This window comes from Bacillus sp. OTU530, assembly GCF_038440375.1.
This window is the reverse complement of the sequence record NZ_JASATP010000044.1, coordinates 1-49,495: the sequence shown is the minus strand read 5'-3', so window position 1 is coordinate 49,495 and position 49,495 is coordinate 1. Positions and strand designations below refer to the sequence as shown.

The following is a 49,495-nucleotide window of genomic DNA, read 5'->3' as shown; positions in this document are numbered from 1 at the left end:
CACTATAATATCTAGCATTTTTTACATAAAAAATTAAGTTTTTAAATAAAGTGTTCAAAATGAGCATTTTTAATTTATAAAGAAACGAGTTCATTCTATGCTAGGATTGAAATTGTCTCGAACTACCAAAAAGATATTAAGTGGTATGGAAGCGGTGCATATGCTTCAAAAAAAGCAAGTTTTCTTACGCGAGCAGTCTGTCAAAAACCAGAAAGAATTTATACATCAGTTGTTTGGACTTACAGCATAAAGTGGGATTCCGAAAGAAGTCTCCTTATTTTTCAAACTTTCATTATATTTGCATCAGAACCATAAAATGCACTAGTGTTCCTAAAGGTTTACTTTTTGAAACAAAATAAAAAGAAGAATCAATTTGAATCCTCCTTTTGGTACAAGTATTTAATCTTGTAAGAATTGTTGTATGTCAGATACTCGTAATCCTGTGAATTTTGCGATATCTTCTACAGACATCCCATTCTTATGCATCCTCGAATTAATTGGATTCTTCCTTCTTCACGCCCTTTTTCTATACCTTCTTGCCTTCCCTTTTGTTTCGCATGAGCTAACTTTGCTTGTTTATCTAATAATAATTTTCCCGTGCTTCATATGCACGACGGAACGAGGAATCATGACTCATAGAACTGTTACAGAGCCTGAACGACAGATTGTGCTTGGGAATCACACAAAGCCGTATTGACTGATCCAACGTAGTCCCTCGCTATGGCTCACCATATACCGGAGACTCAGACTAGACAACTAGGCTTTTTCAAGCCCCCACTTTCGACCAACGGAAGTCCCCTTGTGGGAAAAACGTGTTAACGTTTAAGCGGTGGGTAGTTGACTACTAACTACTCGCTTGTCTTCTCATTGTCCACATTTTCCGTATCCATGTAACGAATAACAATGTACTCGGTAAAATGATGAACAAGGGTACCCATAAAAGAGACGGAACGATATGTATACCATCATAAATGTGCTTTACCGAATTCGAATCCATTTTTATTCCAGCAAAAAACACGATAATTGATACAGGGAGGACAAGAATACGGCTATTTTGTATACGTGTTAATAACTGAATGCTCCGAATTGCTGCAAACATATGAATAGAAAGCTTCATAAATAATAAACCACAGAAGAATAAAATACCAATGGCATCCATATTCGTGACAAAGTCAGCTATGTTTATTTGCCGTATTAACAAATACATAGGATACATGCTTCGTTGGAATACACCTTCACCTAAAACAGTAATCGCCAATGCATCCATCGTTCCTATAAATATTGTAGAACAGACTATCGCAAGGATAGTTGTCTTCATGACTCGTTCTGGCTGCTGTGTTAATGTCCAAATCATAGCTAACTCAATTGACTCACCAAACGATTGGGTTACCCCTGTAGGCCATATAGTTCTCCAAATTTCTCCCCATCCTTGATATAAAACAGGCTGAAGACGTTCTGGGTGTACAACGCCGGAACTGAAAAGTAAAATCATTTCTAACAAGGAAAGAACGATAATAATCGGAAATCCTATTTCTCCCATTCGTCCTATAATTTCGATTCCTGAAGACACACCATAAGCTACAACAATTATAAAAACTCCACCAATCACCCAAGTCGGTGTCTCTGGTAAAATTGTTGTCGGAATTAAATACTTTACATCTGCTATCCCACGCGCTGCATCATATATAAACTCTAGAGCATACAACCATGAAATAAAGCCCCCTAACCATCGGCCTAATTGTGCAGGATACCATTCAATAAGTGTTAATCCAGGCTGCATCCTCATAAGCAATAAATATATAAGGATAATGATCGTTCCTAGAAGGGAAGAAGTAAGTACAGCCAACCATGCATCCCGTCCTGCACCTGAGGCAAAACCAAACATAATTGTAGTACCAACTTGAAAAAAAACAGTAATCGTAAATAATTGGTAATTGGATATTCTCTCCATATCACTACCTGCTTCTTAAATTTTTTCAGGATATAGCATTCGCTCTCTTAGGTTAAAATGCTTCTCTAATATGAAGTTGTCCCTGAATGCTGTACCCATTCAGCTAAGAATTCTATTCGAAATCAACGTTCTGCATTATTGAATGAACTCCTGCTCTGACCAGATAAAAGGCTTTGTATTGAGGCCGGTTTGATTAATGTTAACATACGGCATAATGCTTACTTTTACATTTGGAAATTCTTGATCCCATCTCGCTTTAAGCGTATTTTTCCAGTATGCAGGATATTCCCTAAACACAGAGTTGCCAAATCCAATGATATCTGACTTAAATTGCTTCTGTACCTTATTAAGTGTCAATTGAACCGATTCTTTCAACTCATTCTCTAATTCATGCTGAATATAGGATATAATTTTAGGATCATTTAAGTCTAATTTGGAAGTATTCTCAATAATCTCACCACTGGAACGAATCTGCACCTTCATATGGATTTTCCCATTTTGAAGTGTAGGCTTTCGTTTTGTTGCAGATTTAAGGACTCGAATACTAATATGCCCACTCCCTTTTTCTTTTGGAATATTGATCGTGATTAGGGAAGTTTTCAATTCATTTCGAAGCCACAATAGTCCCCGTCCCTCTTGATGATTTAACCATCCTACTAACTTATCTTTACGAAACACGGCTACCCCTACTGTACCGAGATTACGATGTTGTTTTTTGTCTTGTGAGCTATTTGTGTTTGGCACTATGGAGGGGATGACTTCTATTCGGGAGGCTAACGGTTGTATGCCTTCATCAAGAAGAATGTTTAAAAACTCTCCCACAGTTTTGTTCACCATGACCCCTTGTTTTTCTTCTTCTCTTATAATTTCAGCCCCTACTCTTTCGAATTTCGGGGTGAAGTTTATAACCTGCATTGCTTCGCCTTTTGTAAATAAAATATAGCTGTCCAAACGGGATTGACGACTCCTTGAAACAGCATCAAGAAGCGGCGCAACCCCTTTCCTTGCTAGTTTATCCCCTATAACCAAAACACGGTTGTGCGAAAAAAAGAGGCGTCGAGGGAGTTTGCTTTGGATTTTTTCCAAAGCATCCATGAGGTTTTTCCCCTTCTCTGCAACGACCCACGTTGCTTTTGCTTCCAGTTCCGTTCCTCCCCCTCCGATAGCAGTGGGACCTAGCAATCGTGGCAGCGCAAGCTGTAGTGCTAAACGGATTTCCCCATCGTTCCCCTGATCCATTGCCATTGCCGTCACAACTGCAATATCATTTATTTCGGTTCTACTCCAACAACCCGTCGTCAATAGCATGATGAGAATCATTAGTACCAAGATCCCTTGTTTTCTCATAAACATCTTCCTTTGATCACATATCATCTACTGTTTTTGGAATCGTGAACGTAAAGAATTATTCATCCGTTGCGAGTTTTTCTTACCCGTTTGTGAAGGACGGTTCTTCATACCCCACCAAGGTACGCGAATAAACACATCCTTGAAATCTCCAACATTTGCAGGAGCCATAGGTGACAAATAAGGAACACCGAAGGAACGAATCTTCAACATATAGATTAAAAGAAACAAAATCCCCATAAATATACCATATAGTCCCAATGTCCCAGCTAATAACATCATGGGAAAACGAAGCATCCGAATAGCCATCGCTTGGCTGAATATGGGAAAGATAAAGGATGCAATACCAGTCATTGAAACAATAATAACTAATGGAGCAGAAACAATCCCAGCCTGAACGGCAGCTTGACCAATCACCAATGCCCCAACAATGCTCACGGCTTGACCGACTGGACGAGGCAACCTTACCCCAGCTTCTCGCAAACCTTCAAAGGAAATCTCCATTAGAAATGCTTCCACAATTGCTGGAAAAGGAACCGTTTCTCGTGAAGAAGCTACACTTAATAACAAAACCGTCGGTAGCATTTCTTGATGATATGTAGTTATTGCAATATAAACGGATGGCAAGAGTAAAGCAACAACAAGAAACGCCATCCTTAACCAGCGGATTACCGATGATATTAAAAAATTTTGATAATAATCCTCACTGGCATTTAACATACCATAAAAAGTAACCGGTACAATCAGAGCAAAGGGAGTATTATCGATAATAATTCCGACCTGCCCTTCCAATAGACAGCCAACCAATCTATCCGGTCTTTCTGTATTTATTGCTTGAGGAAATAGCGAAAAAGGGCTATCCTTAATCAGTTCTTCAATATACCCACTCTCTAGGATAGCATCAATATCAATCTGATTTAATCGTTCTCGAACCTCTGAAACAACCGGCTCCATTGCAATTCCACTTAGATACGTAATTACGATATCCGTTTTAGATAACCGCCCTACTTTGATGGCTTCCATTTTCAACTGGGGCGTTTTTAATCTTCTCCGAATTAAACTCGTATTCGTTCGAAGGTTTTCTGTAAACCCTTCTCTCGGTCCTCGTATGACCGGCTCCGTAGCGGGCTCCTCTATTGCTCGCTTATCCCACTCCTTGGCACCAATGAATATAGCTTGTTCCATCTGATCTGCTAGTAATACAGTGTCTCCTGATAAGACATGGTCTACAATCTGTTGAACATCGTTTCCTGAATCCGTCTGAGCTACTGAAATAACTTGTTTCATCAAGAAATTCTTTATATCTACATATCGAAGCGTTGTATCCCCCTGGAACATCTCTTCACACTTGAGTAACGGCTGCAGGATGTCCGAATCAATTACCTGCATATTAACAAGTCCATCCAAAAAAATAAGCACAGCCTCTTGTCTTGTACCTATTTGAAATGGGTGAAACACGATGTCGGAACAGTTATCCAGTATGAGCTTTATTTGTTGTAAATCTTCTGTGAGGTTTCCGATAAGTTTAACGCTGCTTTGAGGATTATCTTTGTCTTTATGTGGTGTCTCTGTGCTGGCAAACTGTTTCATCCACTGAAATATGCTCTTTAGCACCTGCAAAACCTCCCCTCTTACTCTGGATATAGCTGCGCTTTCTTCGAGTTAATATTGATATAAGTTAATAAGTGATAACTATGGAAATATTTTTTGTTATATTATGTAAATGGAATTATTTGTATTCATTTCACTTAGTGAAAATATGGAAAAACAAAAAGCGAACATGCTCATCCATGTTCGCTTACAACAATTTAAAATTGCTCTTTCACAAATGATACAACTTCCTCTGCTGTAGACATAGAAAGAATTGCATCCATATGCTTTTCAATATCCTCTTTAGAAAGATTACGAATTTGTGAGCGTGCCTTTAGAATAGAAGTAGCACTCATAGAGAACTCATCTAGTCCTAATCCAAGAAGAATAGGAATGGCAATGTCATCTCCTGCCATTTCTCCGCACATGCCTACCCATTTCCCTTCTTTATGGGCAGCTTGAATCACCATACGAACAAGACGTAAAATAGCTGGGTTGTATGGCTGATATAAATAAGATACACGTTCATTCATACGATCAGCTGCTAGTGTATACTGAATTAAATCATTTGTTCCAATTGAGAAGAAGTCAACTTCCTTAGCAAATAAGTCTGCACTCACGGCTGAGGAAGGAATTTCTACCATCATCCCTACTTCAATGTTATCGGAAACCTTAGTTCCTTCTACTTGAAGCTTTTCCTTTTCTTCCAGCAAGATTGCCTTTGCTTGGCGGAACTCACCAAGTGTCGCAATCATTGGGAACATAATTTTCAAGTTACCGTATGTACTCGCACGAAGCAATGCACGAAGCTGTGTACGGAACATATCCTGCATTTCTAGACATAGGCGAATAGCACGGAATCCTAAAAACGGATTCATTTCCTTTGGAAGTTCTAAATATGGAAGCTCTTTATCGCCCCCAATATCTAATGTACGGACAACAACAGGTTTCCCTTTCATACGCTCTAATACTGTTTTATAAGCCTCAAACTGTTCTTCTTCGGTTGGAAGACAGTCACGTCCCATGTACAAAAATTCTGTACGATATAACCCAACTCCTTCGCCACCATTTTCAAGCACACCATTTACATCTTCAGGTGTACCGATGTTAGCTGCAAGTTCAACATGGTAACCATCAACTGACACAGTCTGCTCATTTACGAGTTTTGCCCATTCTGCTTTTTGTGCTTCATATGCTGCTTTTTTTTCTTCATATGTTTTTACTACTTCAGCACTTGGATTTACAATGACCTTGCCATCTAATCCATCTACAATAACTAAGACACCGTTTTCAATATCTCCCGTAACTGTTTTCGTTCCGACAACTGCTGGAATTTCCATGGAACGAGCCATAATCGCTGAATGAGACGTACGACCACCGATATCTGTTGTAAACCCTTTTACAAATTTGCGATTTAACTGTGCTGTATCTGACGGTGTTAAATCTTCAGCAATAATTACTACTTCTTCTGAAATCATACTTGGATTCGAAATAGTAACACCTAATAAATGGGATAGTACACGGTTTGTTACATCACGAATATCCGATGCGCGTTCTCTCATGTACTCATTATCCATGGATTCAAACATGCTCACAAACATCGTCGCTATTTCATGTAACGCATATTCCGCATTCACTTGTTCTGTTTTCATTTTCTCTTTAATCGGTCCCAGCAATTCGGGGTCATTTAATACTAAGAGATGGGCTGCGAAAATCTCTGCTTTGTCATCACCTAACTCTTGACGAGCATATTCCTTAATTGTTTCAAGTTCTGATTTTGATTTCGCAACTGCTTCATCAAAACGCAATACTTCTTTTTCTATGGAAGCAATCGAGCTTTTTTCAACTGTTAATTCTGCATGTTCTAAACGAAAGGCTTTCGCAATAGCAATCCCCTCTGATGCAGCAATTCCATTAATTATCTTTGTTATATCTATTGTCTTTTTCAACATGTCTGAGTTCCTTCTTTCTCTATCAACTGATGGATACTGCTAGTCGCCTGTTCATCATATCTTCAGTAATGATTTTTACTTTTGCATCTTTCGAGATTCCAGGTGACATAAAATCAATGGCTGATTTTGAATTGCTAATTAAAGGTTAGTTTCCTAACTCTATTAATAAAAAACGTTTTTCCGCTGAATAAGGTCCTTTAGATTAGTCTAAAATAAATTCTCTTAGCAAAATAAATTGATGGATAATTAAATCTACTAGTGCGCTCTCTTTAGTAAGCTGTGTGTATTCATAGATGGTAGCTTCTAAACCTTGACTCTTAATCTTATTTTGTAACTCTACAGCTTCCTCGTCCCCTTGATAATCATATATAAAAGCTGCAGCAATAGCTTTAGCCAAGTAAATCGGCTGCTCCTTTACAACTTCAACATATTGTTTAGCGGGACTAATCAAACGATCATTAGGACTAAGTTTACGAATAGGAGAACGCCCTACTCGAATGACTTCATCTGATATATATGGATTGGAGAAACGACTCAAAATTTTAGCAATATATTCCTTATGTGTGTCGATATCAAAGTTATATTTTTGGACTAATAATGCTCCTGTTTCTTGAAGAGTTTTCTCTACAAGAGTTTTCATTTCTTGTTTTTCCATTACTTCATTGATTGTTTTAATGCCAGCATAATAACCCAAGTAAGCAGCAACTGCATGCCCTGTGTTTACCGTATATAACTTTCTTTCAATATAAGGTTTTAAATCATCTACGAAAGTGATTCCCGTTACCTTTGGTTTTTCTCCAATTATTTTTGTTTGGTCTACTGCCCATTCATAAAATGGCTCTACCCTTACCATTAATTTATCTTCATTTGTTTGATTAGGGACAATTCGATCAACAGCGGCATCTGGAAATCCAAAGCATTGATCAAAAAGCTTTCTTTCTTCTTCGCTGACTTTTTCATATACTTTTTCTTTGAGGAAAGTACTGCCGCCAATCATATTTTCACAGGCAATGATATTTAATGGTTTATCATTTGATTGAATTCTTTTACGCAATCCTTCCGCAATCAGGCCTGAAATAAACGGTAAGATGTTAGGACCTACGGCAGTCGTTACTAAATCTGCTTGTGCAATTGCATCTACTACTTTGTTCGGTTCGCTTTGGCTGTTAATCGCTCGCACATTTTTAACTAATAGCTCCTCTTGAGAAGTGTCAGCAAGAATAACGCGATACTCTTGTTTTTCGTTTAGTAGATTGACTATTTCGCTATTTACATCTACAAAACAAGTTTGAAAACCTGATTGATATAGTAAACTACCAATAAACCCTCTGCCTATGTTCCCTGCTCCGAAATGTACCGCTAACATGCTTAGTTTACTCCTTCAAAAAGAGCCAGAATTTCTTCTTTAGATGCAGCATTCACGATTTTTTCCACATTCTCTTCTTCAGAACAAACAATCGCAATTTGGGATAAAATATCTAGGTGTTCATTATCTTTTCCAGCAATCCCTATTAATAATTTAACGATGTTGCCGTTTCCAAAATCCACTCCATTCGGCACTTGGATAATCGCAATACCAGATTCTTTTACAGATTGTTTCGCATCTTCCGTTCCGTGCGGGATTGCTACAAAGTTCCCCATATAAGTAGAGGTTAATTCCTCCCTCTCAAGCATTTTTTCAATATAAGCAGAATCTACATGTCCTCTTTCAACTAGTACATTTCCTGTTAGCCTAATCGCACTTTCTTTGTCTTCTACTTCGGCATTTAATAAGATAGTCTCTGTTGATAAAATAGGTAATGACGTTTTATTCATTCTGCATTCCTCATTTCTTTTATTTTTTCATTTAAAAATTGTTCGAATTTAGCAGCAAGATAAGAAGAAATAAAAATACTTTTAACTCAGGTTCTTTACTGTTATTTCTTTTCTTCTTCTAATGACTCCACTTATTATAATCATGACAATTTTTAAGTTTTATATTTATACCCCTATCATAAAACGACTACATTCCTTAGAACAACAAAAGGAAAATGCGTTTTCGTCAATCACATTGTTGCCATTTTTTAAAATCTTTTAATAACAAAAAAAACCTGATTCAATTGAACCAGGCTAAACAGTTACTAATTTCGACTCTAAGTTTTCTATAAGTTCATCATATTTCGGACTATTTAAGAAGTTTTCTACAGAAATATGATGTACATGAGGCAATTTGGCTTTTGCTCGATCCGTTAAATCTTTATGTGTAATAACAATATCGGCATCAGCAGGTAAACTATTAATTGCCGTATTGGATACTGAGATAGTTAATCCTGCTTTTTGTACCTTCTTTCTTAAAATAGAGGCTCCCATCGCACTCGAACCCATTCCTGCATCACAAGCAAAGATGATTTTAGAAACATTCTCAAATGCTGGTTCAGTGACTTTAAGCTCTTCTATCTCAGCAGTCGTACGATCTTCTTCATTTTGCAGTACATGTAATAGCTCATCATACTTTGGACTGCTCAAGAAGTTTTCAACGGAAATATGAGTTGCATGAGGCAGTTTTGCTTTTGCTCGATCTGTTAAATCTTTATGAGTAATGACTACATCCGCATCAGCAGGCAAGTTATTAATTGCCGTATTGGACACTGAGATATTTAATTCTGCTTTTTGTACTTTTTTTCTTAAAATAGAGGCTCCCATCGCACTTGAACCCATTCCTGCATCACAGGCAAAAATAATCTTCTTAATTTCTTTTTTAATTTGATTCTTCAAATCCGTTTCTGCTTTTTTCTCAGCTTGCTCTTGATTTGTTTCAGCTTTAATGAATGCAGAGGCTTTGCTTTCTTTTCCTTTTAAGCTTGCTGTTTTTTCGGCTGCCTTTGCTAAGCCTTCTTCTTCAGTTTGCTTAGATGTTTTTAAAATGATAGAAGAAATGATGAAAGATACTGCCGTTGCAGCAAACACACCAGCAAGAACACCTAAATAGTTTCCTCTTGGTGTCATAGCTAATAGTGCAAAAATACTACCAGGAGACGGAGCAGCTACTAAACCAGCATCAAACATTAAGAAAGTGAATACCCCAGTTGCTCCACCTGCTATCACGGCCACAAGTAAAAATGGTTTCATCAGAATATAAGGAAAATAAATTTCGTGAACTCCGCCAAAGAAATGAATGATAGATGCACCAGATGCTGATTGTTTGGCCATCCCTTTACCAAATAGAATATAGGCCAATAAAATCCCTAAACCTGGACCTGGATTAGACTCTAATAAGAATAAGATGGATTTTCCGTTTTCTGCAGCTTGCTCAATTCCTAATGGGCTTAAAACACCATGCATGATAGCATTATTTAAAAAGAGAATTTTAGCCGGTTCAATAAATAAACTTACCAGCGGCAGCAAATTAGCATCTACTATCGCCTGAACCCCACCAGCTAATGCTGTATTAAGCATTAAAATAACTGGGCCAATGCCTTTATAGGCAAGTAATATTAAAATACCGCCGATGATTCCCGATGAAAAATTGTTAACTAACATTTCAAAACCTGATTTAACTTTTCCTTCGATGGCTTTATCAAATTTTTTGATGACCCATCCGCCTAAAGGACCCATAACCATAGCTCCCAGGAGCATTGGGTTATCTGCGCCAACAATCACCCCCATTGTTGCAGTAGCACCTACTACTCCGCCTCGTAAATCGTGGATCATTCTACCACCTGTAAAACCAATTAATAACGGAAGCAGATACTTAATCATTGGACTAGCAAGCTTTGCGAAATCTTCATTAGGAAACCAACCTGTAGGAATAAATAAAGCAGTAATAATCCCCCAAGCGATAAACCCTCCTATATTCGGCATAACCATGCCGCTTAAATAACTGCCAAAGCGCTGAATTTTAACTTTAACAGCTGAGCTTGACTGACTCATTTCTATTCCATCTCCTTTCAAAAAACATGTCGAAAACACTCTGAGTGATGTAGCTTTATAATAAGGCCCTTAATAAAATGTATCAATTTATAGAAAAGTCTATTTTGTCATTTTGAATGTTGCCATGATTAAAATGAAATGAACCAAATCCAACACATTTCTTTTTGTTTATTATGCAAACCCAGCCTTTTAATTACCTCTTATCACCAACCTAATTACTATATAAATATAATTTTTAACTAACTACTCTTCCCACCAATACGAGCCATTTGATTTCCTGGATGCAGCATTGATTCTAATATCTTTCATAAAATCTAACCTCTGTTTTGCATTATCCTGCGTTATCAGATCAACTCCACTATCGATTCTTTTTTGGCCTGGTTCCCCCTTAATAGCCTTCAATGCCCTCTCAACGCTTAGATATCCCATATCATAAGGGTTTTGTGCCACAGTAGCATCCAAGCCCCCCTCTTCAATGTCCTCCATAATGTCTGAAATGCCGTCGGTTCCTACGACTGGAATTTGAAACCCTTTTTCCTTTAGCTCTTCTAAGGAATATAGGGCAATTTCATCATTAGCAGCAAATACCCCTTTAATATCAGGAAACTTCTTTAAAACATTCCCCATTACTGATCTTATTTTCCCTCGTTCGGTATCTACCACCTGCTCTGTGACAATTTCAACTCCAGCATTTTGTAAAGCCTCACGAGCACTTCTCATCCGAACACTCTCACGAGAAGTGAATAATGTCTCACCAATAAGAGCTACTTGATCCCTAGGTTGCAGCATAGATGCCAATAGTTCTCCGGACTTCCTTCCTAATGTATAAGGATCCGTTCCTATAAACGCAGTTTGGCCATTCCAATCGGTTTCTGTATCCACGATCATCACAGGTATATTGTTGGTTTTATATTTTTTTAATACAGGAATAACCGCGGGCGGTTGATTTGGGGCAACAATTAATGCATCAGGATTTTCTTCAAGAGCATTTTTCAATATAGTAATTTGTTCTTTAACTTGTAATTCAGAATTAGGTGCTATCACCTTACCGTCTATATCGAAATCATGAAAAGCTTGTTCTGCGCCTGACCTAACCATTTGCCAATATTCTAGATTTAATGTTCTTAAAACAACAACAATCTTAGGTTTATTATCTCTCTCGAGAGATGTAACAATATACCCTATTAAGATAGAAAAAAAGACAATAGCCACAAGTAGAAGCATCCAACCCTTTCTTACCATTCATCCTCCCCCTTATATAGTGGTAATCCAGACAGGCCATCACTATTTCGGCACCAGGATCTTTTGATGTTGATAACAAACATCCTGATAAACCTTTTTCTAACAACCAGACTAGGAGATTTAGAGATTCTCTTATAGAAATATAAATGCTGTTCATTCTACTCAGGACTTTTTTGGAATGTAGTCTCCCCATTATAATTTCGATAAAATTTTAATTCCGTTCCCCTGATTGTTATCATAAAACACTATCGTTTCTGTAACGACAGAATATAAATGTATTTTTGTCATTGTCATTGTTGACTTTATTTAAAAGCAAGGTTCATTTCATAAAAAATCTATATAAATTTGGCTTACATGTAATTTGCCCAATTCAACATAAAAAAGCCCCCTCTCCTACTTGATCAAGGGAGGGAGCACTTTTTTTACTTATCTTTGCTTTATTAGTTCACCTCAGCAAACATATCCAAGATTTCGGCTGCAGATGTTGCACGAACAAGCTTTTCTACATTCTCTTCCTCAGAACAAACGATAGCAATTTGCGAAAGAATATCCAAATGCTCATTATTTTTCCCAGCAATTCCAATTAGAATCTTCACAATATTACCATTCCCAAAATCTACGCCGTCTGGCACCTGAATAATGGAGATTCCTGATTGTTTTACTGATTCTTTTGCATCCTCAGTCCCATGAGGAATGGCAATAAAGTTCCCCATATATGTGGATGTTAGCGCTTCTCTCTCTAACATTTTTTCTATATATGCAGCATCCACATATCCTCTCTTAACCAGGATGTCTCCTGTTGAACAAATTGCATTTTCTTTGTTATCAATTGAGGCATTTAATACAATATTTTCTTTTGCTAAAATTGGTAAAGACATCGTTATACGCTCCTTGTTTCTTTAATTTTTTCATGAAAATAAGTGTTAAACTGTGTAGCTAAATAAGCAGCAATCCATTCATAATTTTTTGACTGAAATAGGGAGATGCTATCATCACTATCAATCACCAATGAACTAATATAACTTAATACATCTAATATCCTGCTTGAGGATTGCTCAGGAGACAATAATAAAAGGATACTATCTGCTTTGATTAAAGAATTATCCATTGCTTGAACCTGAATAGGCTGACCCAATGTGTATATGGTGAAAGCCGGACTTGGAACAAAGGCAGATCGTGTGTGGAATAATGCTAATGAAGTACCCGGAATTCCCAATCCACCTATTTGTTCCCGCTTGAGTAATGCATTCACTACTGCCATGACATTTGTAATAACATCTTTTTTATATAAATCCGTACAAATCTCAACTAAGAGTTCATCAATTGATAACGAATTACGTACTTCTTTCACTGCAAATCCATCTAAAATAGTTGTAATGATCTCAATATATTCTCGAATACTATGCATCCCTTCCACTATTTGACGCATATTTTGGGGATACAACACTTCTACGGGAGATAACGTACTCTCTTTAGATACAGTTTGCTTGGTTGCATGTCTTTTTAAGTGAGATTTAATCTTTTCAATTTCACTCTCATTTAAAATAGGACTAACCTGAATATAACCATTATTAAATCCAGATAAAGCAATAGTGGACACGACTATATCATACTCATCCGTATTTATGTTTGGCAGTTCAAATAGAGATACATTTTGAACACGCCTCATCTCAGGAAATTCCTGCTGCAATCTCGTTGCCAACATTTTTGATGTACCTATACCGCTAGAACAAATAACTAGGGCTTTTAGGTTTTCTGTTACAGGCTGTCTAAACAACACTGACCCAAAGTGCATCACAAGATAGCCAATTTCTTCATCAGGAATAGTTACATCAGGAAATGTTGTTTCCATGCTACTTTTTACAACAGAAAATAATTCTGGATAATCGCCTTTAATCTTGTGTAATAACGGGTTACTTATTCCCATGTTTTGTTTAATACGGTATAAAGCTGGTTTTAAATGGACAACTAGTCCCTCAAATAGAGAACGATTGCTTGTCAAATCCTGATGTAGTTGTTCCCCTACATATTGAATAAGGTGCTTGGTCTTTATAGCGATTTGAAAGCTAGAATCCTCAATAAGATATTCCTTATCATGGCGCAACTTAGCACCGTGCAAATGCATGGTAATGTATCCAATTTCGGCAGTTGGAATATCAACTTGAAATACCGTTTCTAGCTGTTTAATGATTTTCTCAGCAATCTTATATTCCGGGGTGGATTGTAGATTTTCAAGATAAACAGGATCTATCGTAATATTCTCCCCTTGCAGAATCCGTTCAATCGCCAAAGCAAGATGGACAACTAGTCCGATATAAGCACTATCTGCCATGGAATACGATAACTCTTCACTAATATCCTTGATTACCTGTTCCACAATCAATAACTTCTTCTTTTCAACAAGACCTAGTAATCGTTCTGAGATGGAGTCCGTTTGTTGTGTGGATTTTCTCTGAATATTCTCCCTAACAAGAGCCAAAAACTCAGATTCGTCTATATGCTCAGAAATCATACTGCTCATAGCTCTTCTTTTTGCACTTTCAGACCCTTGGATTTCAACCCCATATCCTCTCTTTCTAATGAGGGATAATTCAACTGTCTGTAAACGCTCTTCTAATTTATTCAAATCGTTACTCACAGTGGCAACTGTAACATTTAAATCATTAGCGAGGCCAACTAATTTAATTGCATCCTTTGCCTCCAATAATGCACATAAAATGATGGTTTGCCGTTCCTCTGGTGTGTACTCAATATGGGAAAGACTAAATAAAAAAATCTTTAGGTCATTCACTCTTTGCTCACTTCCGCTTACCTGTACACCTACACCAGATTTTTTTAATAGAGAAAGATCATACTCCTTTAAAACATCCTCAAGATTTTTCAAGTCTCGATGAATCGTTCTCACACTTACTTGAATTGTATCTGCGAGCTCTTTTACCGTTAACTCATCTGTAGTGGATAATAAAATCTCAAGAATTTGTCTTTCACGTGCGGAAATATACATTGAATCCACTCCGTATAAAAATTTCTTTTCAAATCCTCCTCATCAGCTTGTTGACAACATTGAATTTGTATACCTATATTCTTATGATAAGATGTCAGCATTCCAGAAACAACAAAGAGAAAATTCAATTTCGTCACAAGCATTGTTGCCATTATTTTAAAACGGATGTACAAACACAACTTTTCAACCTGGAAAAGGACCCGATGCAGTCACACCGGGCCCTTTCCTAAAATTCTCTTATTTTGCACTTTCTGTAGGCTTGTCCTGTAAGCTGCCTACAATTTCATCATATCTTGGGCTGTTCAAGAAGTTTTCTACAGAAACATGCTGTGCGTTTGGAAGCTTTGCTTTTGCACGATCTGTTAAATCCTTATGCGTAATCACAAGGTCTGCATCTTCCGGAAGATTATTAATAGCCGTATTAATAACCGTTACATCAAGATCCGCTTTTTTTACTTTGTTTCTCAAAATCGATGCACCCATCGCACTAGAACCCATACCTGCATCACAAGCAAACACAATTTTATTTACTGTGCCAAAAGCTGCAGGAGCCGCTGCTGTTTCCTCCACTAATGCTGCAGCTGCAGTACTGCGTTTTCCTTTCATTTCCTGCATTTTTTCTGCTGCAGCAGTTAAATTCTCATCATCTTCTTTTGCTTTGCTTGCCTTTAAAATAATAGAAGCAACCGCAAAAGATACAGCCGCAGCTACGATAACCCCAGCTAACACTGCGAAATATCCGCCTCTTGGCGTCATAGCCATCAAAGCAATAATACTTCCTGGTGATGGCGCTGCCACTAGGCCTGCGTGTAAGATATTGAATGTGAATACACCGCTCACACCGCCGGCAATTGCCGCTAAAATTAAGATTGGCTTCATTAAAACGTAAGGGAAGTAAATTTCATGAATTCCGCCTAAGAAATGAATAATAACTGCACCCGGTGCGGATTGCTTTGCTGCACCTTTACCAAACAACCAGTACGCTAATAAAATACCAAGTCCCGGACCAGGGTTCGATTCTAATAGGAATAAGATTGACTTTCCTGTGTTTGCTGCTTGCTCAATTCCTAATGGGCTTAAAATACCGTGGTTAATGGCGTTGTTTAAGAATAAAATCTTTGCTGGTTCGATAAAAATATTGGCAAGCGGTAATAATCCTGCCGCAACAATGACTTTAACTCCTGCTGCTAAAGCCTTGCTTAACCCTAAAACAACTGGACCAATTCCTTTATAAGCAAGTAGTGTTAATAGTCCGCCGATAATACCTGCAGAGAAGTTGTTGACTAGCATTTCAAAGCCAGATTTCACTTTCCCTTGGATCGCTTGGTCAAATTTCTTAATTAAATATCCTCCAAGCGGTCCGACAATCATAGCGCCTAAAAACATTGGAATATCGGAGCCGACAATAACTCCCATTGTCGCAGTCGCACCGACTACTCCACCTCGTAAATCATGAACCATTCTACCGCCTGTAAAACCGATAAGAAGAGGTAGAAGGTATGTAATCATCGGACCAACTAATTTGGCAAAGCTTTCATTCGGTAACCAGCCTGTTGGAATAAATAACGCTGTAATAAGTCCCCATGCAATAAATGCACCAATATTAGGCATAACCATACCGCTTAGATAGCTGCCAAACCGTTGTATCTTTACTCTAGCGTCCGTCTTTTCTTTAGCTGCTTGGCTCATTTTTGATAACGCTCCCTTCGTTGTTTGTTTATCTCACATCCTCATAATAAAGCGTTTTCATACATGTAGCAATTTATACAAAATGGGATTTTGTCACGGACATTGTTGCCAACATTAAATTTCAAAAAAATAAGGATGTTGTTCTTTGTATAGAAATATGAGGGGCATCGAAGCTATGTATATGATAAAAAAAGGGCAACTTCACCAAGGGATGAAGTCTGCCCAAAATTGAAGGAGAGTGCATTGATAAGCTGTTTGGCATTGCATCATAATCCGTAAGTTAGCAGGAAATTCAGGTCCTATGTTTTTTTGAAATCATCTTTGCGCCAGAAACATACGTTTGTTGTCATACAAAATTCCTCCCCCAATTAAACATAGATGTTATGCAAAGTAACTAAATACTTAGGATATTTTCTGCAAACAAAAGGCTTGTAAATAACAAAGTATGTTGAATTCTCTCTATTTTAATATTGTTGTTAGAAAATCTATTCTCTCTTTTACATCACCTTTAATAACGACACTAACTCCACTATCAACCTTTTTTTCAACGGGCTCTCCCTTTATTGCTTTCAGTGCTTTTTCAACGCTTAGATATCCCATATCATAAGGGTTCTGCGCTATGGTAGCACTCAGTGTTCCATCTTCCACACTCTTTACCATTTTCATGGTACCATCTGTTCCTACGACTGGAATCTGAATTCCGTTTATTTTTAATTGTTGTAAGGTACTTATCGCAATTGTATCAGTACCAGCAAACACCCCTTTAACATCAGGAAACGTCTGCAAAATATGGTCCATTGCCAGCTTTACTTCTCCCGATTCGTTATCCGCCGGCTGTACCGCGACAATTTCAATCCCAGCAGCTTCCAAAGCCTCTCTAGCCCCTTTCAGTCGAGCAATCATATCAGGATTGATTACTGCTGTATGGATAAGTGCCACTTGATCCCCGGGTAGCAGCATAGATGCCAATAGTTCTCCAGATGTTTTACCCAATTCATAGTTATCTGTTCCTATATACGCGGTTTGACCAGCCCAATCGGCTTCAGTATCAACAAACAGTACAGGAATATTACTTCTCTTATATTCCTTCAGTACAGAAATAGCAGAAGATGGTTGAGTTAGCGCAATGATTAGTGCATCCGGCTTTTGTTTAAAAACACGTTCCAACATATGCACCTGTTCTGTAATTTGAGATTCATAATTTGTCGCTATCACCTGGCCATCTACATTAAAATCCTGAAAAGCTTTGTTCGCTCCTGACTCAAGAATTTTCCAGTACTCCGTATTTAATGTTTTGACAACAACTACTATCTTAGGCTTATCGTCCTGTGCAAGCGACTTAGCGATAAATCCTATTAACGTAAAAAGAAAGACTGCGCCAATAACTAGAAATATCCAACTCTTTTTTAACATTCATCTACGTCCTTATACAGTGATCTAGGTAAAATATAAGGTATCATTTTGTACTACTTATTAAGTGGCCCCTTTTTTAATGCCGTTAAGAAGCTGCACTGCTGACTGATGAACCAATTTAACATTTCTACGTATGCTATCTAGCTCTCTAATTTCTATATAGTTGTTATCATAGATACATAAAACTTCATGCTTCTCATCTCGATATAAAATTACATCATTTATACTCACTTCACACCATCCCTCCGTATATATACATATAAAGGTAACTGAAACAGTTACCTTTATAAAAACTATGAAAAAAGTGTTTATCGGCGAGATTTTCCTCAGTGACAAAATTGAATTTCTCTCACAAGACCTATTATATATCGCGTAGATTTGTATGTATCTAAATACATATATAACATTGTCTTTATTAAAATAGTGACAGCATTTAAGAAACCACCATAAAAAAGTGCCACCCTGTTGATAGTGACATTTTTTAATAAAACAGTTCAGTAATGTAACTGAAAGGAAATCTCCAACCTGAGCCTAGGTCCTCCGAAACAGGCTCAGTAGAACTGGATTTATTTGCTCCCTGGAAAGGCTCACCATGGTTTATCGAGAAGCAACTGAACATAAAGTTTTCCCATTGTTTTTGTTGTTAACAAAAATACACTATCCCCTTCTTGTAATGTCCTTTAAAGTCTTACAGGTCCTCTCAATTCAAGACTTAATACAGAACCCCCACGAGCGGTAAACCAAGTTAAACGAACAACCTCAGTTACATACTAATCCTCTAATGGTTGTGTTGAAATTTAAAAAATAATAATTTTATGGTATGTGAAATTATAAAACCTTGTTCATTAAGAATAAAAATACCCCCAGAACGAAAATTTTGTGCAAATTTCTCACTTTTGTCGTTTGGGGGTGTGTTTTTAGGTTGATGGCTATGGACGTGAGTGAAGTAGTAATAAAAGAGAAAGATGTTGTTTGTCTTTCGAAGCCCCCACTTCAAGACGCGCAGCGGATAAGTGGTGGGTAGTTCACTGGTTTAAAGTTACAGAGCATTTCTTTGAATGAGGAATGCTTTTTATTTTTGCTTAAAACAAAAACACACAACAAAAATATTATTCAAATTAATAAAAATTTATTGTTAAACGATAATATATATATTAAAATCAAAATCAGGATAAATAAGGGAGGTGCTTTTTATGGAAAAAGTAACAACGTTGTTTTTAAAAATAGCTGTTATTCTTTTAGGAGTCCCAGTTCTTGCATTGTGCATATTTTTGGTGCCTAAGATCGGGAATTTTGCTGGAGAATTGTATCCAGATATTGCTTATATGAAATCTCTCGTTTTAATCGATATGTACGCGGCAGCGATACCTTTTTACTTTGCTCTGTATCAAGCTTTTACACTTTTAAGCTATATTGATAAGAACCAGGCGTTCTCGGAATTATCGGTAAAGGCTTTAAAGAATATAAAATACTGTGCCATCACGATCAGTACCTTGTACCTGCTAGGTATGCCACTCTACTATCTCATGGCGAAAAAAGTTGACCCTCCAGGTATCATACCAATCGGATTAGTCATTATTTTCGCCTCTATGGTGATCGCCGTTTTTGCTGCTGTTCTCCAAAGACTTTTACAAGAAGCTATTAATATAAAATCAGAAAATGATTTAACGGTCTGAGGTGAATAACAATGGCAATTATAATCAATATTGATGTGATGTTAGCAAAAAGGAAAATGAGCGTAACAGAACTTTCGGAGAAGGTTGGAATAACAATGGCGAACCTTTCTATATTGAAAAATGGAAAGGCAAAAGCGATTCGATTATCCACTTTAGAGGCAATTTGTAAGGCTTTAGAATGTCAGCCTGGAGATATTTTAGAATACAAAAGTGACGAAGACAGTTAAATATATTAAGGAAACTTAGTACAAAAATTATTAGGGAGGGATAACTATGGACATTAACAATTTGATTATTGAAAATATTGCTAACCCTCATGAGCTGGAGAGAATGTATAGAAAAGACCCGAAAACTTTTAAAAAGTCATTCTCACACGCATGGGAACAAAATCCTGATTCTCAGGTTCTTGGCGTTTGGTATGAAAGATTGCATTTCAAGGAGACGGCAAATACAGAAAAATCTTCCTTGCTTCAAAAAGGTTTCTTATTCATGGGCATTTTAGCCATTCTGGCCGGGATAAGCACAAGGATTATTTTCCATTTTGTCGAACAGGAAGCAATTGCTCCAATTAACCTGGCTTTTGGTATAATGCCCTTTATTGCTGCCTATTTTGTTTACAATAATACTCCGAAAAAAAGTGTTATTTATTCCCTTGCAGCGTTGTTCCTAATTTCCGGGTTTTATCTTAATACACTGCCATTAAATTATAAAGACAGTATTATCCTTGCTTATTTACACCTTCCCATATTCTTATGGATATTGGTAGGGCTTGCATTTACAGGAAATGAATATTCAAAAGGCAGTACAAGATTAGCCTATATTAAATTTAATTTAGAATATTGTATTCTCTACGCCAGTATGGCAGTTAGCGGAATGGTACTAGCAGCATTAACCATGCGGTTATTTAGCTTTGTTGGCTTGGATATAGAAGACTTCTATTTTAGTAATGTCGTTTTATTTGGTGCTGCCGCTCTCGCTATTGTGGCTGCATACCTGGTATCGATGAATCTTAAACTTGCTAAGAATATTACACCATATATAGCTAAAATTTTTAGTCCTCTTGTCCTGGTCACATTGTTGGTCTATCTTATAACGGTTATATGGGTCGGAAAAAATCCATTCTTGGACCGCAATTTCCTGATAGCCTTTAACGGAATACTCCTTGGTGTATTGGCCGTTACCATATTTTCCATTACCGAGAGCGACTCAGACGAGAAAAAGAACATTTCAGATTATATAAATTTTTCATTAATTGTTCTTGCGCTTATCATTGACAGTGTGGCTTTGTCAGCCATCGTGTTCAGACTTTCTTCTTATGGGATTACGCCTAATAGACTCGCTGTTTTAGGAGTAAACATACTTATCTGGGCAAATCTAATTTGGATTATGCTCTCCTATATGCGTTTTCTACAAAACAAATCCGGACCTTCAACTATCCAAGATGCCGTTACTAAGTATTTGCCGGTCTACGGACTTTGGGCAGCTTTCGTTACATTTACTTTTCCTATAATTTTTAATTAGAAAGACTCTGTTCAATGTAACAAAAAGCTAATCTTCTATAACGTATAAAATCCTTAGAGCCGATATTATGCAGCTTTTTATACAGAGTTGCATAGTTTTGGCTTATTTTCATTACTAAAGTTAAAAAGAGGGTATTCAAACTAAAAGGCATAATATATTGTTGCAACTTTTATGTACCCACGGTTTTGTTAGGATTTTCCTAACTCCACATCCACAAGCAGTTTCAAAATTACTCATACATATTTCCCTCCTTGATATTGAGGAAGGAGGTTCAACTATGACTTTTCAGTTGTATTTTGGTACATATCATGGATAAATGATACCTTTATAAAAATTTTTACATTCTATCTAGAAACCTATAAAAATGCCCTCCAGTTAAGAATCTGGAGGGCATTACTTGTTCACATAATTTCTGTTATCAGTAGTAAATATAAGCTTAAAAGGCGATGCCCTTATTCAAGCATCTCCCTCGAAAATGATAGTTTTTAAAAACACGTAAACGAAAGAATTCTCCTTGTATCAATACCAAACATCATCCAAAACCTTCCATTCCATCTGAAACCAGCAACAGATCTTGGACCTACGAAAATGGGATAAAACCAAAACCCTTCACCATTGTTGAGCCATATAAAAGTATTACGAAACAGGCACAACCTAATTGCTCCTGGATCAACAGCAAATGGTGAAGCAACTGCTTGTTGAGGAATAAATGATGGAGGAGGAGCAGTTGGAGGTTGTGATCCTGATAAACCTGGTAAACCCGATTGTCCCGGAAACGAGGGTCCTGGTAAACCCGGTAAACCAGGTAAACCTGATCCTGATGGTCCCGAAAACGCGGGCCCTGGTAAACTTGGAATTTGACGCTCCAATTGCTGATCATAATTTATACAGGAGTATACTGTCTGATTATACATTTAAAAGATCACCACCTTATCCTAAATAAATTTCTAAAGTATTTATTAGTATGTTGTACTGTTCTTTTGTGAAGCTCATTTGTAGTCTAAATTACTGCCCATTTAGTTGAACAAGAAGGAATGTATATTCCATACACGTCAGGTTAACATAAGACGACATTTTCGGAAGTAGCCATGCCCGAGGGAATCCGCGCCAATACTGGGTTTCTCACAATCTCCCAATGTATCAAGTATGCAGGATTTTATGCAATGCCCAAGCGACGCGGCTTTTGGCCTCCCCATCCTTTGACAAGCCTCCCTACTTTTTGCATAAAATCCTGCATATTTTGGGGCTGTTGTTCTTTTTTCAGGGTGGTGGACATGGGACGCCACCCCAATTTAATTTCTAAGATTTCTTCCCGAAAAATATCACTTCTACGAGCACTACGATATTCAATCCATTTTATTACTTCTGGATGATCTTGCATAAACAATGCTGTAAAATAGGTTCTTCGTAAAATTGTAGCTAAATCTGCATATCGATCTCCTGCTGATCTGTGCTCATTTCCACACATTACAATTATTGTAAATATTCCTTTTGTCAAGTTCTCGTTAATTCGAATATATGATTATATCAGAAAATGATTAACTGTATATTCGTTATTCTGACAGATTGACCTAAAAAATACAGTTCTAATAATTGAATTTTATCTATTTTTGTAATCTTTTGACATCTTTTGTAGAAACTGTTTTTATTTTTTTTAATATGATCCATAATAGCTTTTGTAGAGTTTTAGATATTCTATGGAAATGGAGAAATTGAAATATCAAAAAAAACATAATCTAATGTGGTTCCAAGAAAGGAATGACTAACAGAGTGAAAACAGAAAAAATTTGGAGTATAGAAGAATAATTGTTGTAAAAAAATTAATCTTGCTAGAATAAAAAGTAACAAGAAGAATTTTTTTTACACCAACCGGGACACTTTATGTTCATGTAGGACAAATTATGTCCCAATTCATCATGCTGCAATATATTCAAAATATATTCAAAAATTCAAGGGGGATTTATTATGCCAACAAACGTATTATCCTTAACAGCTTATCCTTTTTACATAAATGGGGAGTGGAAAGAAAGTAAGTCTGGTGAAACAATTAAAATCACGTCACCTTATCTTTATGAAGAGATTGGAGAAGTACAGGCGATTACAACTGAAGAGGTAGATGAGGCAATTTATTATGCTCAGATAGCCCAAAAAAATTGGGCAGAAACTTCGCTTCAGGAACGGGCAAAGTTTTTGTATCAATGGGCAGATGAATTGGTAAACATGCAAGAGGAAATTGCTGAAATCATTATGAAAGAAGTTGGGAAAAGTTTTAAAGATGCACAGAGTGAAGTCGTACGTACTGCCGGTTTCATTCGATACACGGTAGAAGAAGCGATGCATATGAATGGAGAGAGTTTGAAGGGAGATAGCTTCCCGGGCGGTTCTAAGTCTAAAATTGCGATTGTTGATCGTGTTCCACTGGGAGTAGTCCTAGCCATCCCTCCATTTAACTATCCGGTCAATTTAGCTGCTGCTAAACTGGCACCTGCACTGATTTCCGGGAATGCAGTCATCTTTAAACCTGCTACACAAGGCGCGATCAGCGGGATTAAAATGATTGAAGCACTTGACAAAGCAAACTTTCCAAAAGGTCTTGTCAATATCTTGACAGGTCGTGGCTCGGTTATTGGTGATTACTTAGTAGAGCATAAAGGAATTAATATGATTTCCTTTACAGGTGGAACAAATACCGGAACTCGCTTAGCGAAAAAAGCGGGCATGATTCCTCTTGTCCTTGAGCTTGGCGGGAAAGATCCTGGTATTGTGTGTGAAGATGCTGATGTAAACGAAGCGGCGAAACAGATTATCAGCGGTGCATTTTCTTATTCCGGTCAGCGTTGCACAGCGATTAAACGCGTTTTAGTTCATGACAGTATTGCGGACGATCTTGCTTCGATGTTAAAAGAAGAAATTGAAAAATTGGTGGTAGGCTCTCCGGAAGAGGGTAGCACGGTTGTCCCGTTAATTGATGAACAATCTGCTGACTTTGTTCAAGGGTTGATTGAGGATGCCATCAAAAAGGGTGCAACCCTTTTAACAGGAAATAAGCGTGAACGCAATTTAATTTATCCTACTCTTCTTGATCATGTGACAGAAGATATGGCCGTAGCTTGGGAAGAACCGTTTGGGCCTGTGTTGCCAATCATCCGTGTATCATCCGATGAAGAAGCGATCCAGATTGCCAATGAATCTGAATTTGGCCTACAGGCGAGTGTCTTTACAAAAGACATTAATAAAGCATTTGCGATTGCGAATAAAATCGAAACAGGCTCTGTTCAAATTAACGGACGTACGGAACGCGGTCCTGATCATTTCCCATTTATCGGAGTAAAAGGATCTGGAATGGGAGCGCAAGGAATCCGAAAGAGTATTGAATCGATGACTCGTGAAAAAGTAACTGTATTAAATCTTGCTGAGTAATTCAAATTTGTAAAATTGTAACTTTAATTCCTAACAGAGGGGTCCTTGTTGACCCTTCTTTGTTAATTCCCTTTTGAAGCTTTAAAAGAGGTTCTAGTGCAAAAATTTCAGCTAACTTGAAACCAATATCTATTAATCTTGGACATACTGATACTATTACTCTAAAAAAGGATCGTGATCAGTATGGAAAAGGAAAATAGCATTATCAGCCTGATATTATTTTATTAACGGTAAGATGGTACCTACGGCATCGCCATCAAGTTAATATTTTTGCAGTACCCCCGGAACGAAATTTTAGGCCTTCTTGTAACAAAGAAGTTCATTTTATCGTTTTGGGAGTGACCTGTTTTCTTGGCTTGATGGACATGGGGTTCGATCATCCCCCTATGCTCCATTACCAAGAGGTTTGGCGATTTTTTGCACGGTGCGACCGTAAAAAGACCTTTCTTGGACTCTGTACAGAATCTAAGGAGGTCTTTTTTCATGCTTATTGAAATGGCTCAAAAAGGGTTCATTGCTGAAAAGAAGTTTGAAAGTTTAACCGCAAACAGTATTCAGTCCTATCACAATTTATTTAAGGTTTGGAATGATTGGCTAGCTTCTGAAAAAGTGGAGCACATTAGAGAACTCTCTTCAAGGATTACAAAAAAATTTCTACCCTAGTGCCAGGAAATGAATGAAAAAAAGCCGTATACAAAGAAATAAACTTAATAAGTATGAGTGAATGTGCTTTTCTTATTTAACAAACGGAGCAGGATATAGCACAAACAGTATAGAAAGTATAAGTTTAATAGTTCTCTTGGATTTGGATATCGATATTAGTTAAAGATACGTTAATTACATTCCTTTCAGTAATCAAATATAGCGATTAAATAACAGGAGGAACAATTTATATGGATAACATATTAAAAGTATCATCAAAATCAAATCCGAATTCAGTTGCAGGTGCAATTGCAGGCGTGTTAAGAGAAAGAGGCAATGCAGAAATTCAAGCGATTGGAGCTGGCGCCTTAAATCAAGCAATTAAAGCCATTGCAATTGCAAGAGGATTCGTAGCTCCTGGCGGTGTTGATCTGGTTTTTGTTCCTGCATTTACAGAGATTTTAATTAATAATGAAGAAAGAACAGCAATCAAATTAATTTTAGGTCCTAGGAAAATTAGATCCTAGAAAAAAATGATAGATTTGAGTTTGAAAATACTGATTTAATAGGCTCTAATTTTAGTCAATGTGATTTAAACAGATGGAATTGGTGGCGGTATGATGAACTTTTCTACCTGCCACCATATGTTTCCGCATTCGACATGTCTGGTGTACAACCAGTGATTCTCATCCCTTGGTTAAAATAAACAAAACAAAAACTCCTTCCCACAAGGCTGTCCTTCAATAAATAACCTCTTACATCAGCTTTTAATGCACGTTGAAAATAACCAGTCCTTGTAAAGATTGTTAAAATAATTACTTTGCATCCAAATGTCTTTAAAGAGGTCCTGACGGCAAAACGCGGATAATATACGCTAAAACACTTTTTAGAATCTTAAACTTTTATTTTCCTACGTTAAACGAAATTCATATAAGAGTCCTATACTGTCCATCTATTTTTCCATACACAATTAAGAGAACACCGCTTGGCATCTTACAACTTTTCCTATGTACCTAGGGTGTTCTCTCCTAGTAGTTCAACTGAGTTCTTTTTTCTGTCAGTTATTCATATAGCTTTCCGTCTCGGATAGTTACAATGCGGTCACATAAATCCAATACCCGATCATCGTGTGTTACCATAATGGCAGCCTTTCCTCGTTCGCGGACTTCACGTGCTAACATTTCTGCAACCGCCCGTCCGTGTTTGGAATCAAGGCTTGCAGTCGGCTCATCCGCCAAGATTAATTGTGGGTCGTTCATAAAAGCCCTTGCAATGGCAACTCGCTGACGCTGTCCACCAGATAACTGATTCGGGTAGTTAAATTGACGACCCGCCATATCAAGACTTGATAGTAATTCCTGTGCTCTTTGTTCAGCTTCCTTTTCTATACTGCCAGCCAACCGGGAGACAAACAGCAACTGGTCACGGACGTTTAAATAAGGTACTAGGTTGGAGGACTGAAACACAAAGCCGATTTGCTTGAGCCGAACCTTTGTTAATTCTTTAGAAGAAAGTTTTGTAATGTCTTGTCCGTTCAATAATATCGCCCCACTGGATGGAGATAATAATGCTCCGGCCACAGATAAAAAGGTACTCTTGCCAGAGCCTGAAGGTCCTACGACTCCAACAAACTCGCCAGCTTGAACCTCAAGAGATACACGGTCAAGTGCTGTCACCCTTCCGTCTCCTTCGCCATATATCTTGCTGATGTTTTCTAATACTAATTTTTTCATGCTTCTGCCCTCCCGATAGCTTCTATTGCATCAATTCGAGTAATTTGCAGTAGTGACAAAGAAGCTCCTAGCATAGATACCATGAGTAAGATCGCTGTGTACTGCAAAATGGTGTTGTTACTTAACACAAATGGCATGCTATCGGGAAGCAAAGCGCTTACCCCATAAGTTAGTCCAAGACCGATGATGATTGCGGATGCCGCAAGAATTAAAACTTGTCCGATTACACTTTTTGTAAGGTAAAATGTAGTCGTGCCAATTGCCTTCAGGACACCAAATTGACTTGTCTTTTGCAATGTCAACACATAGAAAAATCCAGCTTGTACAAATGCAGCAATGACTACTAGAAAAATAGTCATCATGGTTAAGGAACCCTGTTCTTCCTTAAATCCTGGAATACTTTGAACCATTTCATCCTTTGTAAACAGTTGTACATCTACAACAGATTTTCCTAATGATTCCATATTTCCTTGCAGAACAATAGCTTGATATGAAGCATTGGCTTTTCCCATCGCATGCTGCAACGCTTGAAACTGTTTCATATTCACATATATCACAGGTGTATGGCTAAACATCGATTTATTGGTAAACCCGATTACCTTGAATGACTGGTTTACATCATCATTTTTTAAGACATCGCCAATTTTAACCCCGTTTGCTTTCAATCCCTCACTTACAACAGCCTCGTTCAGTTCATCTGTATGAAGGGATTGTCCCTGTTTCACAGCAGGAGCGACAAAACTTGTTGGATCAATCCCGAATACTGTGATGTCCATTTTATCTGTGGTACCCTCTTCTTGGAGGGATATTGTTGTTTCAGAGAGCGGTGTTGCATTCGTTTCCCCAACTTGGTCTTGAATGTCCTTCAGCACTTTTGGAGTCAATACGGATTGTCCGAGTTTTTGGTTCGCTTCTTTCTGTAAAATAAAAGAGTGTGCCTTCATATTTTGGATAGCTGAAGCATTATCAGATGCAAGTCCATTTACTAAGCCTGTGACCATAAAAGTAAGCCAGGCAATGAGAATCATGATCATACCAATTAATGCATAACGCAGTTTTGCTTGGCGTAGTTCTCGTAAAGCTAGAAACATCTCTATCCTCTCCGTTCATATGATTTATAGATAAGGTGTTCTCTTAGGAACATCCCTATCTTACGGGGGAAATATGAACGGGCTATGAACGGGATGTTACAGATACGGAATCTTAACAGAAAACTGAGTTCCGATGCCGAGTTGACTTGTTACATCAATTGTTCCTCCATGCAGGGTAATAATCTTCTTCGTAATGGCCAGGCCCAGTCCACTACCGCCACGTTCTCGATTCCGCGATTTGTCGCCCTTATAGTACGGCTCAAAAATTCGCTTTATATCCTCTTCAGATATGCCGATCCCGGTGTCCTCAATCATAATGCATATATAAGAGTGATGAGATGTATCAGTATGAATAGAAATGGTTCCGCCAAATTCTGTGAATTTAATACTGTTTGTAATTAGATTTGTCCAAACCTGGTGAAGCAAGTCCTTGTTTCCTGTTATAAAAGCAGATTCCACATCTATCTCGATAGCAAGGTCTTTCTCTCTCCACTGCCATTCCGTTGCTTTTACGACTTGTTGCAGCTGTTCTGCGATATCAAAAGACTGCGGATCCGTAATGCTTTCTTCCTTATCCAATGCAGCAAGTGTCAACATTTGTTTGCTGAGAAGAGACATCCGCCTGCTTTCCTCTTCAATAATGGATAAGTAATGGGTTCGCTGTTCTGGGGATAATTGTTGCGACCGTAGTACTTGAGCGTACCCCTGAATAGAGGTGAGAGGTGATTGAATCTCATGGGATACATTCGACACAAACTCCTGCCGCATCTGTTCTAAACGATTCAGGCTTTCTGCCATTTTTGAAAAATGCTGTGCAAGTGTTCCAATCTCATCCTTGCGATGTACATCAAGCTGTATATTGTATTGCCCCTCCGCGATTTTTCGGGTTGCACGCGTAAAAATCCGAATAGGTTTTACGACATAACGAGTGCTAATGGTGACAAATACCATACTGAACATAATGGTGCCACCGAGTAAAAGAGAAAAGAAAATTCGCATCTCCCAAAATTGTTTTTCAATATCCGGTCTCATAAATAAAGCATATGTCTTTCCCTCAATAGTCACAGGAATACCAATAGAATTCATCAGTTGGTCTTCAAAAAAACCTGTCACAAACAACTGATGTGGACGCTGCTCAATTCCATGATAGATAGTTCCGCTTTGCACATTATGAATTACCGATGAACTTATATATTTACCTCGCAAAGGTGAGCCATAAAAGTGTCCATTCCCTTCTCCATCATTGATATACAATTGATACCCCAACGCAGCAACATTTTGGAAATATGAGGTTGCTTCTTGATAAGAAAGGACGGCTATGTATTGCTGTACATGCTGAATCATAATTGTTACCTTTTGATCATTGTAAGGCTTTAAGTACGCATGATAAAATACATTTGATAGCAAAAATGTAAGAACACTACTAAGTATCATGATACATATTGTTATCATTACAAAACGTACATATAGTGTACGCATCACCCAAGTACCTCTAACTTATAACCAACCCCTCGTACGGTGGAAATCATAACGTGATCAGACCGTTTGACCAAACGATCCCTTAGTCGCTTAATATGTACGTCTACGGTTCGTTCATCTCCTTCAAAATCGTGTCCCCATATCAGTTCAATCAATTGTTCACGTGAAAAGCTACGCCCAGGAGAGCCTCCTAGCTGAAACAATACTTCAAATTCCTTTAAGGGCAATAGGATGACTTGTCCCTTGCATCGTACCTCATAACTTTTTCGATCAATGACAATATCTCCTAAAGGAATAACGTCAGAGCTTACCATCTCATAACGACGCAAGAGAGCTTTTACACGAAATATAAGCTCCTTTGGTTCAAACGGTTTCACAAGATAATCATCAGTACCAGCGCTAAACCCTTTCTCTTTGTCAATCAATGTATCTTTGGCTGTTAACAAAATAACAGGAAGGTTATAGTAGGTGCGGATTTCTTGGCAGAGTTCATAGCCATCCTTATGAGGCATCACAACATCTACAACGGCTATATGTATCTTTTGCGTTTCCAGTATACGAACAGCTTCCTCACCATCCGCAGCTTCAAGGACCGTATATCCCTCTACTTGTAAATGGTATCGAACAAGCTCACGGATATATTGATCATCATCCGCTACTAAAACATAAATCATGTATGTGTCTCTCCTTTCTTTTCTGCACATACAGGGGAACAAACCAAGCACCTCCAGACGAGAAACTGCTTGTTCATTCAAGCACCTAGACGCAGGGTTATAATGGATGCATATCTAGTAACGAATATATTATATAACTAACTCCACTTATATGCATGTCCTCATAATGTTCAGAAAGTCATGTATAAACTCAACTTGATATGGAGAGGTGGTTATGATAGGCTCACATGCCTAAAAAACCATACTCTTCACTTCACTAGAAGAATTATTTGCTGGTTTCTTCCAACATAATGTTAAAAATCCCAATCTCCCAGTGATATAAATGAGAAATTGGGATTTAAGTATTCAACAATTGCCCTCGATTGTAAGAGATCATTGCTAAAATCTTATTCAAGAGAAGCACAGTTTAGTGTAGGTACATAATTTCACAAGCCCATGTGTTTTTTTCCAACTTTGCTCAGAGATCGATCTAATAGGGTAATCATTAGCATAAAACAAATTACTAAACTGAATATTACTAGATAGTGGAGCCCATTTGTAATAGCTTCGGATTTTAAAAACAATCCGTTGGCAGCAGAAGCAAGCATAGCTCCCATGTACATAAAGGTTCTTAACAAACCAGCTGAAGCACCCATATGTTTGGAAGAAGCCTGAAAATAGACAGCATTTTGGTTAGCCAAACTCAATATACCTTGTGGTATTCCGAATAGTATAGCAATGACAACAAGATAAACAAGACTGCTTGAATGATTTGTAAATAGCAGCAGTGACATAGCAATAAACTGAATGATACTCCCTACAATCAATTTCATATAGATTGCAGGATTTTTTCCAGTTGTTTTAGAAATGATGATCGACGTTAAAAACATCGGCAATAGCAACAGACCAGAATGTGAAGGGGACAACCCCCTCCCTGTTTCTAACCATTGGGTATATCCATAAAGGAAACTGTATGATACAGTAGCTGAAAGCAAACCTCTGGCATACGTTAATAACAAGGGGGTATTCCCGCCTAGTAATCGTAAATCCATAAAAGGATTTTTTATTTTCAATTCAAAGCTAGTAAAAATGACACCAGAGATGATTGTAATTATTAATAAATATACATTATGCCAATTCGGACTCATTAAGAAAAGGAGAGCAGAAATTAAAGTGATTCCAAAGAAAATGATACCAATAAAATCAATGGAAGTAACCTTCTCCTCTTTTCTAAGGGAATCTCCTAAACCCCTTGGAAACCGGAAGTAGCCTAAGAGCACACAGGCTAATGACAAAGGAATATTTACGATAAATGTACTTTGCCAACCGCCAACTTCGATGAGTAGCCCCCCTAAGGTAGGCCCAACAACGGCAATTGTTTGGCTAGAAATCGCTAATAATGTAAGAATACTCGTTGAACTTTCCTCACCAGTTCGCTCTGCTTCACGACGGATAAGATACATAGAGGCAGGATAACCAGCGCAGGTTCCAAAACCAAGTAAAACTCTGGCAACCACTAGCCACCAAATATTAGTGGCAAAGATCGCGATTAAACTAGAGATACCTACTAGTGATGTTGCGATTAAAAAAAGAAGTCTTGGACCAAAAATATCAATTAACTTTCCTACGACTGGCTGTCCAATTGCCGTAGCAAGATATAAAGCAGAAACAAGCCATGCTGTTTGAGAAGGTGGTACCCCAAACGCCTGACCAATTGGAATTAAAGCAACTGAAATAATCGAAGAGTTAACAGGATTTAGAATGGAACCTAAAACCATTGGAGCAATCAATTTTTGATTAAAATGGCTTTTATTTGTAGTCTTCCTGTTGTTACTAAATATAGACAAATTGATTCCTTCCTTCATTTCATCTTGAAAGGTTTCGGGAACTCCAAAAAATGATTGTGTAAATCATAAAAACTGAGGAGCACACTAGCCGGGGCTATTTCCCCATAACGGAAACAGCTCCTCTTTGTTTAGTTCAATGTAGCAAGCCAGGATTGGACTGTTAACACATCGGCTTGACGTGGAAATACCTTCTCCATTAGAACTCGGTGAACCTCTGGATCTGGATCAAAACAAGCGTCTTCTAGCACTTTAATTTCAAAGTCTCTGTCAGCTGCCTCTCTTAAAGTTGATAAAACTACTCCACTCGTACTAATTCCGCTGAGGACAAGTGTCTCAATTTGTTGTGCTCGTAGGATTACTTCAAGATTACTTCCACAAAAAGCACTTACTCGATATTTCGTAATTACAGGTTCATTTCCCTCAGGTTGAATGAATTCATGAATTTGTGTTGCTTTATCATGAACTGTCATGGCACCGTATTTATTAGATATAGCCGAAAACATCTTATTTTTTGGACTAATTTCAGGATAGCCCTCACTAAATCCTACTCTGACAAAAATAACTGGAAGAGAGTGTTCACGGGCCGCTTTTATTGCTGCTTGATAAGGAATGATCGCTTCTTCTATATTTTCTCCTAAATGTGACACAATGCCATTTTGTAAATCCATTACTAATAATGCGGTTTTCTTACTTTGATTTTGCATAAGTTGTAATTTCCTCCTTTTTCATTTAGAATTTAAACGGAGACCTCTCCTTTTTTATCATATTAAATGGAGACCTCTCCGTTTGTCAAGATAAGTATTGATTTATAGGATGTGATGGCATGGTAAATGACGAGAATACACCCCGTACTCGGATTGAGCGACGTGATGCTGCAAAGAATCGTCAACTTATATTAGATACAGCTCATAGACTATTTGAGCAATATGGTGTTGAACAGGTAAGTATGAATCAAATTGCTACAGAAGCACAAATTGGTCCAGGAACACTTTATCGCCGTTATAGAAACAAAGGTGAGTTATGTCTAGATTTAATTAAAGATAGTGTTGACCTATTTTTCGAGGATATTGAAGCATACTTGGAAGAAAACGAAGCAGTTCCGGCTAATCAAAAATTGAAAGAAATAATCAGCTTTTTTATTCGTTTCAGAGAAAAAAAAGCACAACTGCTTACAGGAGTTGAGGAAACGAAGTCAACGAACCCACTTAAGTCCCGAACCCAAAGCCCTTTATATATTGAATTACATCAAATATTGGTTCAACTATTTGACGAAATGACTGCAAAAGGGCAAAGCGCCCATTCGAACAGTGTCTTTAAAGCCGATATGGTGCTAATGGCTTTAAGCAGCGATGCATATTTTTTGCAAAAGGGTGTACGTGGTTATTCACCTGAGGAAATATTGGAACTACTCTGTTCAACTTTTATCATTTGAGCCAGAAGACCCCCGCTTCAAAACGTGATAACGTTTAAGTGGCGGGTAGTTCAATTCCAATTAATTAAGGTAATTACAAAAAAGGCCCCTAAATTGGGCATTGCCATTAACTTAAGGGAATGCATAAATTTTCAAATTTTAGTTTGTTTTCTAACCTTCAAATCTCCACTTTTATTAGCATAAATGGAAAACCAGCAGCCTTTTGAAGGTTGCTGGTTTTTATAGATACCCATATAATATACTTATTGAGGGCCAATTCCTACCTAAAATAGATCTATAAAAGCTTGAGCTGTTCTTTCATTCCCCTCTAAATTCATTTATTAATTCCTTTGAATCATTGTCACGCTGCATTTTGCTGAGCCTCCCGCGTTTCAGGTTCAGTTTTCAGAGTAAAATACAGTGCTATAAACATTAGTACTATACCCGCTAAACGTTTCATGTCAAAATGAATGACCGTATTTTCAAACCATCCAAAGTTATCAATAACCATACCTGTTGTTAATTGACCAATAATAACTGAAATAACGGCAACACTTACTCCAATTTTTGGAACAGCAATAATCATTAGTAAAACATATGCTAACCCAAAAAACGCACATAAAAGCTGCCAAGTGGGTGCTTCAGAAATAGCAATCATATCTACCTTTCCAAACAGAACAACTACAATCCCCATTATTATAGTTCCAAAAAAGTAGTTAACCAATGTACTTTCAAACGATCCTGCTCTTTTTGCAAAAGCTGCATTAATTGAGGACTGAGTTGCTAAAACTGCTCCGGATATAAGCGTAAGAATAATAATAAGAATACTCATAACACATCTCTCCTTTTAATACACAAGATATAGCGATGCAGCTAATAATACAATCGCAATACCTTTATTTTTATTAAATTTAATTTTAGATGACTCAAGCCACCCATAATGTTCTATCAGTGTGCTCATAGCGATTTGACCAAAAAGCGCAGCAATAACTGAAATTCCTACTCCAATGATTGGTACACTAATGACTAGCATTAGATTATAGAAGCTTCCTAAAGAACCACCGATCAATTTCCACTTTGGTACCTTGAATGTCTGACTTAAATCCCCTTTACCTAAGAACAGCGTAATTAATAATATGGTCATAAACCCTATACTAAACATATAAAAGGTAGTTTCTATCTCTCCTATATTCCGTCCTAATGTTCCCCCTATTGCCCCTTCAATACTTAAGGAAGCACCTGCTACAAGGGCTATAAAGTAAAATAAAACCTTCATGAATATTCTCCTCTCAAATTACATACTTGCGCATGCATATACCTTATAAGAAGTCATCTTTTTATACATAATTCAAAAAATGATATCGCGTGTTGCATGTAGGATTGTCCTGAATGCAAGATTTTCAGCAAACTTACAATCTCCCGTTGTCCGTCCATAGGACCAAATGGAGACATGCCCACTTTTACTTCCTCTTTCTAGACTTTGTCTACAAGCTGAAGCTCTGTATCACAGACCCTCATTAACTATTCAACCCTGAAGGTTGCTTATACGTATTTTAACACTAGTTCAGAAAGTGCTTCTTTTGGCTGGAAGCCAACAACTTTGTCTACGACTTCTCCGTTTTTGAATACAAGTAGAGTTGGGATGCTCATTACGCCGAATTTAGAAGCTGTTACTTTGCTTTCGTCCACATCGATTTTCACGATTTTGACTTTGTCTCCTATTTCCGAATCTAGTTCTTCTAATACTGGTGCAATCATTTTACAAGGTCCGCACCAAGTTGCAAAAAAGTCCACAAGAACTACTTCTAAACCTGTTTCTTCTTGAAAGTTTTGATCTGTTACATGTAGTACAGCCATTTATAATACCCTCCTAATAGTGTTTATTTAATAATTGAGCAAAGTTACGTTCGGATTTAGTGTTTAAATACTATCGTCACCATAAATCCAGCCTGGGATATAGTGAAGCCATTCAAATTTCCAAACTCCCTTATCACGGCGCAGTCGACTTTCATAACGGGCACCAAAGATAGGAGCATCTAAGGTCTCTCTAGTTGGAGTGAATGGCACAACGCGATAAATGTCCATCGTTGCAGTGTCTCCTGTAACGTTCACACGAAAATTTGTAGCTGCGTGTTGCATATAGGGTTGTCCTGAACGTAAAATTTTTAGCAAACTCACAATCTCCCATTGTCCATCCATAGGACCAAATGGAGACATATCCGCTTTTGCATCCTCAGTAAATACAGTTGTCAGTAGGCTAAAGTCAGCTTGGTCCAATGCCCAGGCATATCGAATGTACGTTTCAGCCACCTGCGCTTCGTCCGTCCCACGCTCGTCAGGATTAGGGAACACTCTCCAAGGTGCATCAAGTTCACTTAGTATTGCCGGCGTTTCTATATTCTGATGCCAACCGATCATACCGTCAGCTAGCTTCCAGTTCGTTGCATAGCCTTTGTTTCCATGCTGCCAATCAAGTTGGAATCGTAGATGCGAGATTTTCCATCCCTCACTACTACGCACATATGTGTTCACAAAATGACCACCAAATAAAAAACTGTTCAGTCCTTCTTCTCCGGTAACATTGGCAAGAATACCCGTCATGTATGCACTTTGTTGAGCCTGATCCCCACTCACTGCAACATATGAATTCGTTACTTTATTTCGTACGACATCTAGTTCAGGACCGTTGTAAGCTAGTCCTTTAATGATGGCATCCACTCCCTTAAATTCCCCTAAATTGCTGAAATGTGCTGCTGCATCGGGAGTAAAATAGTCTTTAATAGGCGATAGATTGTTTGTCTCAAGTGCATTGGAAAAATCTAAAAAGATTTTTTGAATCTCAGCTTGGCTTGACCCTGTAGGCTTTGTGTTAAAGTTATAATTTGTATTCACTTTCTACACTCTCCTATTTTTTATACTTTAAAACGATGTAAATAATGCAGATTAATAATGACGTCCGTACCCCAAATTCGAACGGTCACCTAATTGTTTCCCCATTTTGGAGAGGTATTGCCCTAATCGTAACTGATCTGTTTCCCACTCTTTAAGTTTCATTCGCAGATTCTCAATCGGTTGATCCACGATATCAAAAGCAGCTGCAAGTTTCATAGCATTATAGGCTGCTTTTGAAACACCCGATGCTGTATGCGGTCTAGGAACAAAAGAAGCATCACCCAATACAATAACCTTGTTAAATACCATATGTGATACTTCTAAATCATATATTGGCTGAACAAAAGGAGTCTTTGTTATATGAATCAGGTTAGCAAAAGGTGTCGGTAATACTTTTTCAGCTTTTTGTTTTTGATTAGATATAACCGATTCAGGTAATTGATTTGGTGGCATCACAAACTCATACTTTCGTCCATCATTGGCGGTCATTAATTGGTTTAATTGATCATTATTTAAAATAGTCTCATACCAAACCCAGTTAAGTCTTATTGAATCGTATGAATACTTATTCGGGATAAAATAACTGAGTATTTGAGTATTGATACCTTGATAAAAGGTGAATTTGTCAAAGAAAAAATTTAGAATATCTTTTGGGATTTCTTCTATGTTAACCGTTCCTCTCCAAGCAACATACCCTGCATATGTGGGGAAAGCAGCAGGCAATACCTTATTTCGTACAACTGAACCGATTCCATCTGCACCTATGACATAATCAGCGGTAACTTTTGTTCCATCTTGAAAGTTAATAGATACTTCACATTGACTTTGTGAGAAATCTACAACCCGTTTACCCGAATGATAATGTTCAGCAGGGAAAGCATCTATTAGAGCACCATATAGGCGGTTCCATGATGTCATCAATTGCGGCATCGGTATCTCCTCAATCTTCCCATCTCTTCTAATAAATTTCCGATAAGAGAGTGGTACAGTAATTTCTTGAAGAATTTCCAAATTATACTTAGTTAAAAATTCTTCTATATCCGGTTGAATGACTAATCCCGCTCCCCTGTCTTCCATCATTCCAGCAGAACGTTCATAAATATCAACTTGATGCCCTTTCTCTCTTAAGGCGATACCTGTAAATAAGCCCCCAAGCGAACCACCAATGATTGCTATTTTTAAAGACTTCATTAACAACATCCCTTTCTCAAAATAGAAGAATAAAATAATAATTTCCATTAGTGGATGTTTAGCTTTTTGAGTAAGATCTATTATTTCATAAGAGCCTCTTCACTGTCCCCCCTTTATAATGGGAGGGGAAGTCTACTATAGAAAGTGGGATATCTACTAAGTTAATCATGAATTTTCATTATTCCTATAAAAAGCATACTTTATCGTTGTGCTTTGCTCTTGTAGAGAGAAGTTTATCAATACATCTAATTGTTGACTGCATTGAATGGTTTTAGGGTGGGTTAATCCATATAGCTTACCTAAATAAAATAGTTGCTCTCTTTTTGTTTCAATTAACTTTGTAAGACTAAACATAGCAGCAATCCTTTTGTTTAAAATAAAACATTCCAAATTGTGGTATATATTTAGATGCACAAAGGAATTTCTCTTAAAATTACTAACTGGGGTTCTAATGCATGCCTGTCAGGCTAAAAAAGAAAACTACCCCAAAAACCGCAGTTGACTTGCTCAATGCAGAGGATTGTGTGTCGGAAAATGAGGTAAAATCTCTTCTCCGATCTCCTGAATCATCTCTTCCATTGGTCGTCTAGCAAAATAAGGGACAAATACCAAATGATTCACTCCGATTGTTTGAAATTTATATAATAATTCTAATAAATGGTTGCGCCCTAAACGATATCCCAAGGGGATTTGCATTGGGAATTCATCGGGATTTTCCGATAAGTCGATATATAAAGTTTGCGTAAACGGTTTAAATACTCCAGGTTTTTTTATGTCTGCTAGTGTACGATAATTTTGAATTAATGAGGCTTGCTCTTCAATACTGCGTGGGTATTGAATCCAGCCGTCCCCGTGCTCAGCAATCCACTCCATAGATTGTTGGCTAAATCCTGTCACCATCGTTGGAATGACAGTAACAGGTTTTGGAATTAATTTCATATTTCTGCTGTCTATGACACCTAGATTAGAATCAATCGTTGGTTGTTTTTCCGTAAGCAACTGGTCAAGGAAATCAAAGCTCTGTTTAAATATGTCCCCTCTCTTTTCTCTTTCTATTCCTAAAGCAGTAAAATCCTTTTCTCGGTCTCCTGAAGCGACTCCCATAATAAGTCGGTCAGGAAACAACTTGTCGATAGACGTTGCTTCTTTTGCAACTCGAACAGGATGACGTAACGGAAGAACAACACTTGATGTTCCTAATGCAATATGATTTGTACGTGCAGCAAGGTAAGTTAAATAAATCCATAAATCATATAGTTGCCCATGATCGTTAGACTTAAGGTCTTGCATTGTGACATCCCGCAGCCAAATCGCAGAAAAACCTAACTTTTCTATTGTACATGCCAGTTCAACCGTATTTTCCATCCTTGGTGGTTGATTTGTCATCGGTTCAAATGGTGTTAAAAATCCAAGAGTCATTTTATCTTTTTGATACATCCGATTAAATGCCCTATGCTGTTCGAGACTCATGTAATCCCTCCTATTGCATTACAGGTTTTTACCAATAAAAAGTTCTAATTGTTTGATTACTTCTTCATTTCTGCGATAATATGTCCACTGGCCAATTCGTTTCATTTCTAAAAGACCGCTTTGCTGCAACAGCGATAAATATTGAGAAGTAGTTGACTGACCCAAGCCTATCTTATCTCGTATGTCTCCCACACAAACTCCTCCTAGGAAATCGTCTCCCTTATGGATATGGACTTGAGGAGGGAAGTTTTTCTCCGGTTCTTTTAACATTTGTACAATGTTTAACCTAGTTGTATTGGACAAAGCTTTAAACATATCTACACATTTTGCATCATTCATTCTTTGTTGCTCTTCCATCATTCTGTTATCTCCTTTCTTTAGAAAAAGAGACGCTCCTATTCCATCCAGCATGTTGGTTTAAAAAATAGCCGATACATAAAATTAATCACTAACTGATTCTTTTAAAAGTTCAAAGGAGCGTTTTCGTTTTTCAAAATCGTAAATAGGTGTGATGGCCATAAGTTCATCAATTGGAAACTTATTAGTTAATTCCTTTATTTTTTGAGCTACAGTTTCCTTAGAACCAATAATGTATGTTTCTTTTACAGCTTCTATTTCTCGTTTGTCAGATGGATTCAGTACATGTGATAGTGCTATTTCAGGATCTACTAAACGTGTAAGTCGCCCGCGATGTAAATAATAATTAAATCGCAATGCACTTTCAGCAATTTTTTCCGCCTCTTCGTCAGTGTCTCCAACAATAATTTTCATTGTTACTAGCACTTGTGGTTCTTCTAAATATTTTGATGGTTTAAAATTATCGACATATAACATTACTGCCTGTTCCATTCCACCTGGCTGATAGTTAATGAATTGTGCAAAAGCGTAAGGCAATCCTTTTTCTGCTGCTAAAAGGGCTGAAGAATTACTTGTACCAAGTATCCATACATCCGGTTTTTTTTCTATTACAGGTGTTGTTTCTAAAGCTCTTAAACGGTGAGTATCAGGAAGTCTGTCCTGTAGATATTCTAACAGTTGATCAATTTGTCCAGGGAAAATATCAACATTTCTAGCTCTTTCACCTTGCAGAGCTATATTTGATAAATGATGGCCGCCAGGTGCACGGCCTACACCAATATCTACACGCCCTGGAGCAAGTGCACCCATCACCTTAAAGTTCTCTGCTACTTTGTATGCACTATAGTGTGGTAACATAACCCCGCCAGTACCTACCTTTATATTCTCTGTTTTAGCTAATAAATGACTAGCAAGAATTTCAGGAGAAGATCCAGCCAACGCATCTGTACTATGATGTTCTGATAACCAGTAACGGTGGTATCCTAACATATCAACGTATTTTGCCAACTCCACCGATTGTGCAAAGCCTTCTTCTGCTGAAATACCTTCTAATAACTGAGTTTGATCTAATACACTAATTTTCATCAGATTTTTCGTGCAGGATACCCCGACTTCAAGGAATGTGAAGGGCGTAGCCCAATGAGTAAGTCGGGGAGGAATGCGCGTTTTTGCGTAGCAAAACATTCCAATGCTGCATTTCCTCCTTTACGGTATAATTTTGGATAAGAGATGAACCGTTGGGCGAATCGTCGCTAAAGGCACTCTTTTTGTTCTTTGACAACCTAAAATATGAGGTTGGTTGCAGGAATACGTTGCAACCGTAAAATCTTAGACGTAACTCGTCCGCCTAGTACGTGTGGAAATGTGAGTACTGCTACTAGGCAATGCCGTGCATAACGGTTGCTACTTGAGCATGTCTCTTGTAGTAGGGCGACCGTCAACACGCCCATGATGCAGAGGACACTCCAAGGTAGGAGGTCTTAGACCGTCAGTACTGCTGGTCACTCGCAAGCCCCCGCTTCAAGCGTAGCTAAGTGGGGGGTAGTTGACTACTATTCTCCTTACTATTGCTTATTAGTACGAACAACAAACATACATATATAATTCTCGATTTATATATAAGTGAAAGTTATTCTTCTATTGGAAAGACCGAAACAGTGTATTTATCTACATTTTCCGAAATATCGATCTTATAGTTTCTGTTTTATCTTGTTAATCAAATGCAGTCAGCGTAAAGCTCTTGAGCAGATAACTCAATAAACTCCAGCTCATATCGCCGGAGATATTGAGTACGCTTATTTATATAGAGATTGGAACATCAATACCAATTAGATAATCCTTTTTTTAAAATTTGAAGTTTCAACAATTATATTAAAAGCCTGAAGTATACTGCCTAGGAAGAGTTGTTTCTTTTTTTAGGCTAGCTGCTGCTTCGAGCGCCCAATACGGATTTCTTAACATTCCCCTTCCGATAGCTACAAGATCTGCATCCTCTGTTCCAATAACAGCATTAGCCAGAGTAGAATCATCCAATCTGCCAACAGCAATAACTGGAATATTTAAAGCAGCCTTAATTTCTCTAGCCAGAGGTACTTGGTAGGCTGCATGAGTACCTGGTTTTCCAAAAGCTGAAATAGGTCCTTCTCCACCAGAAGAAACGTCAAACATATCAACGCCAGCCTCTTTGTATTCTTTAGCAAATTGAATACTTTCTTCGATTCCGTAGCCACCTTCTACATACTCTTTCGCTGAAATACGCATAATTAACGGCATGTCATCAGGCATTTCGGCTTTAACTGCTTCAATAATCTCACGACCAAATTTGGTAAGATCTTTTCCATATTCATCGTCTCTTTTATTTGTTAATGGGGAATGGAATTGATGGATGAGATACCCATGAGCTCCATGAATCTCAATCGCATCAAAACCAGCTTGGACTGCACGCTTTACAGCTTTACGAAATTTCTCTACCATTTCTTTCACTTCTGATGTAGATAGAGCTCGCGGAGTCTTCCAGTTTACATCAAATGGAATTGCTGATGGTGCGACTGGCTCTGCCGCATCTTCTGCTTTTCTTCCTGCGTGAGCAATTTGAATTCCAACTTTAGCACCATAACTATGACAAGCTTCCACTATTCTCGCCAAGGCCGGAATTTGTTCATCAGACCATAAGCCTAAATCATAGTCGGAAATACGTCCATCGGGCTCAACATCAGTCATTTCAATTATAATAAAGCCAGCTCCACCAACAGCCCTGCTAACATAGTGCAAATAGTGCCAATCCGTAGCTATACCATCTTTATCTCCCACAGAATATTGACACATAGGGGGCATAACAACGCGATTTTTTAGTTCTAGACCTTTAATTTTGTACGGACTAAATAAGTCATTCATGGAAAAAACTCCTCCTAAACTAGTGATTTTAATTACTTACAACTAATCATCTTCCATCAGTTAGTAAAGCGTCTTAAAAATGCATGCGCATGCATGTAAATTTGCGTCGATATATATCTTTGTCAACTTCATTCAGCCTTAGAAAAGACTGATGATTTTGATTACTTCTAAACTAATGCTTTCACATCAGTCAGTAAGTCGATAATTAAATACATGTGCATGCATGTAATTTATCATCGATATATATCTTTGTCAACTTCAATCAGCCTTAGAAAAGACTGATGATTTTGATTACTTCTAACTAATGCTTTTCTACTCAGTTAGTAACTCGATAATTAAATACATGCGCATGCATGTAATTTACCATCGATATATATCTTTGTCAACTTCATCCCGCCTTAAAAGTAAAAAGCTCCATAACATCCCAGAGGCTTTCAAGTATGATAATTATGATCTTACTTTCTTAGAGATTAAATTTAATTCCTGTAAAAACATTTCTTTGGAGAGATTGTCCCTTAGTAAGGTCTCAACAGTAGCTAGTGATTTCTGAAGTTTCTCTTCTCCTAATGGAGTGAGACAAGTGTAAATTCCACGACGGTCATCTTCACATATATGTCTTTGTAAAACTCCACAACTTTTTGTTTCAAGTCTTCCCACCAATCTTGATATAGCACTTTGGCTTAATCCTACCATCTCTTGTAATTTCTGTAACCTTAATTCTTTATCACTTGTTTGAGATAAAAAGTAAAGGACATAAAACTCTTTCAACGATAAATTATAATTTTCTTGCAATGCCGTTTCAATCCTATTATTAATAAGAGCTTGGAGATTAGTTAAAGACATCCAACTATCTATAAGCTCGATTTTAATGTGGTTACTCATGTAATTCCACCTTATCTGATCTATAAAAGAAATATTATTATATGGAGCATCTTCGTATAGACCTTTTAATAATCTATGTTATCAATATCATCTTGAATGGTTAAATGTCTTAAATGGTTATAAATCAAGACATCAAAAGAAAAATATTCAATATTTTTAACAAATGATATACAGTGAGCTTAAATAAATTGACAAAGAATACGTGATATACAATAATGTATGCACATGCATTTATTTTACCTTAATCATTTCTCTTTGTCAATTTGTATACTCATAATCTGAATTGAAGGATAAACGACATACATGCAGCATTAAGATTTAAATAAGAGATAGCCCAAGTAAACTTTATTGGGCTAAGAGAATAACGATTTATTCTTACCTAAGCAAATAAAGATAGTTGGCTTTACTTATTTACCTTAGAAAATGTAAGAAGCATATTATAATTTCTTTATTAAAGATTGTACTTCATATTGAAGGTTTCCTTTTGAGAAAGCAGAGCGAAGAATATCATGAAAAATATCTAAGCATCTTTGTAATTTTGCTTCACCTTTTGCCGTTAAACAAGTGTAGATACCTCTTCTGTCATCTTCACATATATGTCTTTCTAAAACCCCACAACTTTTTGCTTCAAGTCTACCCACCAGTCTTGATATAGCACTTTGGCTTAATCCTACCATCTCTTGTAATTGCTGTAGCCTTAATTTTTTACCACTTGTTTGAGATAAAAAGTAAAGGACATAAAACTCCTTCAACGATAAATTATAATTTTCTTGCAAGGCTCCTTCTAGCTCATTGTTAATACTCATATGAATATTAGTAATGGATAGCCAATTATTTAACAGTTCATTTTCTTGATTGGTTTTCATACACATTCCACCTGTTCTGTCCTGATAGTACAGCACTTTAATCAAAAACCATAATGTATTCAGGCGAGGACGATGTTCATCTCCTTTTGGAATCAGCCTTCACCCGTAAATCCCGCTGAATATTCCATCATTAAACCTCATTCACTCCTTATAAAACTATCGAATCTAGCTGAGAACATCGCAATTTCATGAGATTTTATTGTTATTTTGAATTATCTCAGTAGAGGGGGTTACATAAAAAGGGAGTCAAGTTTGTACTATACGTTTATCATGTTATTCAAAGGATCCGCCGTCAACAGCATGAAACTAACTCCATAAAATGTTTACGAGTTCTTCGTTTACATCCTCATCGTTTAGCATGATATATTTCCGTGTTTCACTCGGTGACTGATGCCCCAAAAACTGCTGCGTTTTTACGATATCCTTCGTTCGCATATAAAAGTGATAGGCTGCAGTTTTCCGCATTACGTGGGTACTGACGTACCTTGTATCCAACCCGACTTGATCCGCAGCCCATTTCAGCATCTTATGGACCCATTGCCGTTGAAACGGAAACAGTAACTCCTCATCCTTCATTCCTACTGTGTATGCCTCAATTTTTGTCCGTATGGCAACGTTTAAAGTACAATTACGATATTGTCCCGTCTTTTTCGTTTTTACTCGTAAGATGCCATTCTGAATGTCTCTCTTTCGCAATTGAAGAAGATCACTGATTCGCAAGGCCGTTGAGAGCCCGAGTTCAAATAACATAGCATCTCGGAATCCGTTCCGTCTCATACGGAGCACTTCCATCATCTCCTTGACCGTTTCCATATCCCGAATTGGTTCACAGACGTGCCGTTCCATGCTGATCCCTCCCTTGTTTTTGTATCTTTTAGGCTACATAAATTATATTATACAATAAAGAGAGAGCATTAATCCCCTATTTTTCAACGTTTTACAGTATACATAAATTGATTTATGTTGCCTGTTTCTAAAAAAAGATCTGTTACATAATGGTGTTAATTTTTAACTATCCCAAAAATAAAAAGAAAAAAATAACTCCCATTGATATCATCCCCTCAATTTGTTATAATAAAGTGTTTTTAACATTATTGAGGGGGAACATTTTTTTATGTCAATCGAAATAGGAAGTAAGGTACAAGGTAAAGTAACAGGCATCACTAATTTTGGAGCATTCGTAGAATTACCAGGAGGCTCAACAGGTCTTGTGCATATCAGCGAAGTAGCGGATAGCTATGTAAAAGACGTTAATGACCATCTCAAAGTAGGCGACCAGGTTGAAGTAAAAGTGATTAGTGAGAAAGACGGAAAAATTTCCTTGTCCATCAAAAAAGCGATAGATAGACCCGAAGGACAGACCTCTTCTTATTCTCAACGTCCACCACGCCAGGGAAGAGCTGATAGCCGTTCCAAAGACTTCCGTGCAAAAAGCAATTTCCAGCCAAAGGAAAGTTTCGAAGATAAAATGGCTCGTTTTTTAAAGACTAGTGAAGAAAATTTATCTACCCTCAAACGTAGCACTGAAACAAAACGGGGCGGTAGAGGCGGAAGACGCGGATAATCTGCTGCGTTTTTTAATACGTCATCATAAGCCTGTATAAACTGGCTGATCTTCTTTATGTAACTAGAATATGCATTGAGATAGGAGTCTCATAAATACATTTTGACGATCCAACTCAAAGTAAGGCACTCGATGTGAGTGCTTTTACTTTTGTTGAGAATATGATTAGAAAGGAACACACAGAATGAATGTTATTGATTTAAATGCAGAAAGACAGCGAAGACAAAAAGAAAAACAAATGATTACTATTCCAATTATAAAAAGAATCTATGAAGAAGATGGAGAAATTAAATTCGAGATATCAGGAGAACGAGAAGTTCCCGTGGCTTGGTTAGATAAATGAGAAAAGGAGCATAGGATCTTTTTTATTTTATCAGTAAAAAATCTTTCTTGGCGGAACCCCATTCTAAAATAATCCCAACAAATAAACAGAAAATTACAAATAAGTACATGTTTATTATAACTTGTTTTTTTGTGGGATTTTATTATAATAAAATCCCACAAAAAAACAGGCATTTCCTGCCTGTTTCTAACCTTATAAAAAACAATTGATTTTACATTCTATTCCATCCATATAGCCGCATCTAGGGTTATCCCGGACATACCTGTATTATTAACCCTAGCCTAATTACCAGTATTTACTTGGCGAATACATGGTTGCCAATAGTGGCTGTTACTTGTCGTGTTTTCAGCCAATCACTTTTTGCTGTTCGTGGATTGTAGAAATAAAGAGCATCACTTGAACGATTTTGATTAGCTAGGGCTTCATCCACTGCTCGTTTTGAATCATTAGATGCAGGATGATTAATCGCTCCATTTGCTACAGGTGTAAATTCATATCCACCGTTTCCTAACGGCTGATAGATTACATCATGAATCGAATTTGGGAACTCTGGAGATGCAACACGATTTAATACAACAGTCGCTACTGCTACTTTTCCTTCATATGGCTCGCCTTTCGCTTCTGCCTCTACTAATCTGGACAGCAAGTCTTTATCTTCAGCTGAAATAGCAGAAGATTGGGCTGAAGCTGTTTGTGCTTCAGGTGAAGGTGAACCGTTTCCAATGGTTAAGGTTTGTCCAATATAAATAGTATCATTTTGTAAATGATTTGCTGCTTTTAGTCCTTCCACTGTTACTCCATTTTGGTTACTAAGTCCCCACAAAGTATCTCCTTGCACCACTTTATAGGGAGCCGCATCTGCTATTCCTTGTGCTACGAGAAATGCTAAAGATGCTGCAGAAGCAAATACCCACTTTTTCATGCTTGTCTTTTTCACTAAAAATACCTCCTGAAAAACTGGCATGACATTATCTTAGCATAGCGAATTGGAGATTGCATTGAAAGAATGGATAACATTTATGCTAATTCCATTAAGAATATTACATGATATATAATGATGTTGTAATATTTGTAGCAACCTTAAAAACACTTAATAAATATGACGTTTGTATCATGAAGTTACTTTGGAGGCATTTTTTTATTGTAATTTCTTCGTTTCTGAATTCTATTCCATAATTGGGGGTAACCTTCAATATCATTTCTTAAAAGCATCTAAATCCAAAGCCTTTGTGGTGAGGTTGGGATTGATCATTTTTAAGTTCGGATGACTTGAAGATCTCCCCACTTTCATGTAACCATCCCTTGCTGATTCAGCTTTTCGAACAGACCGCTCCTAGCTGCTTGCTCAAAAATACCATCGAAATCAGAACAGGTCTAAGTCGTTTCCCTATATAGATTAATGACATCCTTTAATGCCGCCGCTGCTGCTCCTCTTGGGTGAGATGCGCCTCCGGTTGCACAAACGGCCCCCATTTCGATCGTTTCAAAAACGACACCTTTATTTGTTCCATTGACATGAGCCAAAGGATGCTCGCTTTCAAGTTTACATGGTTTTACTTCTACGATTACATTCTCAGCTTCTTTGTAAGCACTAGCTAGAAGCTTAAGCGTACGGCCACTTTGTTTAGCTTCCTGAATGTCTTCCTTAGTGACTTGTTCAATACCTTTAATTTTCACATCGTCCATTAATAAGCTACTTCCGAAAAATCCATTAGCGAGGAGGAGAATTTTGCAAGCCGTATCAAATCCTTGCACATCTAAAGCAGGATTTGCTTCCGCAATTCCTTTTTCCTGTGCAATTTTTAAGGCTTCTTCAAAAGATAAATTATTCTCGCTCATGCTTGCTCAAATGAAATTAGAGGTCCCATTTAGAATGCCTTCAATACGAGTAATTGTGCATCCTGCTAAACTGTATTCTCCGATATCAAGCGTTGGTAAGGCTGCCGCGGTTGCGCCGCTGTATTTTAATCGACTACCATGCTTGGCTGCTTGTGTTTTGATTTTATCGAATGACCTTACAAGTGCTCCTTTTGAAACAGAGACAATATCCATCCCATTCACCATAGATTTCTGAATATAGCCAAGTACTGGTTCTCCCGTTTCTATATTTGTTGGAGTGCACTCGATCAGGACATCTCCTTGAAAAATTGGTTCAGTAAAAGGGAGCTTGAAATATTCCGAATATCTCGAAAGTGCTTCTGAACCCGTTCCGAAATCAATCAAGCTTGAGAGCCTGATTCCTTTTTCTTCGTAAATCATTCCTTTACTGCCAACGATTCCGGTTACGAGTAAGTCAAAGCCGTATTTTTCTTTCATCAAAGCTCCATTGTGAATAATCAGTTTGATTAGCTCTTTTGCAACGGTACCATACCCAGTTAATATGATTTTCTTCTGCATAGAAATCTCCTTTATAAAATGGGGCTAATTTTGTAATAATCACACGAGCTTAAGAAAATAATGCCAATTAAATATTTCCAATTGGACTCCTGCAAATTCCCATTTGAATTCCCTTTTGATTAATACCTTTCTTTAGATTTACTAAAGGCGAACCTTGATAAACTTGTTGAATGATAACTTCTATCTTTGCTCTTTCTTGTTGAGTAATATTTTTTTTCGTAAGCATTTTATTAAACCATTGACTGATTTCCATAGGTGAAATATTTCCAGCAATTGAAGAAAGACGATCAAACCCCTGTAATACTTTTTCCTCTAATTCCACTTCTCCACCAGCATAAAAATGAAAGTTGCTTCGGTTAATATCGGTTTTCAGTAGTCCAACTTTTTCTTTATTACCAGCTTCTTTTAATCCAACTACTAATTCTATCTTACTTAACTGAATAATACTGTTTACTGATAAATCAAATCCAGTTCTTTTTGGGTTGTTATATAAGATAGTAGGCTTATTACTAAGATTAATAATGGTTTTTGTATAAACTAATGCCTCTTCTTGTGTCGGTAGAACATACGGTGGATACCCAAGCAAAATACCTGATATTTTTGTAGTACGAATCGTTTTAGCTAGTTCTTCTGCCTCTTTCTGTCTAATAGATGACACCCCAAATAAAATTTCCATATTATTAATAAGTTCTTCTTCCAATACCAAACTGTTTATTATTTCAATTTTCTCTTTAAGGTTCAGACTATGCTGCTCACCAGTGGATCCAGAGACAAGAACAGACTTTACTCCTTGTTTATACAAAGCTCTTATATGATCTATTGTCCCCTGAATATTTACAGATTCGTCTTCAAAAAATGCAGTTGGCACAGCAATGTGAAATGTTTCTTTTAGCATAATGTTATCTCCTTTATCCTTTTTTATCGCTACTTCAACTTATCTGCACCGTTTCTGGAAGATTTTTTCAAAGGCCTTATTGAAGTAAATGTCCCGTTACTTCAATAAAAAGAGGAAGTGATAAAGGAATCGCTTTGGAATTCCTTTACTAAAGATAATGAGTTCTTATCTAT

Annotated in this window: 44 protein-coding genes and 5 pseudogenes; 11 read left to right on the top strand and 38 right to left on the bottom strand. The window is 37.4% G+C overall.

What is annotated here, in order from left to right; translation table 11 throughout:
* Positions 1–73 precede the first annotated feature (73 nt).
* Positions 74–250 (top strand): annotated as a pseudogene (locus AAHB12_RS24035) (IS6 family transposase); the annotation flags it as partial.
* Between the two features lie 149 nt (positions 251–399).
* Here AAHB12_RS24035 and AAHB12_RS24030 read toward each other — a convergent pair.
* The 12 genes and pseudogenes from AAHB12_RS24030 to AAHB12_RS23975 all read right to left on the bottom strand — a co-directional run.
* Positions 400–637, bottom strand: a pseudogene (locus tag AAHB12_RS24030) (Rpn family recombination-promoting nuclease/putative transposase); the annotation flags it as partial.
* A gap of 207 nt (positions 638–844) precedes the next feature.
* Positions 845–1,951 carry a GerAB/ArcD/ProY family transporter gene (locus AAHB12_RS24025; protein WP_342047559.1) on the bottom strand — a complete coding sequence of 369 codons (1,107 nt, stop codon included), beginning with the start codon at positions 1,949–1,951 and terminating at the stop codon, positions 845–847.
* Between the two features lie 135 nt (positions 1,952–2,086).
* On the bottom strand, positions 2,087–3,298 hold the full coding sequence (locus tag AAHB12_RS24020) for a Ger(x)C family spore germination protein (RefSeq protein WP_342047558.1): 1,212 nt from the start codon (positions 3,296–3,298) through the stop codon (positions 2,087–2,089).
* Positions 3,299–3,325: 27 nt separating this feature from the next.
* On the bottom strand, positions 3,326–4,912 hold the full coding sequence (locus AAHB12_RS24015; protein WP_342047556.1) for a spore germination protein: 1,587 nt from the start codon (positions 4,910–4,912) through the stop codon (positions 3,326–3,328).
* Between the two features lie 194 nt (positions 4,913–5,106).
* Positions 5,107–6,840, bottom strand: a complete 1,734-nt coding sequence (gene ptsP / locus AAHB12_RS24010) for a phosphoenolpyruvate--protein phosphotransferase (protein ID WP_342047554.1) — start codon at positions 6,838–6,840, stop codon at positions 5,107–5,109.
* Positions 6,841–7,042: 202 nt separating this feature from the next.
* Positions 7,043–8,206 (bottom strand): mannitol-1-phosphate 5-dehydrogenase, encoded by a 1,164-nt coding sequence (locus tag AAHB12_RS24005; protein WP_342047552.1) that lies wholly within the window; start codon positions 8,204–8,206, stop codon positions 7,043–7,045.
* Positions 8,207–8,208: 2 nt separating this feature from the next.
* Positions 8,209–8,655 (bottom strand): PTS sugar transporter subunit IIA, encoded by a 447-nt coding sequence (locus tag AAHB12_RS24000; protein WP_342047551.1) that lies wholly within the window; start codon positions 8,653–8,655, stop codon positions 8,209–8,211.
* 294 nt (positions 8,656–8,949) lie between these two features.
* Complete coding sequence (locus AAHB12_RS23995; RefSeq protein ID WP_342047563.1) at positions 8,950–10,749, bottom strand: PTS mannitol-specific transporter subunit IIBC; 1,800 nt, start codon at positions 10,747–10,749, stop codon at positions 8,950–8,952.
* A gap of 243 nt (positions 10,750–10,992) precedes the next feature.
* A complete protein-coding gene (locus tag AAHB12_RS23990; RefSeq protein WP_342047550.1) occupies positions 10,993–11,991 on the bottom strand; it encodes a sugar ABC transporter substrate-binding protein in 999 nt (332 codons plus the stop codon).
* Between the two features lie 440 nt (positions 11,992–12,431).
* Positions 12,432–12,869, bottom strand: coding sequence for a PTS sugar transporter subunit IIA (locus tag AAHB12_RS23985; RefSeq protein ID WP_342047548.1), 438 nt, complete (start codon positions 12,867–12,869; stop codon positions 12,432–12,434).
* A 2-nt stretch (positions 12,870–12,871) separates the two neighbouring features.
* A complete protein-coding gene (locus AAHB12_RS23980; RefSeq protein ID WP_342047547.1) occupies positions 12,872–14,995 on the bottom strand; it encodes a BglG family transcription antiterminator in 2,124 nt (707 codons plus the stop codon).
* Between the two features lie 237 nt (positions 14,996–15,232).
* A complete protein-coding gene (locus AAHB12_RS23975) occupies positions 15,233–16,684 on the bottom strand; it encodes a PTS mannitol transporter subunit IICB (RefSeq protein ID WP_342047545.1) in 1,452 nt (483 codons plus the stop codon).
* Positions 16,685–16,841: 157 nt separating this feature from the next.
* Between AAHB12_RS23975 and AAHB12_RS31925 the strand changes: the two are divergent.
* Positions 16,842–16,956, top strand: a pseudogene (locus AAHB12_RS31925) (IS6 family transposase); the annotation flags it as partial.
* Between the two features lie 187 nt (positions 16,957–17,143).
* Here AAHB12_RS31925 and AAHB12_RS23970 read toward each other — a convergent pair.
* The gene (locus AAHB12_RS23970) at positions 17,144–18,097 is read right to left on the bottom strand and encodes a sugar ABC transporter substrate-binding protein (RefSeq protein ID WP_342047543.1); all 954 of its coding nucleotides are present in this window, start codon (positions 18,095–18,097) and stop codon (positions 17,144–17,146) included.
* A gap of 1,193 nt (positions 18,098–19,290) precedes the next feature.
* Between AAHB12_RS23970 and AAHB12_RS23965 the strand changes: the two genes are divergently transcribed.
* The 3 genes from AAHB12_RS23965 to AAHB12_RS23955 are packed head-to-tail and all read left to right on the top strand — an operon-like array spanning position 19,291 to position 21,294.
* Complete coding sequence (locus AAHB12_RS23965) at positions 19,291–19,773, top strand: DUF2975 domain-containing protein (RefSeq protein WP_342047541.1); 483 nt, start codon at positions 19,291–19,293, stop codon at positions 19,771–19,773.
* Positions 19,774–19,784: 11 nt separating this feature from the next.
* Complete coding sequence (locus AAHB12_RS23960; protein ID WP_017153334.1) at positions 19,785–20,000, top strand: helix-turn-helix domain-containing protein; 216 nt, start codon at positions 19,785–19,787, stop codon at positions 19,998–20,000.
* A 46-nt stretch (positions 20,001–20,046) separates the two neighbouring features.
* Positions 20,047–21,294 carry a DUF4153 domain-containing protein gene (locus tag AAHB12_RS23955; RefSeq protein WP_342047533.1) on the top strand — a complete coding sequence of 416 codons (1,248 nt, stop codon included), beginning with the start codon at positions 20,047–20,049 and terminating at the stop codon, positions 21,292–21,294.
* A 485-nt stretch (positions 21,295–21,779) separates the two neighbouring features.
* Here AAHB12_RS23955 and AAHB12_RS23950 read toward each other — a convergent pair whose 3' ends face one another.
* Both AAHB12_RS23950 and AAHB12_RS23945 read right to left on the bottom strand, forming a co-directional pair.
* The gene (locus AAHB12_RS23950) at positions 21,780–22,208 is read right to left on the bottom strand and encodes a collagen-like protein (RefSeq protein ID WP_342047531.1); all 429 of its coding nucleotides are present in this window, start codon (positions 22,206–22,208) and stop codon (positions 21,780–21,782) included.
* A gap of 242 nt (positions 22,209–22,450) precedes the next feature.
* Positions 22,451–22,792, bottom strand: a complete 342-nt coding sequence (locus AAHB12_RS23945) for a hypothetical protein (RefSeq protein WP_342047530.1) — start codon at positions 22,790–22,792, stop codon at positions 22,451–22,453.
* A gap of 467 nt (positions 22,793–23,259) precedes the next feature.
* Between AAHB12_RS23945 and AAHB12_RS23940 the strand changes: the two genes are divergently transcribed.
* The 3 genes from AAHB12_RS23940 (at position 23,260) to AAHB12_RS23930 (ending at position 25,883) form a co-directional block, all read left to right on the top strand.
* Positions 23,260–24,714: an NADP-dependent glyceraldehyde-3-phosphate dehydrogenase gene (locus tag AAHB12_RS23940; RefSeq protein ID WP_342047528.1), complete on the top strand. Its 1,455-nt coding sequence runs from the start codon at positions 23,260–23,262 to the stop codon at positions 24,712–24,714.
* A 483-nt stretch (positions 24,715–25,197) separates the two neighbouring features.
* Positions 25,198–25,377 carry a hypothetical protein gene (locus tag AAHB12_RS23935; protein WP_342047527.1) on the top strand — a complete coding sequence of 60 codons (180 nt, stop codon included), beginning with the start codon at positions 25,198–25,200 and terminating at the stop codon, positions 25,375–25,377.
* 230 nt (positions 25,378–25,607) lie between these two features.
* Positions 25,608–25,883 carry a stage V sporulation protein S gene (locus tag AAHB12_RS23930; RefSeq protein ID WP_342047525.1) on the top strand — a complete coding sequence of 92 codons (276 nt, stop codon included), beginning with the start codon at positions 25,608–25,610 and terminating at the stop codon, positions 25,881–25,883.
* Between the two features lie 205 nt (positions 25,884–26,088).
* On the opposite strand, the pseudogene AAHB12_RS23925 reads toward AAHB12_RS23930, so the two are convergent.
* From AAHB12_RS23925 to AAHB12_RS23895, 7 genes and pseudogenes are all read right to left on the bottom strand, one after another.
* Positions 26,089–26,196, bottom strand: a pseudogene (locus AAHB12_RS23925) (DNA-binding response regulator); the annotation flags it as partial.
* Between the two features lie 221 nt (positions 26,197–26,417).
* A complete protein-coding gene (locus AAHB12_RS23920; RefSeq protein WP_342047522.1) occupies positions 26,418–27,089 on the bottom strand; it encodes an ABC transporter ATP-binding protein in 672 nt (223 codons plus the stop codon).
* Positions 27,086–28,180, bottom strand: a complete 1,095-nt coding sequence (locus tag AAHB12_RS23915) for an ABC transporter permease (protein ID WP_342047520.1) — start codon at positions 28,178–28,180, stop codon at positions 27,086–27,088. The genes AAHB12_RS23920 and AAHB12_RS23915 overlap by 4 nt, the downstream gene beginning before the upstream one ends.
* A gap of 96 nt (positions 28,181–28,276) precedes the next feature.
* Complete coding sequence (locus tag AAHB12_RS23910) at positions 28,277–29,659, bottom strand: sensor histidine kinase (RefSeq protein ID WP_342047562.1); 1,383 nt, start codon at positions 29,657–29,659, stop codon at positions 28,277–28,279.
* Entirely contained in the window at positions 29,659–30,333 is a 675-nt protein-coding gene (locus tag AAHB12_RS23905; RefSeq protein ID WP_342047519.1) for a response regulator transcription factor, read from the bottom strand. Before AAHB12_RS23905 ends, AAHB12_RS23910 begins: the two co-directional genes overlap by 1 nt.
* A gap of 425 nt (positions 30,334–30,758) precedes the next feature.
* The gene (locus AAHB12_RS23900) at positions 30,759–32,159 is read right to left on the bottom strand and encodes an MFS transporter (protein WP_342047518.1); all 1,401 of its coding nucleotides are present in this window, start codon (positions 32,157–32,159) and stop codon (positions 30,759–30,761) included.
* A 128-nt stretch (positions 32,160–32,287) separates the two neighbouring features.
* Entirely contained in the window at positions 32,288–32,863 is a 576-nt protein-coding gene (locus tag AAHB12_RS23895; protein ID WP_342047517.1) for a cysteine hydrolase family protein, read from the bottom strand.
* Positions 32,864–32,982: 119 nt separating this feature from the next.
* Between AAHB12_RS23895 and AAHB12_RS23890 the strand changes: the two genes are divergently transcribed.
* Positions 32,983–33,591, top strand: a complete 609-nt coding sequence (locus AAHB12_RS23890) for a TetR/AcrR family transcriptional regulator (protein WP_342047515.1) — start codon at positions 32,983–32,985, stop codon at positions 33,589–33,591.
* A 340-nt stretch (positions 33,592–33,931) separates the two neighbouring features.
* Here AAHB12_RS23890 and AAHB12_RS23885 read toward each other — a convergent pair whose 3' ends face one another.
* The 13 genes from AAHB12_RS23885 to AAHB12_RS23825 form a co-directional block, all read right to left on the bottom strand.
* A complete protein-coding gene (locus AAHB12_RS23885) occupies positions 33,932–34,402 on the bottom strand; it encodes a DMT family transporter (protein WP_342047514.1) in 471 nt (156 codons plus the stop codon).
* A gap of 15 nt (positions 34,403–34,417) precedes the next feature.
* Positions 34,418–34,846, bottom strand: coding sequence for a DMT family transporter (locus tag AAHB12_RS23880; protein WP_342047512.1), 429 nt, complete (start codon positions 34,844–34,846; stop codon positions 34,418–34,420).
* Between the two features lie 266 nt (positions 34,847–35,112).
* Complete coding sequence (trxA, locus tag AAHB12_RS23875) at positions 35,113–35,427, bottom strand: thioredoxin (protein ID WP_342047511.1); 315 nt, start codon at positions 35,425–35,427, stop codon at positions 35,113–35,115.
* A gap of 63 nt (positions 35,428–35,490) precedes the next feature.
* The gene (locus AAHB12_RS23870) at positions 35,491–36,462 is read right to left on the bottom strand and encodes a nuclear transport factor 2 family protein (RefSeq protein WP_342047509.1); all 972 of its coding nucleotides are present in this window, start codon (positions 36,460–36,462) and stop codon (positions 35,491–35,493) included.
* Between the two features lie 51 nt (positions 36,463–36,513).
* The gene (locus AAHB12_RS23865) at positions 36,514–37,653 is read right to left on the bottom strand and encodes an FAD binding domain-containing protein (protein ID WP_342047508.1); all 1,140 of its coding nucleotides are present in this window, start codon (positions 37,651–37,653) and stop codon (positions 36,514–36,516) included.
* Between the two features lie 165 nt (positions 37,654–37,818).
* Positions 37,819–38,007, bottom strand: a complete 189-nt coding sequence (locus tag AAHB12_RS23860) for an aspartyl-phosphate phosphatase Spo0E family protein (RefSeq protein WP_342047507.1) — start codon at positions 38,005–38,007, stop codon at positions 37,819–37,821.
* Positions 38,008–38,160: 153 nt separating this feature from the next.
* The gene (locus AAHB12_RS23855; protein ID WP_342047506.1) at positions 38,161–39,123 is read right to left on the bottom strand and encodes a TIGR03571 family LLM class oxidoreductase; all 963 of its coding nucleotides are present in this window, start codon (positions 39,121–39,123) and stop codon (positions 38,161–38,163) included.
* Positions 39,124–39,141: 18 nt separating this feature from the next.
* Positions 39,142–39,483, bottom strand: a complete 342-nt coding sequence (locus AAHB12_RS23850; RefSeq protein WP_446715604.1) for an ArsR/SmtB family transcription factor — start codon at positions 39,481–39,483, stop codon at positions 39,142–39,144.
* 81 nt (positions 39,484–39,564) lie between these two features.
* On the bottom strand, positions 39,565–40,566 hold the full coding sequence (locus AAHB12_RS23845) for an LLM class flavin-dependent oxidoreductase (protein ID WP_342047505.1): 1,002 nt from the start codon (positions 40,564–40,566) through the stop codon (positions 39,565–39,567).
* Between the two features lie 786 nt (positions 40,567–41,352).
* Complete coding sequence (locus AAHB12_RS23840) at positions 41,353–42,375, bottom strand: NADH:flavin oxidoreductase/NADH oxidase (protein WP_342047503.1); 1,023 nt, start codon at positions 42,373–42,375, stop codon at positions 41,353–41,355.
* A 447-nt stretch (positions 42,376–42,822) separates the two neighbouring features.
* Positions 42,823–43,257 (bottom strand): MarR family winged helix-turn-helix transcriptional regulator, encoded by a 435-nt coding sequence (locus AAHB12_RS23835; protein ID WP_342047502.1) that lies wholly within the window; start codon positions 43,255–43,257, stop codon positions 42,823–42,825.
* Positions 43,258–43,694: 437 nt separating this feature from the next.
* Positions 43,695–44,123, bottom strand: coding sequence for a MarR family winged helix-turn-helix transcriptional regulator (locus AAHB12_RS23830; RefSeq protein ID WP_342047500.1), 429 nt, complete (start codon positions 44,121–44,123; stop codon positions 43,695–43,697).
* A 306-nt stretch (positions 44,124–44,429) separates the two neighbouring features.
* Complete coding sequence (locus AAHB12_RS23825) at positions 44,430–44,969, bottom strand: tyrosine-type recombinase/integrase (RefSeq protein WP_342047498.1); 540 nt, start codon at positions 44,967–44,969, stop codon at positions 44,430–44,432.
* A gap of 268 nt (positions 44,970–45,237) precedes the next feature.
* On the opposite strand from AAHB12_RS23825, the gene AAHB12_RS23820 reads away from it, so the two are divergent.
* Positions 45,238–45,687: a S1 domain-containing RNA-binding protein gene (locus tag AAHB12_RS23820; RefSeq protein WP_342047497.1), complete on the top strand. Its 450-nt coding sequence runs from the start codon at positions 45,238–45,240 to the stop codon at positions 45,685–45,687.
* A gap of 184 nt (positions 45,688–45,871) precedes the next feature.
* A complete protein-coding gene (locus tag AAHB12_RS23815; RefSeq protein WP_342047496.1) occupies positions 45,872–46,030 on the top strand; it encodes a hypothetical protein in 159 nt (52 codons plus the stop codon).
* Between the two features lie 295 nt (positions 46,031–46,325).
* Here the strand turns inward: AAHB12_RS23815 and AAHB12_RS23810 are convergent, their stop codons facing one another.
* From AAHB12_RS23810 to AAHB12_RS23800, 3 genes and pseudogenes are all read right to left on the bottom strand, one after another.
* Complete coding sequence (locus tag AAHB12_RS23810) at positions 46,326–46,967, bottom strand: cell wall hydrolase (protein WP_342047494.1); 642 nt, start codon at positions 46,965–46,967, stop codon at positions 46,326–46,328.
* Between the two features lie 437 nt (positions 46,968–47,404).
* Positions 47,405–48,427: pseudogene (locus AAHB12_RS23805) on the bottom strand (homoserine dehydrogenase).
* Positions 48,428–48,494: 67 nt separating this feature from the next.
* Positions 48,495–49,322, bottom strand: coding sequence for a dihydrodipicolinate synthase family protein (locus AAHB12_RS23800; protein WP_342047493.1), 828 nt, complete (start codon positions 49,320–49,322; stop codon positions 48,495–48,497).
* Between the last annotated feature and the right edge of the window lie 173 nt (positions 49,323–49,495).

Bases quoted from the DNA above. Each gene is read 5' to 3' on its own strand.
- AAHB12_RS23850 (WP_446715604.1), bottom strand. From the start codon at position 39,483: ATGATGGAAGAGCAACAAAGAATGAATGATGCAAAATGTGTAGATATG.
- AAHB12_RS23825 (WP_342047498.1), bottom strand. From the start codon at position 44,969: ATGGAACGGCACGTCTGTGAACCAATTCGGGATATGGAAACGGTCAAG.
- AAHB12_RS23950 (WP_342047531.1), bottom strand. From the start codon at position 22,208: ATGTATAATCAGACAGTATACTCCTGTATAAATTATGATCAGCAATTG.
- AAHB12_RS24000 (WP_342047551.1), bottom strand. From the start codon at position 8,655: ATGAATAAAACGTCATTACCTATTTTATCAACAGAGACTATCTTATTA.
- AAHB12_RS23955 (WP_342047533.1), top strand. From the start codon at position 20,047: ATGGACATTAACAATTTGATTATTGAAAATATTGCTAACCCTCATGAG.
- AAHB12_RS23865 (WP_342047508.1), bottom strand. From the start codon at position 37,653: ATGAAGTCTTTAAAAATAGCAATCATTGGTGGTTCGCTTGGGGGCTTA.
- ptsP (WP_342047554.1), bottom strand. From the start codon at position 6,840: ATGTTGAAAAAGACAATAGATATAACAAAGATAATTAATGGAATTGCT.
- AAHB12_RS23815 (WP_342047496.1), top strand. From the start codon at position 45,872: ATGAATGTTATTGATTTAAATGCAGAAAGACAGCGAAGACAAAAAGAA.
- AAHB12_RS23820 (WP_342047497.1), top strand. From the start codon at position 45,238: ATGTCAATCGAAATAGGAAGTAAGGTACAAGGTAAAGTAACAGGCATC.
- AAHB12_RS23965 (WP_342047541.1), top strand. From the start codon at position 19,291: ATGGAAAAAGTAACAACGTTGTTTTTAAAAATAGCTGTTATTCTTTTA.
- AAHB12_RS23830 (WP_342047500.1), bottom strand. From the start codon at position 44,123: ATGAAAACCAATCAAGAAAATGAACTGTTAAATAATTGGCTATCCATT.
- AAHB12_RS23915 (WP_342047520.1), bottom strand. From the start codon at position 28,180: ATGTTTCTAGCTTTACGAGAACTACGCCAAGCAAAACTGCGTTATGCA.
- AAHB12_RS23845 (WP_342047505.1), bottom strand. From the start codon at position 40,566: ATGAAAATTAGTGTATTAGATCAAACTCAGTTATTAGAAGGTATTTCA.
- AAHB12_RS23855 (WP_342047506.1), bottom strand. From the start codon at position 39,123: ATGAGTCTCGAACAGCATAGGGCATTTAATCGGATGTATCAAAAAGAT.
- AAHB12_RS23935 (WP_342047527.1), top strand. From the start codon at position 25,198: ATGCTTATTGAAATGGCTCAAAAAGGGTTCATTGCTGAAAAGAAGTTT.
- AAHB12_RS23895 (WP_342047517.1), bottom strand. From the start codon at position 32,863: ATGCAAAATCAAAGTAAGAAAACCGCATTATTAGTAATGGATTTACAA.
- AAHB12_RS23890 (WP_342047515.1), top strand. From the start codon at position 32,983: ATGGTAAATGACGAGAATACACCCCGTACTCGGATTGAGCGACGTGAT.
- AAHB12_RS23840 (WP_342047503.1), bottom strand. From the start codon at position 42,375: ATGAATGACTTATTTAGTCCGTACAAAATTAAAGGTCTAGAACTAAAA.
- AAHB12_RS23920 (WP_342047522.1), bottom strand. From the start codon at position 27,089: ATGAAAAAATTAGTATTAGAAAACATCAGCAAGATATATGGCGAAGGA.
- AAHB12_RS23970 (WP_342047543.1), bottom strand. From the start codon at position 18,097: ATGTTAAAAAAGAGTTGGATATTTCTAGTTATTGGCGCAGTCTTTCTT.
- AAHB12_RS23960 (WP_017153334.1), top strand. From the start codon at position 19,785: ATGGCAATTATAATCAATATTGATGTGATGTTAGCAAAAAGGAAAATG.
- AAHB12_RS23905 (WP_342047519.1), bottom strand. From the start codon at position 30,333: ATGATTTATGTTTTAGTAGCGGATGATGATCAATATATCCGTGAGCTT.
- AAHB12_RS23975 (WP_342047545.1), bottom strand. From the start codon at position 16,684: ATGAGCCAAGCAGCTAAAGAAAAGACGGACGCTAGAGTAAAGATACAA.
- AAHB12_RS23835 (WP_342047502.1), bottom strand. From the start codon at position 43,257: ATGAGTAACCACATTAAAATCGAGCTTATAGATAGTTGGATGTCTTTA.
- AAHB12_RS23985 (WP_342047548.1), bottom strand. From the start codon at position 12,869: ATGTCTTTACCAATTTTAGCAAAAGAAAATATTGTATTAAATGCCTCA.
- AAHB12_RS24025 (WP_342047559.1), bottom strand. From the start codon at position 1,951: ATGGAGAGAATATCCAATTACCAATTATTTACGATTACTGTTTTTTTT.
- AAHB12_RS23930 (WP_342047525.1), top strand. From the start codon at position 25,608: ATGGATAACATATTAAAAGTATCATCAAAATCAAATCCGAATTCAGTT.
- AAHB12_RS24005 (WP_342047552.1), bottom strand. From the start codon at position 8,206: ATGTTAGCGGTACATTTCGGAGCAGGGAACATAGGCAGAGGGTTTATT.
- AAHB12_RS23860 (WP_342047507.1), bottom strand. From the start codon at position 38,007: ATGTTTAGTCTTACAAAGTTAATTGAAACAAAAAGAGAGCAACTATTT.
- AAHB12_RS23980 (WP_342047547.1), bottom strand. From the start codon at position 14,995: ATGTATATTTCCGCACGTGAAAGACAAATTCTTGAGATTTTATTATCC.
- AAHB12_RS23910 (WP_342047562.1), bottom strand. From the start codon at position 29,659: ATGCGTACACTATATGTACGTTTTGTAATGATAACAATATGTATCATG.
- AAHB12_RS23800 (WP_342047493.1), bottom strand. From the start codon at position 49,322: ATGCTAAAAGAAACATTTCACATTGCTGTGCCAACTGCATTTTTTGAA.
- AAHB12_RS23940 (WP_342047528.1), top strand. From the start codon at position 23,260: ATGCCAACAAACGTATTATCCTTAACAGCTTATCCTTTTTACATAAAT.
- AAHB12_RS23880 (WP_342047512.1), bottom strand. From the start codon at position 34,846: ATGAAGGTTTTATTTTACTTTATAGCCCTTGTAGCAGGTGCTTCCTTA.
- AAHB12_RS23990 (WP_342047550.1), bottom strand. From the start codon at position 11,991: ATGGTAAGAAAGGGTTGGATGCTTCTACTTGTGGCTATTGTCTTTTTT.
- AAHB12_RS23995 (WP_342047563.1), bottom strand. From the start codon at position 10,749: ATGAGTCAGTCAAGCTCAGCTGTTAAAGTTAAAATTCAGCGCTTTGGC.
- trxA (WP_342047511.1), bottom strand. From the start codon at position 35,427: ATGGCTGTACTACATGTAACAGATCAAAACTTTCAAGAAGAAACAGGT.
- AAHB12_RS23885 (WP_342047514.1), bottom strand. From the start codon at position 34,402: ATGAGTATTCTTATTATTATTCTTACGCTTATATCCGGAGCAGTTTTA.
- AAHB12_RS24020 (WP_342047558.1), bottom strand. From the start codon at position 3,298: ATGAGAAAACAAGGGATCTTGGTACTAATGATTCTCATCATGCTATTG.